The following is a 55174-nucleotide window of genomic DNA, read 5'->3' on the forward strand; positions in this document are numbered from 1 at the left end:
TTGCTCGGACGCCTTTCGCGCGGGTGGTTATCCCACTCAGCGCTCATTGTCCTCGCGATCGTGACAGGCGTCGCTTGGGAAATCGTCGAGCACACGGATTGGGTCCTCGGCCGGTTCCGCGACGTTACCGTCTACCAAGGCTACGTGGGAGACAGCGTCCTGAACGCAGTCATGGACTACGTTTGGATGTGGGTCGGGTTTTTCTTGGCCCTGCCGCTGCCTACTGTGGCGGTCGGGGTTATGATCCTCGCCATAGAAGTGCTTGGTGCAGCCATCGGGCGCGATTGCCTGACATTCACGACCCTGCAGATCGTCTATCCATTGGAAGCCATCGAGAGCTACCAGCAAGCGATAAACGAAGATCCCGGACCATAGATTGTCCAAGCGCCGCAGATGTCGCCGTGATGGCGGGGAGATTCAATTCGGATAGCTTCACTGGCCGCTTGATCAGTACAGCCAACCCCCACAGACCGACCCACCCCACCATCGATTGCCCGATAACCCTGGGGTAATATTGGGGGTAAAACTCCGCTGCGCCCCTGGTCCTGATCCTTCCCGTCGGTCCAGGAGGCTAGGGGCGGGCAGGTGGCGAACGGACCCGGAGGGCGGCCGTCGATCCCACGCGCATCTTTCTGGACGATGGCTGGGGTGGTAGGATTCGAACCTACGATACACGGTACCAAAAACCGCTGCCTTACCACTTGGCTACACCCCAACGTGGCCGGTTAGATACGCCGCCGCGGCGTCGGCTTCAAGTCAAAATTCGGCGGAAATCCGTGGATTTTCCACGAGGGCCGGCCGCGATGTCAGACCCGCAGGGGCGCGGCCTTGGCGAGGCGGTCGAAATCCATCAGCGACGCGATCAGCCCCGGCATCTGGTCGAGCGGGATCATGTTGGGTCCGTCGGAGGGGGCGCCGTCGGGAGCCTCGTGGGTCTCGATGAACACCGCCGCGATGCCGAGAGAGACCGCGGCGCGGGCCATCACCGGCGCGAACTCGCGCTGCCCGCCCGACGCGCCGCCAAGCCCGCCGGGCTGCTGCACGGAATGGGTGGCATCCATGACCACGGGGTAGCCGGTGCGGGCCATGATCGGCAGGCTTCGCATGTCCGTCACGAGCGTGTTGTAGCCGAAGCTGACGCCCCGCTCGGTCAGGAGAATCCGCTCGTTGCCGGTGGACGCGATCTTGGCGGCCACGTTGGGCATGTCCCAGGGGGCGAGGAACTGGCCCTTCTTGACGTTGATCGCCGCGCCGGTGCGCCCGGCGGCCAGCAGCAGGTCGGTCTGGCGGCAGAGAAAGGCCGGGATCTGGATCACGTCCACGGCGGCGGCGGCCTCGGCGCAGTGGGCGGCCTCGTGGACATCGGTCAGGACCGGGCAGCCGATCGCGTCACGCACCCCGGCAAGGATCGCGAGCCCGGCCTCGGCGCCGACCCCGCGCTTGCCGGACAGCGAGGTGCGGTTGGCCTTGTCGAAGGACCCCTTGAAGACGAAGCGCGCGCCCGCGGCGGCGCAGGCGTCCTGCATGGCGCCGGCGATCATCTGGGCGTGATCCGCGCTTTCCAGCTGGCAGGGGCCGGCGATCACGGTCAGCGGCTGGTCGTTTCCGACGGCGAAATCGCCGAGGTCTATGGTGGTCATGTCAGGCGGTTACCTGTTCCCTGAGAATGGCGGCCGTAAGCGACAGCATCAGGTATAAACCGCCGAAGATCAGGAACGCCAGCAGCGTGTTCTCGGCCGCGCGCGGATAGCTGGGCTCGTCGGGGACGACCGGGCTGACGCCGAGCGACAGGTAGCGCACCTGCCGGTTGGCCTCGATCCGGGCGGTCTCGAGTTGCTGGAGCGCCTGGGCGAGCAGGGCCTGTCGCGTCTCGAGATCGGCCTGCGCGACGACAAGCTCGCCGGAAATCTCGGCGAGGGAGGCCGATCCACCGGCGCTGCCGGTCATTTCGTCGCGCATGCGGGCGATCATATTCTCGAGCCGCGCGATGTTGGCGCGCGCGACCTCGACGCGCGTGGCGTTGGGCGCGGCGTTGTCGAGCAGGCGCTCGAGCTTCAGCCGTTCGTTGCGCAACTCGACCTCGAAAGTGGAGATCTGGTTCATCTGCGCCGATACTTCCATCTCGGCGCTCAGGACGCCGCGTTTCTTCTGCAGCTCCAGAACCCGGTCCTGCGCCGCCAGCATCTTGCGTTCGGCCTCCTCGTAGCTGTCCCGGGCGCCGGCCATCTGGTCGGCGCGCAGCCGACGGGTCAGGTTGTCCACCTGTTCCTCGGCGTAGGAGATCAGCGCGCGTGAGAACTCCGCGCTCTTCTCGGGGCTGGTGGCGGCGACCTCCATGCGGATGAGGCCCTCGGTCGGGTCGTAGCCGATCGTGACGTGCCGCTTGTAGAGACGGTAGGCGGCCTCGTTGGTGGCCCCCTCGGGCAGGCGCTGGACCGGGTCGATCCCGGGCTGGCTGAAATGCGCCTTGAAGCCCTTGTCCCGGTCGAGCCGCAGCATCGCCTCGCGCGACAGGAGGTAGCTCTGGACCGTGATGGAATCCTGCGTGGTGGCGAACTGGGTTCCCGCGAAGAGCCCGCCCAGCTGTCCGCCGCCGCCGCCGCCGTCGGCCTGCTGTATGACGAACTCGCTCTGCGTGGCGTAGAGCGGCGTGGCCACCTTGAAGTAGTAATAGGCCGCGGCCAGCGTCGGGAGCAGGACGAAGACCGCCAGCCGCGCCGCGAGAAAAGCCACGCGCAGGCGCCTGCGCCGGGCGATGTCCCTCTGGATGCGCCGGATTTCCTGCGCGCGCGCGATCTCGGCATCGGGCTGCGGTGCCGCCGGAGTCGGCCGGGCGGGCTGTTTCGGCGCCCCGGGCTGGTTGGCGAGGCGGTCCCGCGCCGTATCGGCGCCCGGGGCGATCAGGTTCATCACGTCCGACGGCTTGAACGGGTCGATGCCCTTGCGGCGCAGAATCCGCACCGCGTCGATGTCCGACGCAGGTTCCAGCCCGTGCTTCTGTGCGATCCGCCGGGCCATGCGCAGCTGGCGCCCGGTAAGGTTCTCGCGGCGGATGGCCTCGAGTTCCTGTTCCGGCGAGGCATCCGGCCCGGGCGACGCCGACGGACCGGCCGTTTCCTGCGTCCGTCCGTCCGCCGGTCCGGCTTCCGGCCCCGGCATCGCGTCGCGAAGCGACGGCCGCCTGACGCGGTAGTTCCTAGCCGTTGGTTTCGTAGTCATAGAGCCTCTTGGCCTCTTCAAGGGTCTCGAACATGAGCATCTGACCGTCCTTCAGCACCGCGGCGGAGCGACAGAATTTCTCAAGCGTCCTGGCGTCGTGCGAGACGATGACCACCGTGGCGTTCCGCAGCCTTTCCTGCAGGATCGTTCCGGCCCGCTTGTTGAAGCCGACATCGGTGGTGGCGGGCATGCCCTCGTCGATGAGGTAGACGTCGAAATCGAGCGCCAGCAGCAACGAGAAGGAAAACCGTGCCCGCATGCCCTGCGAATAGGTGCCCACCGGCATGTCGTAGTATTCCGCGATCCCGCAGACGTAGCGGCTGAAAGCCTCGACGTAATCGGGATCAAGGTCGTAGAGCCGCGCGATGTAACGCGCGTTCTCGGTGCCGGTGTGACGGTTGACGACCCCGCCCATGAAGCCGAGCGGGAAGGAAATGCGGCAATTGCGGCGGATATGGCCCTCGTCGGGCTTCTCCAGCCCGGCCATCATGTTGACCACGGTGGTCTTGCCGGTGCCGTTCGGGGCGAGGATGCCGAGGCTGCGGCCCTGCTCCACGCGGAAAGACGCACGGTCGAGGATGACCTTGCGCTGGGTTCCCGTCCAGAAGGACTTGCTGACGCTCTCGAACTCGAGCATGCCACTCACACTGCACTGGCCACGATCCTCGTGGCAGGACCGGCGACGGGCCGTAACACCGCGCCAAACCGGTATTTACCACGGCCAGCGCCGGGTTAGAACCTTTTTGGCACGAGAGTTTTAATGCCGGAATAATCCCGGTCCGAGGCCCGATCGGCGGGGCCGTCCGCGGCTGGTCCGGTCACCGCCGCCCATGCACCCCGAGCCCACGCCCCAGCAGGAAGGCCGGCACCGCAGCGCAGAGGCTGAGCAAGACCCCGAGCCGCGCGGCCTCGAGCGTTGGCCCAGGGCCGAACGCGGAGGCCGCGATGAAGAGCGGCATGGTGAACCCGGCGGCCGCGGCCAGACCGACCACGATCAGCGCCCTCGGACCGATCCCGGCCGGCCAGCCGAGACCCAGCGGACGCGCCGCGAGCCAGCCCCCGGCCAGGATGCCGAGCGGCTTGCCGAGGAGAAGCGCGGCCAGGACCAGCCAGCTTGCCGTGCCGAACGCGCCGAGAGGTGCGCCGGCGTTTACGAGCGCGAAAAGGAACAGGCTGATCTCGACGGGAAGCTTCACCAGGTGGGCTGCACGATTGAGGAGATCGGCAAGCCGGCCCTCTGCCTCGGCAAAGACACCGAAGGCGTGATCCGCATGGGGAATCGCGGGCACGATCGGCAGGAGACCGAGCGCGGGGTTGAGCCCGGCCTTGTAGACACCGTACCAGCTGAACGCCCCGGCCACCGCGTAGGGCCAGAGCCCGAACCGCATCCGTATCCGCGTCGCGCGCGGTTGCAGCGGGTCGTCGCCATCGCGCCAGCGCGGCAGGCGGTTGAAGAGCAGGTAGGCGCCGAGCCCCGCGCCGAGCGGCAGAAGGAGCCAGCCGCCGTCGACAGGCGCGGCCGGGTAGGCCAGGGCGAGGATCGCCAGCCCGGCGGCATCGTCGGCCAGCGCCAGCAGCAGGATGAGCCGCAGGGCCGGATGCCCGGCGCCGAAGATCGCCCGGCCCACCACGTAGGAAATCGCGATGTCGGTCGCCGCGGGCACCGCCCATCCCGCGGCCAACGCGTCCCACTGGGCCGGCGCCAGCGCGGCGGCCAGCGCGACGTAGACGAGGACGGGCGCCGTCACCCCGCCTGTCGCGGCCAGCAGCGGCGCGGCGCCCCGGCGCCCCCGGAAGGCACCGTGCTGCAGCACCAGGGCCTCCCAGACTTCCTTGAAGGCGAAGGCGAAAACCAGCGCCATCAGGACCCCGTTGACGAGGAAGCGGATGGTCGGGCCGCTCTCCGTGCCGGGCAGGGGGGCGGCGGCGAAGGCGCGGTACCCCGCGGGATCGACCTGCGCCCAGACGAGCGCGAGGACGGCCCCCGCCACCACGAGAGCCGAGGAGGTCGTGACGACGTCCCAGACGCGATACATGCGAGCCCCTGCACCTGCCATGTCCCGCGGGATAGAGCAGGCCGCCGGTCGAGGCAACATGGGGCGGATCCAAAGAGCTGCCGCCCGGGACGGTGGCAGCGCTGCCCGCGATGTTTGGCGGCAGGCCGCGCCGCGCCTAGATTGGGCCCATGACGGAAAGCTTCGACGACCTCGCCCGCGCCGTGCGTGGCTGCCGGCTCTGCGCAGAGACATTTGCCGCGACCGCCACGGCCCATGCGCCGCGCCCGGTTTTCTGGGCACGTCCGGGGGCCCGTATCCTGATCGTCGGCCAGGCCCCCGGCGCCCGCGTGCACGAAAGCGGCGTGCCGTTTTCCGACCCGTCCGGCGACCGCCTGCGCCGCTGGATGGATATCGCCGAGGCCGAGTTCTATGACCGCGACCGGATCGCGATCCTGCCGATGGCCTTCTGCTTTCCGGGCTATGACGCCAGGGGCGGCGACCTGCCGCCCCCGCCGATATGCGCGCGGACCTGGCGGGACCGTGTTTTCGCGGAACTGCCCGCGGCGCGGCTGACGCTGCTGGTCGGGGGATATGCCCAGAAATGGCATCTCGGCGGCGCCGCGCGCGGCGGGGTGACCCGCACCGTCGCGGGTTGGCGGGACCACGCGCCGCGGCTCTTCCCCTTGCCACACCCGTCCTGGCGCAATACCGCATGGCTGAAGAAGAATCCCTGGTTCGAGGCCGATCTGGTGCCCGAGCTGCGCCGGGCCGTGCGCGCCGCGCTGGAGGATGGATGACCGAAACGACCCCCCTCGACGCCGCCCGTGCGGCAATGGACCGCGCGCCGGAGGACGCCCCGGCGCGGCTGGCGTTCTACCGCACATTGGCGGCCTCGGAGCTGTTCCTGCTGCTGAGCCGGGAGCCGGAGGGCGACGAGACCGTCGAGCCCGAGGTGTTTCCGGTCGAAAACGCCCGGTACGTGCTGGCCTTCGACCGCGAGGATCGGCTGACCGCCTTCACCGGTGCTGCCGCGCCATACGCGGCGCTCTCGGGGCGGGGGCTGGCGGGGATGCTGGCGGGGCAAGGCCTGGGGCTGGGGCTGAACCTCTCGGTCGCGCCGTCGGAAACGCTGCTCCCCGCCGAGGCCGTCGATTGGCTGGCCGAGACCCTCGGCGCAGACCCGGACCAGGTGGAAGATCACCCCGAAACGCTCGATGCGCCGCGGGGCCTGCCCGACCGCCTGCTGACGGGGCTCGATGCGGGCCTCGCCGCAGCTGGCGGGCGCGCGCGCTGCGCTTACCTCGCCGCGGTCGGGTATCGTGGCGGTGGGCGCGGTCACATGCTGGCCTTCATCGATGCCGCGCCGGGCGCCGAGCCGGCGCTCACGCGGATCGTCGGCGAGGCGCTGACCTTCTCCGGGATCGAGGCGGGAACGCTCGACGTCGCCTTCTTCGCGCCGAGCGACCCGATCGCCGCGCGGCTGGCGCGCGTCGGGTTGCGCTTCGACCTGCCGCAAGCCGGCACTCCGCCCGCATCCGCGCCGAAACCGCCCGGCAGCGATCCGGACGCGCCGCCGATCCTGCGCTGAGCCGGGCGCCCTAGTAGCCCGCGGCCGTATCCACGAGATGCAGCAAGGGTTCGCCGGCCTCGCCGCGGCGGATGTTCTCGGCGATGACCCGGGCGGCGCTTTTCGGCCTGGTCTCGGAGGCGATATGCGGCGTCACGGTCACCTTGGGATGCGCCCAGAACGGGTGCGCCGGCGGCAGTGGCTCCTCGCGGAAGACGTCGAGCGTCGCATGGCCGACCTGGCCCGTATCGAGCGCGGCCAGAAGCGCCGCGTCGTCGATCAGGGGACCGCGGCCGGGATTGACGATCACGGCGCCCGCGGGCAGCCGGGCGATCCGCGCCGCGTCCATCAGGTTCTCGGTCGCGTCGGTCAGCGGCAGGAGCAGCACCACGATCTCTGCCGCCGACAGAACGGCGTCGAGCCCGTCCGCCCCGGCCCGGCAATCGAGCCCCGCGATGGACTTCCGCGACCGGGCCCAGCCCATGACGTTGAAGTTGAGCCGCGCGAGCGCCTGACCGCAGGCACCGCCGAGTTCCCCGAGCCCCAGCATGCCGATCGTCCGGTCCCGGGCGAGCGGCGGCACCGTGCCGCTGCGCCAGATGCCGTCCTGGCCCAGGATGTGGCGGTCCATCCCGAGATGGTGGCGCAGGACGTGGCCGGTCACCCATTCGACCATGCCCTCGGTCAGGCCCTCGTCCACCATGCGGGCGAGCGGCGCGGTCAGCGTGTCGTTGGTGACGATGTTCTCCACCCCGGCCCAGAGGTTCAGCACCGCCTTGAGCCGGGTGTAGGGCCGGAAATCCTGCACCGTGCCGCCGGGCGCGTAGACCATGTAGTCGACCGCCTCCGGCGCGGCGTCGCGGACAAGGCGCGCGTCGATGCCCGTCTCGGCGAAGGCCGTCCGAAGCGGGGCCTCGTAGGCGTCCCAGTTATCCTCCGGGGCGGCGAACAGTACGGTGACCGTCATGCGGGTTCCTCTCTTCGGGGCGGTTGGGGACGGCGCCTAGCGCGGGCGGTGGATATGGGCGCTCTGCACGAGGCCGAAGGCGACCAGCAGCACGAGCATCGCCGAGCCGCCATAGGAGATCAGCGGCAGCGGCACGCCGACGACCGGTGCAAGGCCCATCACCATCGACATGTTCACGGCGAAGAACAGGAAGAAGGTGGTGCCGAGCCCCAGCGTCAGCAGCGAGGCGAAGCGGTCGCGGTTCCGAAGCCCAGAGACGAAGCAGAGCACCACGATCAGCGCGTAAAGCGACAGCAGCGAGATGCCGCCGAGAAAGCCGAACTCCTCGGCGAGCGTGGTGAAGATGAAATCGGTGTGCTTTTCGGGCAGGAAGTTCAACCGCGACTGGGTCCCCTGCATGAAGCCCCGCCCGGTCCATCCCCCGGACCCGAGCGCGATCTTCGACTGGGTGATGTGATACCCGGCGCCCAGCGGGTCCGAGGCCGGGTCGAGGAACGTGTCGATCCGGCGGAACTGGTAGTCCTTCAGCAGCTGCCAGGGCGTCCCCCGCGACATCAGAACCGCCGCAACCGCCCCCCCGCCGAGCGCGATCACCGCGGCGAAGTAGATCCAGCTGACCCCGGCGAGGAACATCATCGTGCCACCCCCCGCCGCCAGCAGCAGCGCCGTGCCGAGGTCGGGCTGGCGCAGCACCAGCGCCATCGGCAGCGCGATCAGCAGCAGCGGCAGCAATACGAAGAGGGGGCGGGATACCTTCTTGATGTCGAGCCAGTCGTAATAGGCCGCGAGGATCATCACCAGCGTGATCTTGGTCAGCTCCGAGGGTTGCAGCCGCATGAAGCCCAGGTCGATCCAGCGCTGGGCGCCCATGCCGACGGAGCCCATGAACTCCACCGCGAGCAGCAGCAGCATCGAGACACCGTAGGCAAGGGCCGCCATGTTCCGCCAGAACCAGATCGGCACGAAGGCCACGATCAGCATCAGCACCAGCCCCAGCGCAAAGCGCTTCATCTGCGGATCGGCCCAGGGGTCCATCGTGCCGCCCGCCACCGAGTAGAGCATCAGGAACCCGAAACCGGCGGCGGCCGCGATCAGCAGGATCAGCGCCCAGTTGAGGTAGAGCACCTTGCGCAGCCCGCTCGGGACGGTCTTGACCTTGTATTCGAGGTAACTCATGCGCGGCTCCGGACCGGCGACGGGCGCTGTGGCGCGCGCAGCTCGAGGCTGTCCAGCATATCGCCGATCTCGCGGCGCTGCCCGCTTGGATAGGACTCGAGCGGCGGCACCCCGCCATGGAGCGCGTAGAGCAGCACGTCACGCGCGATCGGCGCGGCCGCGGTCGAGCCGCCTCCGCCATGCTCGACCACCACCGTCACCGCGTAGCGTGGCGCGTCATGCGGCGCGAAAGCGACGAAGAGCGCGTGATCGCGCCTGTTCCAGGGCAAGTCCTCGTTGCGGAAGACGCCCTGCCGGCGCTCCTCGGTGGTGATGTTGCGGACCTGGCTGGTGCCGGTCTTGCCGGCCATGCGCAGGGCCTCCGCATCGATCCGCGAGCCATAGGCCGTGCCGCGCCGCTCGTTCGAGACGGCGAACATGGCCTGGCGGACCAGCGCCAGCGCCTCGGGCTGCAGGCCGAGCGGCGGCGCCGAGACCGGGGTCTCCACGCCGTCGACGGATTTCACCAGCCGCGGCACGACGGCCCTGTCGGAGGCCAGTCGCGCGGTCATGACCGCGAGTTGCAGGGGCGAGGCCAGCACGAAGCCCTGGCCGATCCCGGCGTTGAGCGTGTCGCCCACGACCCAGGCGGCGCCGCGGCGCCGTTCCTTCCAGGCCCTGGTCGGCGTCAGGCCTTCGGCGATGCCCGAAAGCGGCAGGTCGTGGCGCAGGCCCAGGCCGAGCCGCTGCGCCATCGCGGTGATCTTGTCGATGCCGACACGTTCCGCGATGTCGTAGTAGTAGACGTCGCAGGACTGCTTGATGCTGTCGATCAGGCTGACATGCCCGTGCCCGCCCCGCCGCCAGCAATGGAAGCGCCGTCCGGCGCGGTCCAGGTGGCCGGGGCACCAGACGGTTTCCTCGGGGTCGACGAGTCCCTCTTCCAGCGCGGCGAGCGCCACGACCATCTTGAAGGTCGAGCCGGGCGGGTAGAGCCCCTGCACCGGCTTGCCGGCGAGCGGGCGGCGTTCGTTCTCGGTCAGGGCGCGGTAATCCGGCACCGAGATGCCGCGCACGAACTTGTTCGGATCGAAGCTGGGCGAGGACCCCATCGCCAGGATGTCGCCATTGTTGACGTCCATCACGATGGTGGCGGCGCTTTCCACGCCCATCCGGGCCTGCGTGAAATTCTGCAGCCCGTGATCCACCGTCAGCTGCACGTCGTCGCCGGGGATACCATCCTTGCGGTCGAGTTCGCGCATGACCCGGCCCACGGCGTTAACCTCGATCCGCTTGGTCCCGGCCTGGCCCCGGAGCCGTGTCTCGAGCTTTGCTTCGACACCGTATTTGCCGATCTGGAAGTTCGGGATCTGCAAGAGCGGGTCGGGATCTTCGAGCCGCTCGAGATCGTAGTCGCTCACCGGGCCGACATAGCCCACGACATGGGCGAAATCGCTCTGGAGCGGGTAGTGCCGCGAGAGCCCGACCTCGGCCGTGACGCCGGGCAGGGCAGGGGCGTTGACGGCGACCGCGGCGACCTCCTCCCATTCCAGCCGGTCCGCGAGCGTGACCGGCACGAAGGGGCTGCGGCGCGCCATCTCGCGGCGCGCGCGCTCGATATCCGCGGGCGGCAGCGCCACGAGTTTCTGGACGCGGGCCAGCACCTCGTCCACGTCGCCGGCTTCCTCGCGGACCATGACGATGCGGTAGTTCTGCCGGTTTTCCGCCAGCGCCACGCCGTTGCGATCGAAAATCAGGCCGCGCGCCGGTGGGATCAGCCGGATGTTGATCCGGTTCTCTTCGGCCAGCAGGCGGAACTGGTCGGCCTGGTTGACCTGCAGGTGACGCATGCGCGCGGCCAGCAGCCCGACGAAGCCAACCTGGGCCGCGCCCAGGATCAGCCCGCGCCGGCTGATGCGGCGGGTGCTTTCCTCGGTATCGCGGCCCGGTCGTTTCACAGCCTGTGCCCCAGCAGTTCGGCCTCTCCCAGGGTCACCTTCTTAACCCCGAAAAGCACGTTCGAAAACAGTACGACCGCCGGGTAGGCCAGGATCGTGAAGAGCGCGGCCAGGACCGCGCCGCCCAGTGGTGGCTGGCCGGTGAAGGTGAGGGCGTGCAGGAGCCGCTCGCCCGTGACCACGGCCAGGATCGTGGCCGCGACCAGCATGAACTCGAAGGTGAAGGCGGTATCGCGGATCCGGTGAACCTGTCCGCGCAGGAATTCCGCGGCGATCAGCACCACGATGGTCTTCAGGGCCGGCGGGCGCATGAAGAGGAAATCCGCCAGCAGGAACACGGCCACGATCAGCAGCGCCGGCAAGAATTCCGGCCGCCGCACCAGCCAGGCGAAGGTCAGGCAGAGCATCAGGTCTGGTCCCGGCAGGGGGTCGGCGCCGTCGCCCAGCGGCAGAAGCCGCAGGAACAGCACCATGAAACACAGGCCGAGGAAGGCCGCGCGGTAGATCCAGATGCGTGTCGTGACCGGGTCAATCATCGGCGCCGGTCTCCGGGGCGGTATCGGGCGCGGGGGTGGACCGCGCCTCTTCCGGGGCCGCCGGGGCCGCCGGGCGGGTGGACACGAGCCCCCCGGGATCCGATATGCGCTCGGCAGGCTGGCTGCGCAGGACGCGCAGAAAATCCAGCCGCCCGTAATCGGCGGAGAGGCGCGCGCGCATCCGCCCGTCCGAGCCGAAGGCGACCTGCCCAACAAGCAGCCCGGCCGGGAACACCCCGGCATCGCCCGAGGACACGATCCGGTCGCCCGGCTGAACCAGCTCCGGCGTCTCGACGAAGTCGACCAGCGGATTGGGCGTGTTGTCCCCGGTCAGCATGGCCGTCTGGCCCGAGGGCTGGATGGTGACCGGGATGCGGCTGTTCGAATCGGTCAGCAGGATCACCCGGGAGGTCGTGCGCCCGACCCCCGAGATCCGCCCGACCAGCCCGAGCCCGTCCATCGTGGCCCAGCCGTCGCGGATCCCGTCGACCGCGCCGACGTTCAGCAGCACCGACTGGCGGAAGGGCGAGCCCGAATCGGCCATCACCACGCCGGTCACGTATGTGAGCTGCGGGTTGAGCTGCACGTTGTTCAGGTCGAGCAGCTTCGCGTTTTTCTGTTCCAGTTGCAGCGCAGCCTCGCGCCAGGCCTTCATCTGCTGCAACTCGCGCCGAAGCTCCTGGTTCTGCTCGTAGATCCGGGCGTAGGACTGGAAATCCTCGATCATCCGCGCCGTCCGCGTCACCGGCGCCATGGCCCAGTCCATGCTGGGCACGACCCGGTCCACCACCGCCGCCCGGAAGCGTTCCATGCGCGGGTTGTCGACCCGCCAGACCAGGAACACGGCGAAGAGGGCAAGCAGGACCACCCCGATCAGGATGCGCCGGATCGGACGGGAATAGGTCTCCTCGGAGCTCCTGTCCCGGGCCATGAACGGTCCTTTTCGCGGCGGAATGACTCGCCTGTCAGCTCTCGTAATCTATCGCATGACGGAGCTGTTTTTCATACTCCAGCGCCTTGCCGGTGCCGAGGGCCACGCAGTTGAGGCTTTCGTCCGCGACCGAGATCGCCAGCCCCGTCTGTTCGCGCAGCGCCAGGTCCAGCTCGCCCAGAAGCGCGCCGCCGCCGGTCAGCATCACGCCCCGGTCCACGATGTCCGCGGCCAGGTCGGGCGGGGTGGCCTCGAGCGCCATCATCACCGCCTCGCAGATCTGCTGCACGGTCTCTGCCAGCGCCTCGGCGACCTGCGCCTGGTTGATCTCGGTTTCCTTCGGCACCCCGTTCAGCAGGTCGCGGCCGCGGATCTGCATCGACGCGCCGCGCCCGTCATCCGGCATGCGCGCCGTCCCGATGGAGGTCTTGATCCGCTCGGCGGTGGCATCGCCGATCAGCAGGTTCTGCTGTCGGCGAAGGTAGGAGATCACCGCCTCGTCCATGCGGTCGCCGCCGACCCGGACCGAGCGGGCATAGACGATGTCGCCCAGCGACAGCACGGCCACCTCGGTCGTGCCGCCGCCGATATCGACCACCATGCTGCCGGTCGGGTCCGTGATCGGCATGCCCGCACCGATGGCCGCCGCGATCGGCTCGGCGATGAGGCCGGCCTTGCGGGCCCCGGCCGAGAGCACCGATTGCCGGATCGCCCGCTTTTCAACCGGGGTCGCACCGTGCGGGACGCAGACGATGATCTTGGGCTTCGTGAAGGTGGTGCGCTTGTGGACCTTGCGGATGAAGTACTTGATCATCTCCTCGGCCACGTCGAAATCGGCGATGACGCCCTCGCGCATCGGACGGATCGCCTCGATCGAGCCGGGGGTGCGGCCGAGCATCAGCTTCGCGTCCTCGCCGACGGCGAGCACCTGCTTGCGCCCGTCCCGGACGTGGTAGGCCACGACGGAAGGTTCGTTGAGGACGATCCCGCGCCCCTTGACGTAGACCAGCGTGTTGGCCGTCCCGAGATCGATCGCCATGTCCGCCGAGAAGAGGCCCGATAGTTCGCCCAGCATGAATGCCTTGTCCTGTTATGCGCGAGCGCGCGTCTCGCGAGTCTCTTGCGCGCCGAAGGCTCTTATAGGGCGGGAGCCGAACGGGGGTAAAGGGTCCGCGACGCGCGGCCCGCATGATTCCGCCGGTCCGGACCGGCGGTTTCGCCGGGGGGCGGCACCCGCCCCCCGGTCCGTGATCACGAGACCGACTGCAGGTCGGCGCCCGGCTTGGTCTTCTCGCGCCGCACGATGAGCCGGTTCAGCGCGTTGATATAGGCCTTCGCCGAGGCGACGACCGTGTCGGTGTCCGAGGACTGGCCCGTGGCGATGTGGCCGTCCTCTTCCATGCGGACGCTGACGGTGGCCTGCGCGTCCGTGCCGCCCGTCACCGCGTGCACCTGGTAAAGCTCCAGCCGCGCGCCATGCGGATAGAGGGCCTGGACCGCGTTGAAGGTCGCGTCCACCGGGCCGTCGCCCTGAGCCGTGACCTGCTGGTCCTTGCCGTCGATGACGAGCGTCAGGTCGGCCGATTGCGGCGCCTCGGTGCCGCAGATCACGCGCAGGAACTTGAGCTGTATGCGCTCGTTCGCCGCGGTGGTCGAACTGTCGGCCATCAGCGCGATCAGGTCCTCGTCATAGACCTCCTTCTTGCGGTCGGCCAGTTCCTTGAATCGGACGAAGACATCCTTGAGCTGGTTGTCGCCCAGCTCGTAGCCGAGCTCGGAGAGCTTGGCGCGCAGCGCCGCGCGCCCCGAATGCTTGCCCATCACCAGGTTGGTGTCGGACAGGCCGATATCTTCGGGCTTCATGATCTCGAAGGTCTCGGCGTTCTTGAGCACGCCGTCCTGGTGAATGCCGGATTCATGGGCAAAGGCGTTCTTGCCGACGATCGCCTTGTTGTATTGCACCGGGAAGCCCGAGACGGTCGAGACCATGCGGCTGGCCTGCATGATCTTGGTGGTGTCGACGCCGGTCCGGTAGGGCATGATGTCGTTGCGCACCCGCAGCGCCATCACCACCTCTTCGAGGGCGGTGTTGCCGGCGCGCTCGCCGAGCCCGTTGATGGTGCATTCGATCTGTCGCGCGCCGCCCTCGACCGCGGCCAGCGCGTTGGCCGTCGCCATGCCCAGGTCGTTATGGCAATGGGTGGCGAAGACGATCTCGTCGGCGCCGGGCACCTCCGCGATCAGGCGACGGATCAGGTCGGCGGATTCGACGGGCGCGGTGTAGCCCACGGTGTCGGGGATGTTGATCGTGGTGGCGCCGGCCCTGATCGCGATCTCGACGACCCGCTTGAGGTAGTCCCACTCGGTTCGGGTCGCATCCATCGGCGACCACTGCACGTTGTCGCAGAGATTGCGGGCATGGCTGACCGTCTCGTGGATGCGGTCGGCCATCTCGTCCCTGGTCAGGTTGGGTATGGTCCGGTGCAGCGGCGAGGTGCCGATGAAGGTATGGATGCGCGGGCGCTTCGCGTGCTTCACCGCTTCCCAGCAGCGGTCGATATCGGTCGGGTTGGCGCGGGCCAGCCCGCAAATCACCGCGGTCTTCGACAGCTTGGCGATGTCGCGCACCGCTTCGAAATCGCCGATCGAGGCGATGGGGAAGCCCGCCTCGATGATGTCCACGCCCATCTCGTCGAGCAGCGTCGCGATCTCGAGCTTCTCGTTGTGGGTCATGGTCGCCCCGGGCGACTGTTCGCCGTCGCGCAGGGTCGTATCGAAGATCAGGACGCGATCCTGTTCCGTGTTCGTGTTCTGGGCCATCGGAAATCTCTCTGTCTGTACTCAGCTCTCGTGCGATTGTCCGGCGCGGTCACGATTCCCCTGAGCGGACGCGCCGGCCGACGGCACGCTCAGAGGCGGCTAAGTAGAAGAAGCGCAGCGCAGGCCGGGCCACGGAAAGCGGCCGGCAGGGTCGAGGGCTGTGCGGTCATGCGCGTCATGGGGCCGCACTATACGCCTTCATGCGGCGAGGAAAACCCCGTTTTTTCAGACCAGCCCGAGTTCCGCGTCGCCGGCGATACGGTCGTATTTGTCACGCGGGGGCATCGGCCTGGCCGGCCAGTCGGGGTCGAACACGAAACTCGACCGCGCGCGGCCCTCGGGCAGCACGCCGTTGCCGGCGCCCACGGCGTAATCGTAGTAGAGCTTCACGATCCGCTCGAACCCGACCTGCTGCGCGGCGGGGTGGGTGCGACAGGCCTCCTGCCAGCGCCGCACGCGGGCGAAACCGGGACCATCCGGCAGCGTGAAATCCTCGTAATACTCCAGGAACCAGAAGCGCATCATCAGCGGCGTGTAGACCAGTTCCGCCAGTCCGAAGCGGTCGAAAAGCCAGGTGCCATCGGGGTTATGGTGGCGCAGCGCGTCGTCGAGCCAGGCGTATTCGGCAAGCAGCGCGTCGCGCAGTTCGGCCGTGCGCGCGCGGTCGCGGTTCATGACGAACCGGTATCCTGCCATGCCGAACGGTCCCTCTCGTGACATGACGAGGCGCTCGACGGCACGTTCGAACGGGTCGCTCCGGGTGATCTGCGGTGCCGCGAAGCGTTCCTCGACATATCGCATGATGACGAGGCTTTCCTTGAGAATGCGGCCGTCTTCGGTCTCGAGGATCGGCAGGGCGGTGGTGCCGCGCGATTTCTCGAGCAGCCATGCCGGACGGGGCCGCGTGATGTCCACCACGTGGTAGTCCACCGCATCCCCGAGTCCCTTCAAGTCCAGCAGGATCTCGACCCGTTGCGAGAAGGGGCAGACGGGAATGTGGTAGATGATCGGCCGTTTCATGAGGGGTTTCCTGCGCGATAGCTGTTTGACGGGTGGCCCGGGCAGGATATCTGCCACGCATGGTTATTGAAAACGCTCTGGTGATCGGCGCCTCCGGTGGTATCGGGCAGGCCCTTTGCAAGGCGCTCGCGGCCCGCGGCGTCAGCGTCACCCCCCTTTCGCGCAGCCGTGACGGGCTCGACGTGACGGACGAGCAGTCGGTCGAGACGGTGCTCGGCGGGCTCGACGGCCCCTATGACCTGGTCTTCGTCGCCACCGGCGCGCTCGAGATCAACGGGCACGCGCCCGAAAAGGCCCTGCGGCAGGTGTCGGCCCCGGGCTTCATGGAGCAGTTCGCGGTGAACGCCATGGGCCCGGCCTTGATCATGAAGCACGCCGCCCGGCTTCTGCCGCGCGACCGCCTGGCCGTCTTCGCCGCGCTTTCGGCGCGGGTCGGCTCCATCGGCGACAACCGGCGGGGCGGCTGGTACGCCTACCGGATGGCGAAGGCGGCGCTGAACCAGTTCGTGCATGGCGCGGCGATCGAACTGGCCCGCAGCCATCGCCAGTCGATCTGCGTGGCGCTTCACCCCGGCACGGTCGAGACGCCCCTCACCGCCAAGTACGCGGGCAACCATCCGACCGTGACGCCCGACCAGGCCGCGCGGCACCTGCTTGGTGTCATCGACGGGCTGACCCCCGCCGAGACCGGGCTGTTCTTCGACTGGGCCGGCAAGCGAGTGGAGTGGTGACTCCGCGTCTCGTCCTGGTGCTGGGCGACCAGCTGTCGCCGGGCGTCGCCGCGCTGAAGGCGGCGGACAAGGACCGCGATGTCGTGGTCATGGCCGAAGTGGCCGACGAGGCCGGCTACGTCCCGCACCATCCCAAGAAGATCGCGCTGGTCCTGGCGGCCATGCGCAAGCATGCCGAGCGCCTGCGCCATGACGGGTGGCACGTCGCCTATACCCGCCTCGACGATCCGGAAAACACCGGCAGCATCGCGGGCGAGCTGCTGCGCCGGGCCGAGGAACACCGCGCGGGCGAGGTGCTGGCGACCGAGCCCGGCGAATGGCGGCTCATCCAGCTGCTGGATGCGCTGCCGCTGACGGTGCGCCAGCTGCCCGATGACCGCTTTGTCTGTTCCAGCGCCGAGTTCGCGCGCTGGGCCGAGGGCCGCAAGAGCCTCCGGATGGAGTTCTTCTATCGCGAGATGCGGCGCAAGACCGGCCTCTTGATGGAGGACGGCCAGCCCGCCGGCGGTCAGTGGAACTATGACCACGAGAACCGCAAGCCCGCGCCCGGCGAGGTGGCGTATGGCGGTCCGATGCAATTCACCCCGGACGCGGCCGTCGAAGAGGTGCTCGACCTGGTCGCGGCACGGTTCGGCGGCAATTTCGGGGATCTGCGCCCGTTCGCTTTCGCGACCGAGCCCGGCCAGGCCCGCCGCGCGCTGGCGCATTTCGTCTCAGAGGCGCTGCCGCGCTTCGGGGACTACCAGGACGCCATGCTGGAAAGCAGTCGGACGCTCTACCACGCGGTGATCTCGCCGTATCTGAATATCGGCCTTCTCGACCCGCTCGAGGTCTGCCGCGCGGTCGAGGAGGCCTGGCAGGCCGGGGATGTGCCGATCAACGCCGCCGAGGGGTTCATCCGCCAGATCATCGGCTGGCGCGAATTCGTGCGCGGCATCTACATGCTGCAGGGGCCCGACTACACGGCCTCCAACGTGCTGGGCCACGACCGGGACCTGCCCGCCTTCTTCTGGGGCGCCGAGACGCGGATGAACTGCATCGCCCACACCGTCGCCCAGACGCGCGAGGATGCCTATGCGCATCACATCCAGCGGCTGATGGTGACCGGCAATTTCGCCCTGCTCGCGGGGATCGATCCCGCCCGGGTGCACGAATGGTATCTCGCCGTCTACGCCGACGCCTTCGAATGGGTCGAGGCGCCCAACACCATCGGCATGAGCCAGTTCGCCGATGGCGGCGTGGTGGGGTCGAAGCCCTATGTCTCTTCGGGCAACTACATCTCGAAAATGTCGGACTACTGCCGGGGCTGCGCCTACAAGGTAAAGGACAAGACGGGCCCCGGGGCCTGCCCCTTCAACCTGCTTTACTGGCATTTCCTCGATCGCCACCGCGCGCGGTTCGCGCGCAATCCGCGCATGGCCCAGATGTACCGAACCTGGGACCGCATGGACGACGCGCGCCGTCGCACGATCCTGTCCGAGGCCGGGGACTGGCTCGCCCGGCTCGACGCGGGCGAGACGGTCTAGGTCACTCGGTTCCCGCGGCCGCGGCGTCGTCCACCGCCGGCGTCTCGGCCGGGGTGGCCCCGTCGCCGTCGCCGGCGGCCTCGCGGCCGTCGATCCATTGGCCGTCGTAGACTTCGCCCGAGGCGTAGGTCATCACGCCCTGGCCCTGGCGCTTGCCCTCGACGAACATGCCTTCATAGACGTCGCCATTGGCGTATTTCGCGGTGCCCTGCCCGTGGATCTCGCCGTCGCGCCACGCGCCGCTGTATTCGAACCCGTCGGGCATGACGATGGTCCCGCGCCCGTGGCGCTGGCCGTCGCGAAACTGGCCGGTATAGACGGTGCCGTCCGCATAGGTGGCGACGCCCTGGCCGTCCCGCTGGCCCTCTTTCCATTCCCCGACGTACTTGTAGCCGTCGGTGTAGGTCATCGTGCCCTGGCCATGGTTCTTGGCATCGCGGAATTCACCCTCGTAGACGAGCCCGTTGGCGTATTCCGCGCGGCCCTTGCCCTCGATCACGCCCTCGACCCACTGGCCCTCGTAGGAGGAGCCGTCCGCGTAGACGATCCGCCCCTCGCCATGGGCGAGGTCGTTGCGGAATGCGCCCTCGTAGACCGATCCGTCCGGATAGGTGACCGTGCCCATCCCCTCGATCCGACCCTGGGCCCATTCGCCGGTGTAGACATACCCGTCGGTGCCGCGGAAGGTGCCCTGGCCATGGCGCTTGTCGTTGCGGAACTCGCCTTCGTAGACATCGCCGTTAGCGTAGCGGACCGTGCCGTTGCCGTGGCGCTGCCCGTCGACGAGCGTGCCTTCGTAGACGTCGCCGTTGGGCTGGGTCAGCGTGCCGAACCCGTTGATCTGCCCGTTCTTCCAGGCGCCGACATATTCCAGGCCGTCGGGCATGACCAGCGTGCCCTGGCCTTCGCGGACGCCCTGCGCGATCTCGCCCTCGTAGACCGCGCCGTCGGGGTAGGTGATGGTGCCGCGACCTTCCTTGACGCCGCGGCTCCAGGTGCCCTCGTAGACATAGCCATTGGGGCTGCGCATCACGCCGAAGCCGTGGTGGAGCGCGTTCTGGAACTCGCCCTCGTAGCGCACCCCGTTGGCATAGATCGCCACGCCCTTGCCGGTGATCTTTCCCTCGGCCCAGTCGCCTTCGTAGATGCCGCCGTCGGGAAAGGTGATCTGCCCGAACCCGTGCGGCTTGCCCTCGGCGAAGCTGCCCTCGTAGACCGAGCCGTCGGGAAACCGCGCGATCCCCTGTCCGCGGATCTCTCCATCGACCCACTCGCCGCTGTATTCGTAGCCGTTCGGCAGGCGGTAGGTGCCGGTGCCGTGCTGCTTGCCGTTCCGGAAGGTGCCCTCGTAGATGCCGCCGTCGTCATACTGCTTGGTGATGACCTCGCCATCGGCCTGCGCGGCGGCCGGGCCGGCCGACAGGGCCAATGCGATTGCGACCGTGGCGCCCCGGAAATGTATCGGCGCGCCGCCTGCGCCGGTCTTGGGATGATGCACGTGTGCCCCCTGGTCCGCGATTGCTGCGCGTTGTTGATCCATGTGGGCCAAAACCTACTTGAGCGGTCATGCGGAGACAACGCTTTTCACGAGACGGCCCTTTCCCCCGGCGCGGGTTCTGCTAAAGAGTCTGCCCGATCCGCAGGGCCCGAGAGGACATCCCATGTCAGCGACATTCCGCCTGACCTTGGCGCAGCTTAACCCGACGCTCGGCGCCTTCGAGGAGAACGCCGCCAAGGCGCGCGCCGCGCATGCCGAGGCCAGCGCCGCCGGGGCCGACATGCTGGCGCTGCCCGAGATGTTCATCACCGGCTACCAGCCCCAGGACCTCGTTCGTCGCCCTGCCTTCGCGCGCCAGGCCATGGATGCGATCGACCGGCTGGCGGCCGACTGCGCCGACGGGCCGGTGATCGGGATCGGGGGGCCGTTCTCGGGGGACGGGCACCTCTACAACGCCTACCATATCCTCGAAGGCGGCCGCGTGGTGGCGCGGATATTCAAGCACATCCTGCCCAATAGCGGGGTTTTCGACGAGAAGCGGATCTACGACTCCGGGCCGATCAACGGACCCTACCGCGTCGGCCCGTTGCGGATCGGGACGCCGATTTGCGAAGACGCCTGGTTCGAGGATGTCTGCGAGGCGCTGGAAGAAACCGGCGCCGAGCTCCTGCTGGTGCCGAACGGGTCGCCCTATCACCGCCGCAAGCACGATACGCGCACCGGGCTGATGGTGGCGCGGGTGATCGAGACCGGACTGCCGCTCGTCTACCTGAACCTCGTTGGCGGGCAGGACGACCAGATGTTCGACGGGGGCACGTTCGTTTTGAACCCCGGCGGACGGCTGGCGGTGCAGATGCCCCCGCTCGAGGAGGCGCTGACCCATGTGGATTTCGAGCAGACCGCCGACGGCTGGCGGGCGGTGCCGGGCGCGCTGGCGCCGCTGCCGGACGCGTGGGAGGCCGACTACCGCGTCATGGTCGAGACGCTGCGCGACTACCTTCGGAAATCCGGGTTCGACAAGGTTCTTCTCGGGCTTTCGGGCGGTGTCGACAGCGCGCTGGTGGCGACCATCGCCGTTGATGCCATCGGGGCGGAGAACGTGCGCTGCGTGATGCTGCCCTCGGAATACACCTCGCCCGCGTCGCTGGAGGACGCGGCCGCCGTGGCGGCGGCGCTGGGATGCCGCTGCGACACGGTGCCGATCGACAAGGGCCGCGCCGCGGTCACCGAGACGCTGGCACCGCTTTTCGCCGGCCGCGACGAGGACGTGACCGAGGAGAACATCCAGTCGCGCCTGCGCGGGCTGCTTCTGATGGCGCTCTCGAACAAGTTCGGCGAAATGCTGCTGACGACCGGCAACAAGTCCGAGGTCGCGGTCGGCTACGCCACGATCTACGGCGACATGGCCGGCGGCTACAACCCGATCAAGGATCTCTACAAGACCCGCGTCTTCGAGACCTGTCGCTGGCGCAACGCCAATCACCGCGACTGGATGAAAGGCCCCGACGGCACGGTGATACCGCCGCGCGTGATCGACAAGCCGCCCTCGGCGGAGCTGCGCGCCGACCAGAAGGACGAGGACAGCCTGCCGCCCTATGACGCGCTCGACCGTATCCTCGAGATGCTGGTCGACGAGGAGCGGTCGGTCGACGAGATCGTCGCCGCCGGGTTCGACCGCGCGACGGTCAAGCGCATCGAGCATCTCGTCTACATCTCGGAATACAAGCGGTTCCAGGCCGCGCCGGGCACCCGCCTGACCGAGCGCGCCTTCTGGCTCGACCGGCGGTACCCGGTCGTCAACCGCTGGCGCGACGGCGGCTGAAGCGCGCCGCCCGCATCCCGCGGCGGCGTTATCCGAGACGGGCGTCGAGCGTGATGTCGGCGGTCAGCAGCTTCGACACCGGGCACCCGGTCTTGGCACTGTCGGCCGCTTCCTGGAAATCGGCCTCCGAGGCGCCCGGGACCTTGGCGGTGACGTCGAGATGCACGGCCGTGATCGCGAACCCGTCCTCAACCTGCGCCAGCGTCACCTCGGCGTCGGTGGCGATCATCTCGGGCGTCAGGCCGCGCGCGCCCAGGATCATCGACAACGCCATGGAATAACAGCCCGCATGGGCGGCGCCGATCAGCTCTTCGGGGTTGGTGCCGGGCGCGGTCCCGAAGCGGTTCTCGAAGCCGTAGGATACGCCGTCGAGCGCGCCGCTCTCGGTCGAGAGGCGCCCGCGGCCGCTTTTCAGTTCGCCTTTCCAGACGGCGGAACCCTTGCGTTTCATGCTGTATCCTCCTGGGTGCGTTGGGGTGTGTCGGTGCCCAACGCAGCGGGGCGGGAATGGGTCCATCCCGGCTATTCCCACCAGCGGTCTATGGCGGCGATGTCGTCGTCGGACCAGCCGAAGTGATGCGCCATCTCGTGGACCAGAACATGCGCGACCAGGGCATCCAGCGCCACGTCGCCGCGATGCGCCCATTCGTCGAGGATGGGGCGGCGGAACAGCCAGACCGTGTCGGGCCCCTGTGGCTGGTCGAGCACCGATTTCTCGGTCATCGGTATGCCGTCATAGAGTCCCGTCAGCTCGAACGGATCCCGGATGCCGAGCTCGGCCAGCATGTCGTCGGCGGGGAAGTCCGCGACGCGGATGGCCACCGCCGCGGCCCCGTCCCGGAAAGGCGGCGGCAGCGCATCCGCGGCGGCGCGGGCCATCTCGGCGATCTCGTCGGCGGTGGCGGCGGTGCGGTCTTTCCAGTGCAACGGCATGCGGGGTCTCCTGTCGCCTCCCCGTGGATATGGACAAAACAGGCGGCTTGTGAAAGAGCAGGCGCCAAGGAGACTGCCCATGACCGTGACCCGTTTCGCCCCGTCCCCCACCGGCTATCTGCATGTCGGCAACCTGCGCACCGCGCTCTTCAACTTCCTGATCGCGCGGAAATCGGGGGGCACCTTCATCCTGCGGCTCGACGACACCGATCCCGAGCGGTCGAAGCAGGCCTATGTCGACGCCATCAAGGAAGACCTGGAATGGCTGGGGCTGGGCTGGGACCGGGTGGAGCGGCAGTCCGAACGGCTCGACCGCTATGCCGAGGCCGCGGACCGGATGCGCGCCGACGGGCGGCTCTACGAGTGTTTCGAGACCCCGTCCGAACTGGACCTGAAGCGCAAGAAGCAGCTCAACATGGGCCGCCCGCCGGTCTATGACCGCTCGGCGCTGAAGCTGTCCGAGGCCGAGAAGGCGGCGCTGCGCGAGGATCGGGCGCCGCACTGGCGCTTCAAGCTCGACCATGAACGGATCGAGTGGGTGGACGGCATTCTGGGCGAGGTCTCGATCGACGCGGCCAGCGTGTCCGACCCGGTGCTGATCCGGGGCGACGGCCAGGTGCTCTACACGCTGGCCTCGGTGGTGGACGACACCGAAATGGGGATCACGCATGTGGTGCGCGGCTCCGACCACGTCACCAATACCGCGACGCAGATCCAGATCATCGGCGCGCTCGGCGGCACGGCGCCGGACTTCGCGCATCATTCGCTGCTGACCGGACCGCAGGGCGAGGCGCTGTCGAAGCGGCTGGGCACGCTCAGCCTGCGCGACCTGCGCGCCCAGGGGGTCGAGCCGATGGCGCTGCTGTCGCTGCTCGCACGGATCGGCTCTGCCGATCCGGTGGAGCTGCGGGGATCGGTGGACGATCTCGTCGAGGGCTTCGACATTTCGCGCTTTTCCGCCGCGCCGACCAAGTTCGACGTCAACGATCTGTTCCCGCTCACCGCGCGCTACCTGGCGAGCCTGCCCTACGCGGCGGTCGCGGACCGGATCGCCGTGCTCGGCGTGCCAGAGGAAATCGCCCCGCGGTTCTGGGAGGTCACCCGCGAGAACATCACCGTGCTGGACGATCTCGGGGGCTGGTGGGCGCTCTACCGCGACGGGGCCGCGCCCGACATCGCCGAGGAAGATCGCGATTTCGTCGCGCAGGCGATGGGGCTGTTGCCCGACCCGCCCTACACGGACGCGACCTGGTCGGAATGGACCGCCGCGGTGAAGGACGCGACCGGCCGCAAGGGCAAGGGGCTGTTCATGCCCCTGCGCAAGGCGCTCACGGGGCGCGCGCACGGGCCGGACATGTCGAAGGTCATGCCGCTCCTGCAGAAGGTCCGGGCCAAGGACTGAGCGGCTCAGCCGCGGATGATCCGCGCGGGCAGCCGGGCCAGCCGGTCGTCCACGAAGTCGCGCTCGAACGCCGTCAGGTCCACGTGGCGCGGATATCGCGGCGCGGCCCGGTCGTCGAGAATCGTTCCGTCCCAACCGTCGGTCGTCTCGAAGAAACGGTCCGCGCCCGCCTCGCCGAAGACATGCAGGAAGCCCTGCACGACGCAGTCGAGATAGCTCAGTAGGATCGGATGGGCGGCCTCTGGCGCCTCATGCGCGGGGCTGGTTCGGTAGATCGACACCGTGATGGGGTGCGGGTGATCATGCGCGACATCGGGTGCGGCCAGCGGCAGCCGGTCGTAAGCGGCCTCGCGCGCGTCGAGCGCGGCCCAGTCGCCGCTCGGAACGGCCGCGACCAGGCCCTCGATCTGGTGGCCCGGCGCTTCGCGGACGGAAAGGAAGGCGGCGGGGCGCCGGCTGGTGTGGCGCCAGACGCGCCGCCAGCCCCGGGCGCGGGCGGGCAGGGCGGTCGGGTAGTCGTGGGTCTTGCGGTTCACGAGCGATCCGTAGCCGAAGAAGAACGGATCCGGATTTCGAACAGGGCGGGTCATGGCCTCTATGTGCCTCCGGCGAATTCCCGGTGCAAGGTGTTGCCCGCCGGCGGGGCTTGGTCTACCATCGCAGTTGTTGGATACGGGAGAACCGGCTCTGCCGGTGCCGAAGGAGCAACCGCCCCGGAAACTCTCAGGCGACAGGACCGAATCCGGCACGACACTCTGGAGAGATCCCGGACCTGGTCCGGGGCGCCGAAGGGATAACGATCTCAGGCGGAAGGACAGAGGGGGCATCGCCGGTGGCCGCCAGTGGGCCGCCCTGACGCGGTGCCGACGTTTTCCCGCAGGACGCCGGCGTTGACACGGGAGACGGGTTTGTCCGAACTGAAGCGCACGGCGCTCTACGATCTGCACATGGAACTGGGGGGCAAGATGGTGCCCTTCGCCGGATACGAGATGCCGGTTCAGTATCCCATGGGCGTGATGAAGGAACATCTGCATACCCGTTCCGCGGCGGGGCTTTTCGATGTCAGCCACATGGGGCAGGTGATCCTGCGGTCGGCCTCCGGCGACATGGCGGATGCGGCGCGTGCGCTGGAAACCCTGGTGCCGGTCAGCGTCCTGGGGCTCAAGGAGAACCGCCAGCGCTACGGCTTTTTCACGAACGCGGCCGGCGGCATCCTCGACGACCTGATGATCGCCCACCGGGGCGACCATCTGTTTCTCGTCGTGAACGCGGCCTGCAAGGCGGCCGACATCGCGCTGATGCAGGAACGCCTCGGCGCGGACTGCGCCGTGGTGCCGGTGACAGACCGCGCGCTGCTGGCGCTGCAGGGTCCCGCGGCGGAGGCCGCGCTGGGACGGCTGGTGCCGGGCGTGGCGGAGATGAAATTCATGGACATAGCCGTTCTGGACGGCCCCGACGGGGAGGTCTGGGTCTCGCGCTCGGGCTACACGGGCGAGGACGGTTTCGAGGTGTCCGTTGCGGCGGATGCGGCCCCGGCCTTCGCGCGTGCGCTCCTGGACATGGACGAGGTCGCGCCGATCGGGCTCGGGGCCCGCGACTCCCTCCGGCTCGAGGCCGGGCTCTGCCTTTACGGCAACGACATCGACGAGACGACCTCGCCGGTCGAGGCGTCGCTCGACTGGGCCATCCAGAAGGTGCGCCGCAAGGACGGGGACCGCGCAGGCGGCTTCCCGGGCGCCGAGCGTATCCTGGCCGAGCTTGAGACGGGCACCGCCCGCCGCCGCGTCGGCCTGCTGCCCGACGGCCGCGCGCCGATGCGCGAGGGCACGCGGCTTTTCGCCGATGCCGAGGGCGGCCAGCCGATCGGCCACGTCACCTCCGGGGCGTTCGGCCCCAGCATCGAGAAGCCGATGTCCATGGGCTACCTGCCCACCGAGCTTTCCGCCGAGGGCACGCAGGTCTTCGGCGAGGTGCGCGGACGGCGCCGTCCGGCGACCGTGGCCGCGATGCCCTTCCGACCCGCAACCTACAAACGCTGACCAACGGGAGTGTCCCCCATGAAATACACCGAAGATCACGAATGGCTCCGCGTCGAGGACGATCTTGTCGTCGTCGGCATCACCGAGCACGCCTCGACCCAGCTGGGTGACGTCGTGTTCGTCGAACTGCCCGAGGAGGGCACCAAGGTCGCGAAGGGCGACGACGCGGTCGTGATCGAGAGCGTCAAGGCAGCCTCGGACATCCTCGCGCCGGTCGATGGCGAGATCGTCGCCGTCAACGAGGAGCTCGTCGACAAACCGGCGCTGGTCAACGAAGACCCGCTCGGGGCCGCGTGGTTCTTCAAGATGAAGGTGGAGGACATGGAAGCCCTCGACGCCTTCATGGACGAGGACGCCTACAAGGAACTCATCGACTGACATCGCCACGGAGTGCGCGCATGACCTTCACGCCGACGGACTACCTGCCCTATGATTTCGCCAATCGCCGCCATATCGGGCCGTCGCCGGCCGAAATGGCCGAGATGTTCGCCGCCATCGGGGTCGAGGATCTCGACGACCTGATCGACAAGACGGTCCCGGCGAGCATCCGCCAGAAGGACAGCCTCGACTGGGGCCGCCCGCAGTCGGAGCGCGAGATGCTTCACAACATGCGGATCACGGCCTCGAAGAACCGGGTCCTGACTTCGCTGATCGGGCAGGGCTATCACGGCACGGTCACGCCGCCGGTGATACAGCGCAACGTGCTTGAAAACCCGGCCTGGTACACGGCCTACACGCCCTACCAGCCCGAAATCAGCCAGGGCCGGCTGGAAGCGCTGCTGAACTACCAGACGATGATCTCCGACCTCACCGGGCTCGAGATCGCCAACGCGTCGCTGCTCGACGAGGCGACGGCCTGCGCCGAGGCCATGACCATGGCCCAGCGCGTGGCCAAGTCGAAACTGAAGGCCTTTTTCGTCGACGAGAACTGTCACCCGCAGAACATCGCCGTGATGCAGACCCGCGCCGCGCCGCTGGGCATCGAGGTGATCGTGGGCGACCCGGCGGCCGACCTGGAGGCCGGCAAGGTCTTCGGCGCGATCTTCCAGTATCCGGGCACCCATGGCCATCTCTCCGATTTCAGCGACCAGATCGCGGCGCTGCATGCCGAGAAGGCCATCGGCATCGTCGTGGCCGACCCCCTGGCGTTGACGCTGCTGAAGGAACCCGGCGCGATGGGAGCCGATATCGCGGTCGGGTCCACGCAGCGCTTCGGCGTGCCGGTCGGCTATGGCGGGCCGCACGCCGCCTACCTGGCGACCAAGGATGCCTACAAGCGGGCGATTCCGGGCCGGCTGGTCGGTGTCTCGGTCGACAGCCACGGCAACCGCGCCTATCGCCTCGCGCTGCAGACGCGCGAGCAGCATATCCGCCGTGAGAAGGCGACCTCCAACGTGTGCACGGCGCAGGCGCTTCTGGCGGTGATGGCGAGCTTCTACGCCGTCTTCCACGGCCCCGAGGGCCTGAAGGCGATCGCGCAGCGCATCCATCGGAAGACCGTCCGCCTGGCCCGGGGGCTCGAGAGTATCGGGTTGAAGATCGAACCCGAAACCTTCTTCGACACGATCACCGTGGATGTGGGGCCGATGCAGGAGGTGTTGCTCAAGTCGGCCCGCGAGGAGGGCATCAACCTGCGCAGGGTCGGTGCGACCCGGATCGGCATCACGCTCGACGAGCGGACCCGCCCGGCCGATATCGAGGCCGTCTGGCGGGCTTTCGGGCTGCACCGCTCCGACGACGATCTGTCGCCGGAATACCGGCTGCCCGAGGGCCTGCTGCGGAACAGCGACTTCCTGACCCATCCCGTCTTCCACATGAACCGGGCCGAGACGGAGATGATGCGCTACATGCGGCGGCTCGCCGACCGTGATCTCGCGCTCGACCGTGCCATGATCCCGCTGGGCAGCTGCACCATGAAGCTGAACGCCGCGGCCGAGATGATGCCGGTCAGCTGGCGCGAGTTCTCGCTGCCGCATCCCTATGCGCCGGCCGACCAGATGGAAGGCTATCTCGAGATGATCAACGATCTCTCGGACAAGCTCTGCACCATCACCGGCTACGACGCGATGTCGATGCAACCCAATTCCGGCGCGCAGGGGGAGTATGCGGGGCTTCTGACCATTGCCGCCTACCACCGGGCGCGGGGCGAGTCGCATCGGAACGTCTGCCTGATCCCGACCTCGGCGCACGGGACGAACCCGGCCTCGGCGCACATGGTCGGGATGGACGTCGTGGTCGTGAAATCGGCCGAGAACGGCGATATCGACGTCGAGGATTTTCGCGCCAAGGCCGAGGCCGCCGGCGAGAATCTCGCGGCCTGCATGATCACCTATCCCTCGACCCACGGCGTCTTCGAGGAGACGGTGCGCGAGGTCTGCGAGATCACCCATGAGCATGGCGGACAGGTCTACATGGACGGTGCGAACCTGAACGCGCTGGTCGGGCTGGCCAAGCCCGGCGAGATCGGGTCCGACGTGAGCCACCTGAACCTGCACAAGACCTTCTGCATTCCGCATGGCGGTGGCGGGCCGGGCATGGGGCCGATCGGGGTCAGGGCCCATCTCGCGCCCTATCTCCCGGGCGATCCGCTGTCCGGTGTCGGCGAGGGGCCGGTCGCCGCGGCGGCCTTCGGGTCGGCGTCGATCCTGCCGATTTCCTGGGCCTACGTGCTGATGATGGGGGGCGCGGGGCTGACCCAGGCGACCAAGGTCGCGATCCTGAACGCCAACTATATCGCGGCCCGGCTGCGCGGCGCCTATGACGTGCTGTTCAGCGGTCCGGGCGGGCGCGTGGCGCATGAATGCATCATCGACACGCGGCCCTTCGCCGAGTCGGCCGGCGTGACCGTCGACGACATTGCCAAGCGGCTCGTCGATTGCGGTTTCCACGCGCCGACGATGAGCTGGCCCGTCGCCGGCACGCTGATGATCGAGCCGACCGAGTCCGAGACCAAGGCCGAGCTGGACCGCTTCTGCGACGCGATGCTCGGCATCCGCGAGGAAATCTGCGCCATCGAGGAAGGGCGCCTGGACCGCGAGAACAACCCGCTCAAGAACGCGCCGCACACTGTCGAGGATCTCGTCGGTGACTGGGATCGGCCCTACAGCCGCGAGCAGGGGTGTTTCCCGTCGGGCTCCTTCCGGGTCGACAAGTACTGGGCGCCGGTCGGTCGGGTCGACAACGTCTATGGCGACCGTCACCTCGTCTGCACCTGTCCGCCGGTCGAGAGCTACGCCGAAGCGGCCGAATAGGCTCAGCCGAGGCCGCGCATCCGGCGGAGCGCCTCGCGTTCCGCCGCCAGCGGCAGCGCGCCCTCGGCATAGGCATGGGCCGTCTCCGCCATGTCCCGCGCCGCCGTCCGAAGCCGTGTGTCCTGCGCCTTCTGGAGCCGCGCAAGGGCCTGCTGCAGGCGGATCGCGATCTCGATCTTCGCGGCGCCGTCGCGCGCGATCGCCGCGTAGGCGTCGTGCATCAGGTCGGCGGCCCGCGTCGGGGGCACCCAGACCCGCGGATGCCGGATATCCTCGTCCGGCTCCACCTCGGCGCCGAAACGCCAGAGCAGCCGCTCCAGCCGTCCGATCACGTCGATCGCCGTGCCCTGGTCGTTGATGCCGGGGGACAGGGCCCGTGTCGCCACCTCTGCCAGAACCACGAAGCCGAAACGCGCATCCTGCTCGAAGCTGCGGACGTCCGCGATGGTGAAGGCCTGCGCGATACGCGCGGACGTCTTCTCGATGTCGGACGGGGTGCCCACGATATGCGCGACCGGCCCGTCCGTGAGCACGAAATGGCCCGGCGGGGCGCTGACATAGATGTCGAGATCGTCGGCTTCCGCGGCATGGCTCAGCGCTGCCATGTCGATGAACTGGACGTATCCCGTTGCGTCCGCCGGGACAGCCGCGCTGTCGGAAGGGATCGCGTCGATCCCGTCATCGAGCGGGCTGCCGCCCAGATGCGGGGGCTTGCGCCAGAACAGCAGGCTGTTTTCGGCGCGCCTTTCGACCACGCGGATCATCTCGTCCATGCTGCCGAGATCCGAGAGATGGTCGATCCATCGAAGGATCGCCAGGATGACGAGGCCCACGACCCCGACGGTGACCGCGAAGACCACGACAGACGCGCCGCCCTCGTAGACCCCGGCCCGGAAGAGAATGCTCGCAACCAAGGCGAAGATGAAGGCCCCGATGAAGGTGGCCAGCACGGTCTGCGTGGTCGTGTCCTCGAGCAGGACGCGATGCGAGCGCGGCGTCACCTGCGACGAGGCCGACCGGTGGACCGAGACCATGACGCTGAGCGAAAAGGTGGTCACGGCCAGCATGCTGGTGGAGAGAATGTCGAGGATCGGCATCACCGACTCCGGTCCGAGCCGCTCCACAAGCCGGTCCGGGATCAGCGGATCGATCACGGCCGCAGCCCCGGCCGCGACGATCGCGAGGACCGCGATCAGGGTGATCCGCACCCCGAGTTGGCGAGAGAGACGCAGCAGGCGCCAGAAGGTCTTCGAGAACACGGGGTCCGCCCTTGGCCGTTCCGATGGGACGTGACGGAGTCTGGCGGTTTCCCGGGTCCGGGTCCAGCCCCGTGCGTCAGCGGCGTTTCAGGTCGGCCGCGTCGAAGTGGATCCCGCGCTCGGCCAGCCACGCGGCGAAATGCGCCGTCTTCGCCTCGAGCGAACAGGTGCCGGTCAGGCAGGACGGTCATCCGCGTATGCCTGCCTGAGCTGGGTCTGCGTTGCGGTGTCGAGCCTGGCCCAAGGCGTCATGGCGTGCTCCGTTTCCGTGCTGCACGGCTTGAACCTGCGCCGTGTTTTCACAATATACATGCAAACATATTTAATCGCAGGAGCAGCGCAAGATGAGCGGCGCGATGAAAATGGTCTGCCACGACTGCGGCACGGTGAACCGCGTTCCCGCGGCCAGGCTGGGGGCAGGCCCCAAATGCGGCACCTGCGGGACGAAGCTGACGGCGGGCAAGGTGCGGGAGCTCGATCTCAAGACCCTCGAGAAAAGCGCCAGGACCGACGACGTGCCGCTTCTCGTCGATTTCTGGGCGCCCTGGTGCGGCCCGTGCCGGATGATGGCACCGGAGTTCGCCAAAGCCGGCGACATGCTCGCGCCCGGGGTCCGGCTGGCCAAGATCGATACCCAGTCGCACCCGGACGCGGCGATCCGCTACAGCATCCGGGGCATTCCGGCACTGATCCTGTTCCGGGGCGGGCGCGAGGTCGCGCGCAAGGCCGGGGCCATGCCGGCGGCGGGCATCGCGGCCTTCGTCCGCGCGCATGTGAAGACCGACGCATGACCGGCGGGCGCGCCTGCGGCGCCGCCACAAGCGCGCTTGACACCGCCCGCGAAAAAAGCCACATCAGGCGCCGTCGGGGCCGTAGCTCAGTTGGGAGAGCGCGTCGTTCGCAATGACGAGGTCAGGGGTTCGATTCCCCTCGGCTCCACCAGATTACCTGGCTCAGGATCTCAGCGCACCGTCACCACGGTGCAGTCGGCGTGCTGGTTCACCTTGTGCGAGACGCTGCCCAGCAGAAGGCCCTTCAGGCCGCCGAGCCCCCGGCTGCCCATCACGATCATGTCGGCGCCGATATCCTTCGCCGAGTCGAGGATCGTCTCGGCATAGTCGCCCGGCAGAACCCGGACGCTCACATTCTTGGCACCGCGGCTCTCGGCGCGGTCGGCGGCATCCTGCGCAAGCCGGTCGCCGAGGGCCGAAACGACCCGCGCCGTTTCGTCGGTGCTCTGGGTCAGGCGGAACAGATCGGTCATCGATCCCGGCATGTCGTCGAGCTTGGGCATCGTCTTTTCGGCCGTGTGGCGGACCAGGTGTTCGGCTTCGGCGAGGCGGTCCATCTCCTCGGCCTCGCGGCCGTGCATCAGGACATGCAGCACGGTCAGCTTCGCGTCGAAGGCCGCGGCCATGTCGGCGGCCATGTCGACCGCTTTCCGCGCGGTGTCGGATCCGTCGGTCGCGACAAGGATCTTCTGGGTCATCTCGCTCCTCCTTCGTTTTCGATCCGGGCGTCCGGACCTGAAACGAAAATAGGCCCGCCGGGTTCCGGCGGGCCTTGAGGCAGATCAATCCGGGCCGAAACCCGGCTTGTCCGATCGAGATCAGTCAGCCAGGGCGAGGTTGCCGGCCGACTCGCGGCCGTCACGGCCGGTTTCCAGGTCGAAGGTGACCTTCTGGCCGTCCTCGAGGCCGGTCAGGCCGGCGCGCTCGACGGCGGAGATGTGGACGAAAATGTCTTTGGAGCCGCCCTCGGGTTGGATGAAGCCGTAGCCTTTGGTGGAGTTAAACCACTTCACGGTGCCATTAGCCATTTGATATGTCTCCATATTTTTCACTGCCCACGGTATTGCGGCAGCTCGGCGCAGTCAGTGCTTAATCGAGTCACTGTGGCCGGTAAGGGAGACAGCAGGTCGATAGAGAGTAACGTCGCAGCGCTCATATGGGCCAACAGGGCGGACATTGCAAGGGGAATCACCCTATGCTGTCCTCGGGTTGGCCCCCGGACCCCGGCATTTCTTTGCCTATCCGCGGCCGGCCGGTTGCAGCACCGGGCCTGCACGCATAGCTGGCCTGCAAGGCCGGGGGTTCGCGCGCGCGGGCCGGACCCGGCTGGAGATGGAAAAAGGAGATTTCATGAAACTCGCAGGAAAGACCGCCGGCGCCGCCGCGGCGCTCGGGCTCGCCATCGCGGCCGCCGCAATGCCGGTCGCGGCACAAGAGGCCGATTTCAGCGACGCGCGGCTCGATTCATTCGTGCAGGCGGTCATCGACATCGCCGAACTGCGCCAGAAATACGAGGTCCAGATGGCCGAGGCCGGCGGCGAAGCCGAGCAACAGAAGCTGGCGGAGGCCTTCCAGTCGGAGGCCATCGCCGTGGTCGAGGCGGCCCCGGATCTGACCGTCGACCAGTATGTCGAGATCGGTCAGCAGGCGACCGAGGACGCCGAACTCGGCGCGCGTATCCGCGAGATGCTCGCCGCCCGGATGGACGGCTGACAGGCGCCGCGGCGGCCCGCCCAGCAGCCTGGCGGGCCGCCGTGGAAGAATGTCCAATTTTCGACGGAAAAATGGCGCGATATGGGCGCTTTCACGCCTCGATTTGGACACGGGTGCAGCGCATGGTTGAGTCATCATAACACAAAAAGGCGGTCCGACAGCCCGCCGCGAGCCACCAACGCATCAGAGGATCAAAACCATGTCGCACCTTCTTCAGAAAGCCCGCAACGGTCGTGTGAGTGCCCTGGAAAGCTGCCGCGAGCGCGCCGGCGAAACCCCCTTCGGGACCGGCGCCGAGGCTCGGTTCCGCATGCAGCGCCAGGTGCGCAGCCTGTCCTTCGTGTCGTCCCGCGGGTCCGGCCGCGGCGAGATCCTCCCGGGCTGAACGCCGGTCCAGGCGTCGCGATTTCCCTCGCAGCGCGTCCCGGGGGCGCCCGCAGGCCAGGCCGCGGGCGCCCTTTCGCGTTGGGCGCCCGGGGCGCCGGCCGGATCCCTCAGCGCGTGAACTTCTTGTACTTCACACGCTTCGGTTCGACCGAGTCCGGTCCGAGCCGGCGGATCTTGTCTTCCTCGTAGGCTTCGAAATTGCCCTCGAACCATTCCACATGGGCCTCGCCCTCGAAGGCGAGGATATGGGTGCAGAGGCGGTCGAGGAAGAAGCGGTCGTGCGAGATGATGACCGCGCAGCCCGCGAACTCGGCCAGTGCGTCCTCGAGCGCGCGAAGCGTCTCGACGTCGAGATCGTTGGTCGGTTCGTCGAGCAGCAGCACGTTCCCGCCGGAGCGGAGAAGCTTGGCCATGTGAACCCGGTTCCGCTCGCCGCCCGAGAGGAGGCCCACCTTCTTCTGCTGGTCGCCACCCTTGAAATTGAAGGCCGAGACATAGGCGCGCGAATTGACCTCCGCGTCGCCCAGCTGGATCACGTCGAGCCCGTCGCTGATCTCTTCCCAGACGGTCTTGTCCGCGTCCAGCGCGTCGCGCGACTGGTCGACATAGGAAAGCTGCACCGTGTCGCCGTATTCCAGCGATCCGCCATCGGGCTGTTCCTGCCCGGTCAGCATCCGGAAGAGCGTCGTCTTGCCGGCGCCGTTCGGGCCGATCACGCCGACGATGCCGCCGGGCGGCAGCGAGAAGCTCAGATCCTCGAGCAGCAGCCGGTCGCCATAGCCTTTCCGCAGGCCTTCGGCCTCGATGACCTTGGATCCGAGACGGGGGCCGTTCGGGATGACGATCTGCGCCTTGCCCACGCGCTCGCGCTCGGACTGGCTGGCCAGTTCGTCATAGGCCTTGATCCGCGCCTTGGATTTCGCCTGCCGGGCCTTGGCCCCGGCCCGGATCCATTCGAGTTCGCGTTCCAGGGTCTTCTGGCGCGCCTTGTCCTCGCGCGCCTCCTGCTCGAGCCGCTTGGCCTTCTGTTCCAGCCAGCTGGAATAGTTGCCCTCGTAGGGGATGCCCCGGCCGCGGTCCAACTCGAGAATCCAGCCGGTGATGTCGTCGAGGAAGTAGCGGTCGTGGGTGACGATCAGGATCGTTCCCTTGTAGTCGATCAGGTGCTGCTGGAGCCAGGCGATGGTCTCGGCGTCGAGATGGTTCGTCGGCTCGTCGAGCAGCAGCATGTCCGGCTCTTCGAGCAGCAGCCGGCACAGCGCGACCCGGCGTTTCTCGCCGCCCGAGAGGTTGTCGACGCTCTCGTGGTCCGGCGGGCAGCGCAGCGCTTCCATCGCCACGTCGATCTGGGCGTCGAGATCCCAGAGGTTCTCGCTGTCGATCTCGTCCTGCAGCGTGGCCATCTCCTCGGCCGTCTCGTCGGAATAGTTCATGGCAAGCTCGTTGAAACGTTCGAGCTTGGCCTTCTTGGCGGCCACGCCTTCCATGACGTTGCCGCGCACGTCGAGCGCGGGGTCGAGTTCCGGTTCCTGCGGCAGGTAGCCGACGCGGGCGCCCTTGGCAGCCCAGGCCTCGCCGGTGAAGTCCTTGTCGATCCCGGCCATGATCCGCAGGAGCGTCGACTTGCCGGCGCCGTTCGGACCCACGACGCCGATCTTCACGCCGGGCAGGAACGAGAGACGGATGTTCTCGAAGGTCTTCTTGCCGCCCGGATAGGTCTTGGAAACCCCGTCCATGTGGTAGACGTACTGGTAGGATGCCATGAAGGAACCGCCTCTGGTCTGGTGTTTCGGATCAAGGCGGTAGATACCGATTCCGCTGGACAAGGGCAATGTGCGGATGGATACGCTCTGCCCGGCCAGGGAACGGAGGACGATTTTGCGCGAGGGCTTTCCGAAAGCCGAGCCCGGCATGCGGATCGGGTTGCTGGGCGGGTCCTTCGATCCGGCCCACCAGGGCCATGTGCATGTCACCCGCCATGCGCTCAAGCGGTTTGCGCTGGACCGGGTTTGGTGGCTGGTCAGCCCGGGCAACCCGCTCAAGCGGCACGGCCCCGCGCCGCTGGCGCACCGGATGACGGTGGCGCGGGAGGTGATGCGCCACCCGCGGGTCGCGGTCACGGATATCGAGGCGCGGATCGGCACGCGCTACACGGCCGAGACGCTGAACGAATTGATGGCGCGCTACGCGGGCGTCCGTTTCGTCTGGCTCATGGGGGCCGATAACCTGGCCAGTTTTCATCGCTGGCAGCGCTGGGACTGGATCATGGAAACCGTGCCCGTCGGCGTGCTGGCCCGGCCGGGGCAGCGGATTTCCGCCCGGCTCTCGCCCGCGGCGCGGGCCTTTGCGCGCTACAAGGTACCGGCGGCGATGGCTCCGCGGCTGGCCTTTTGCAGGCCGCCGGCCTGGTGTTTCCTCAATGTGCCGATGGTCGATATCTCGTCGACCGCCATCCGGCGCGCGGGCGCGTGGCAGTCGCAGGGTTGAGCGCGCCCGGTTCCTCGGTTTAACTCGGCCCATGGCACAGGGCCGCGACTCCTTCGATCCGATCCGCCGCGCCGTTCTCGGCGGGCTGTTGTCCGGCGTGGCCAGCGCGGCCATGGCCGGGGCGCCGCCGACCTCGCTGCGCCCGCGCCCGCGCGGGCGGGTTCTGCCGCGCCGCGCGGTCGCCGCGCCCGAGACCCTGATAGAGCAGGCCAAGATCTCGGGGCAGGTCAGCTTCGCGGTGGCCGATGCCGATACCGGCGAAATCCTCGAGACGCGCAGCCCGCTTCTGCGCCAGCCCCCGGCCAGCGTCGCCAAGACGGTCACCACGCTCTACGCGCTCGAGACGCTGGGGCCGGCCTACCGCTTCCAGACCCGGCTCGTGGCGACCGGGCCGGTGGAAGAGGGCGTCGTGAAGGGCGACCTCGTACTGCAGGGCGGCGGCGACCCGACGCTCGATACCGATGCGCTGGCGGCACTCGCCCGCGATCTCAAGTCATACGGGATCGAGCGGGTCGCGGGGCGCTTCCTCGTCGATGCCAGCGCGCTGCCGGACTTGCCCCATATCGATCCGGGCCAGCCGGATCACGTCGGCTACAACCCGGCGATCTCGGGGCTCAACCTGAACTTCAACCGCGTGTTCTTCGAATGGAAGCGGGGCGCGGGCGGCTACGACCTGACGATGGATGCCCGCTCGGCCCGCTATCGCCCGCGCGTCAGCATCGCGCAGATGGAGGTCGTCGACCGCGCCCACCCCGTCTACACCTATTCCGAGAGCGCCGGCCGCGATGCCTGGACCGTCTCCAAGAAGGCGCTGGGCAGCGGTGGCGGGCGATGGCTGCCGGTCCGCCGGCCCGGGGGCTATGCCGGCGAGGTCTTCCACACCATCGCCCGCGCCGAGGGGATCGCGCTGTCGAAACCGACGCCGGGACAGGGCAGCGGGGCCGTGCTGGCCCAGCACTCAAGCGCCGAGCTTTCGGTGATCCTGCAGGACCTGCTGAAGTATTCCACAAACCTGACCGCCGAGACCGTCGGGCTGACCGCGACCCGGGCCCGGGGGGCGCCGGACGGGTCGCTGGCGGCCTCGGCCCGGGCGATGTCGGACTGGGCCATCGACCGCCACGCCGTCCGGAACATGGCACTGGTGGATCATTCGGGGCTAGGCCCGGACTCGCGCGTGTCGGCGCGCGCGATGCTGCAGATGCTGCTGTCTTCGGGCTGGGACGGGCCACTCCGGCCGCTGTTGAAGCCCGTGCGTTTCAAGGACGAGCGCGGCCGGCCGATGCGGAACCATCCCGTCGAGGCGGTCGCCAAGACCGGGACGCTCAATTTCGTCAGCGGGCTCGCGGGATACTTCCAGGTGCCCGGCGGGCGCCGCATGGCCTTTGCCATTTTTGCCGCGGACCTGCCGCGGCGTGCGGCGATCCCGCCCCAGAACCGCGAACGCCCGCCGGGTGCGCGGCCCTGGGCGGTGCGGGCGCGCGCGCTGCAGCAGGACCTGATCGAACGCTGGGCGCAGCTTTACGGGGCGTGAGCCGGGTCAGACCGTCAGGTGACGCGCCCGCGCGCCCTGTTCGATGGCCGCGCCGTGCAGGCGGTCGATGTTGAGCTGGTAGCGGATTTCCTCGAGCAGGCGCAGTTCCGTTTCGCCGAGGCGCCCGTCCGCCGCCGCCACGTCGCAGGCCAGCGCGTAGGCGGTCTCGTTCAGCCGCTCCGGCAGGCTCTCGCGGATGAGGGCGAAATAGGCGTCGAGCCCGTCCTCCTCCTCGAACAGGTCGAACACCGTCTCGGAAATCCAGCGCATCCGGTCGATGTCGTAATTCGCGAAGACCGGCAGCAGGTTCACGATCGACTGGATGGTGACCAGTTCCGAGGTCCGGATATCCTCGTCGGAAGCCGAAATGCCGATCATGACCGCGATCAGCGCATCCTGCGGCGTCAGGGTGGGAAGGTCTCTGGTCACGGCGTTCTCCATGCGTCTCTGCAGCTGCACAATATTGACGGCGCGCTGGGCGGGCAATAGGTAGCGGGCCTGACCGCGCGGCAGGGGCCGCGCCCACCAATCAACCCGGAAGTAGAGACATGTCTGATCTGCGCGACGCCGCGATGAAGTCCAAGGCCTGGCCGTTCGAGGAAGCCCGCCGCATCCTCAAACGTTACCAGAAGGCCGCGCCCGAGAAGGGCTATGTCCTCTTCGAGACGGGCTACGGGCCGTCGGGGCTGCCCCATATCGGCACCTTCGGCGAGGTCGCGCGCACCACGATGGTGCGCCGCGCCTTCGAGACGATCTCGGACATCCCGACCAGGCTGATCTGTTTTTCCGACGATATGGACGGGCTGCGCAAGGTACCCACCAACGTGCCGAACCAGGAGCAGATGCAACAAGACCTGAACCTGCCCCTGACCAAGGTGCGCGATCCCTTCGGCACCCATGACAGTTTCGGCCATCACAACAATGCCCGGCTGCGGGCCTTCCTCGACCGGTTCGGCTTCGAGTACGAGTTCGCGTCCTCGACCGAGTATTATGCCTCCGGCCGGTTCGACGCGGCGCTGATGACCGTTTTGGAACGCTTCGACAAGATCATGGAGATCATGCTGCCGAGCCTCGGCGGGGTCGAGGCCGAACGGGTCAAGACCTATTCGCCCTTCCTGCCGGTCAGCCCCAAGACCGGCCACGTCCTGCAGGTGCCCACGCTGGAGCGCAACGTCGAGAAAGGCACCATCGTCTACCAGGAGCCCGACGGCGAGAAGATCGAGGTGCCGGTCACCGGCGGCCATGTGAAGCTTCAGTGGAAGCCCGACTGGGGCATGCGCTGGGCCGCGCTCGGCGTCGATTACGAGATGTATGGCAAGGACCTGATCCCGTCGGCGGAACTCAGCTCGAAGATCTGCCGCGCGCTGGGCACGCCGCAGCCTGAACTGTTCAACTACGAGCTTTTCCTCGACGAGAACGGGCAGAAGATCTCGAAGTCCAAGGGCAATGGCCTCAGCATGGAAGAATGGCTTACCTATGCCAGCCCCGAGAGCCTGTCGCTCTTCATGTACCAGAAGCCCAAGACGGCCAAGCGGCTCTATTTCGACGTGATCCCGAAGGCCGTGGACGAGTATCACCAGCATCTCCGCGCCTTCGAGACCCAGGATGCGGCCGGCCAGTTGAACAACCCGGCCTGGCACATACACGAGGGCCGGCCGCCGAAATCGACGATGGTCGTGCCCTTCGCCATGCTGCTGAACCTTGCCGCGGTCTCGGGCGCCGAGGACAAGGACCGGCTCTGGGGCTTCATCAAGCGCTATGCCCCCGACGCGAGCCCCGAGGCCAATCCCGATCTCGACGCCGCGGCCGAATTCGCAGTGCGCTATTTCCGCGATTTCGTGGCCCCCACGCGCGAGTTCCGCGCGCCCAGCGACGCGGAGCGCGCCGCGATGGAGGATCTTGCCGGGCGCCTGCGCGCCTGGGAGGACGGGCTCGACGCCGAGGCGCTCCAGAGCGTCGTCTTCGCGGTCGGCAAGGAGCATGGCTTCGAGCCGCTGCGCGACTGGTTCAAGGCGCTCTACGAGGTGCTTCTCGGGGCCAGCCAGGGCCCGCGTTTCGGCGGCTTCATCGCGCTCTACGGCATCGATGAGACCGTCGCGCTGATCGAAAGGGGTCTTGCGGGCGAGCTGGGCTGAGCCGGCGCCGCGCCGCGTCCCGGACCATCCATCGGACCTGCCGGCGGGCCGGCGGCGCATCGGGTCCGTGGGCAACGCGGCACGCGGCGCGCGGCCCGTTTCAGGCCGGCCGGCGGATCCCCGGACAGCACGGTAGACCGCCGGCTCGTGGCGGTCGCCGAGACAGGCGCCCAGCTCTTTCGCCCCGGCGCCCCGGGCCGAAATTGAAACCGCCTGCCCCTTTGATCCGTATGTCCGGTAGCTGGTCTGAACCGAAAGGAAACCCGATGCGCCGCCTTGCCCTTGTCGTTACGCTCTTCGTGGTGGTCGCGGGACCGCTCCGGGCAGAGCCGGATCCGCAGGCGATCCAGGGGATCATCTCGTCCCAGATCGACGCCTTTCTGGCCGAGGATCCCGATGCTGCCTTTGCCTTCGCCGCCCCGAACATCAAGCGGCGCTTCGGCACGCCCGAGGTTTTCGGCCGCATGGTCCGGCAGGGATACCCGATGGTCTGGGCGCCGGAGGACGTGCGGTATCTCGAGCTGCGCCGGATCGCCGGCACCTGGTACCAGAAGGTGCTGATCACCGATGACGACGGGGCGCTGCACGTGCTCGACTATGCCATGACCGAGACCGTGGATGGCTGGCGGATCGCCGGTGTGCAGATCCTGCCGGCGCCGGAGGTCGGCGTCTGACGGCCTTGGCGTAGCGGGGCACGCGCACCGCGCGGTCGGTTCACCCTTGCGAAAGACCTGTCCCTGACCCTTTTGCGCGATCCTCCGCCCGGCGTGGCGGCGGTCGCGTATCTCGGAGAGTCTCACTGATCCTCGCCCGGCCGGTCCGGGTGGCAGGCCGCGTCCGGCCGCCGGGCGGGGACTTGGAAAAGGACAGGTCATGAACAAGGCGATCACCGACGGGCTGGTCCTGATGCCGCCCGCCTTCGCAGACGGTTTGGACATCTGGTCGCGGGGCGACGGCACCCCGGGTTCGGCCAGCTACGCGGGCACCGGCAGTGCGGCGCTGGTGCCGGCCGACCAGGATTTCGGCCACTGCCTCGAACTGCTGAAGACCGAACCCGTGCAGAAACTGCGCTATACGGGCGAAACGCCGCTCTTGCCGGGCTGCTACCTGCGTATCCGCGCCCGGGTCAAGGCCGTGAGCGGCACCCTGCCGTCGGTGCGGATCGCGGCCTGGGCCGGCGGCCCGGGCGGCGCCCATGTGAGCGGTGTGCCCGAAACCGGGCCGTCGGTCGCGCTGACCGGCTACGGCCAGGTGGTCACGGTGGAGGCGATCGTCGGCACCGGAACCCGGACGGGCGTCGACATGCCATGGGGCACCGGCGCGATCTACGGGCATTTCGGCCTCGACATGACCGGCGAGACCGGCGGCGTGGTGCGGATCGACGCCATCGAGATCGAGGACGTGACCGGCGTCTTCCTGCGCGACATGATGGACTGGGTGGACGTGCGCGACTACGGGGCCGCGGGCGACGGGGCGGCCGATGATCACGCGGCTTTCCTCGCGGCCGACGCGGCGGCCGAGGGGCGCGAGATCCTCGTGCCGGCGGGACGCTACAGGATCGCCGAGTCGATCACCCTGCATAACCGGGTCCGTTTCGAGGGCCGGCTGGACATGCCGGCGGCGGCGCGGCTGTCGTTGATGCAGAACTTCGACCTGCCGAGCTATATCTCGGCTTTCGGCGGCGACGAGCCGATGGCCGTTCGCAAGGCGCTTCAGGCCCTCATGAACTTCACCGACCACGCCTGTCTCGACATGGGCGGACGGCGCGTCCAGCTTTCCGAACCGATCGACGTGCAGGCGGCGGTCGACAACAAGGAGGTCTTTGCCGTCCGCCGCGCGATCCGCAACGGCCAGTTCGACGCCCAGCCGGACCCCGCCTGGGACGATACGGTCGTCACCGCAACGGCCCGGTACGACCGGACGAAACCCCTCGAGCTGCGCGACGTCGCCAATGCCGCGCAGATCCCTGTCGGTGCGCTGGTCACCGGTGACGGCGTCGGGCGCGAGGTCTATGTGCGCGAAAAGAACGTCGGCGCCGGGATCCTGCAGCTCAGCCAGGCGCTCCACGGGGTCTCGGGCACGCAGGAGTTCACCTTCCGTCGCTTCAAATACGTGCTCGATTTCAGCGGTTTTTCGTCGCTCAGTTCCTTCGTGATCGACGACGTCGATATCCAGTGCAACGGCCATTGCAGCGCGATCCTGCTGGCGCCGGCGGGGCTGGCCTTCCATCTGCGGGACAGTTTCGTCACCAAGCCCAAGGATCGCGGCATCACCTCGATCGGGACGGGCTGCCAGGGAATGCTGATCGACCGCAACCAGTTCCTGTCCAGCGAACAACCGGTCCGCGCCCAGGACCGGACGTCGATTGCCTTCAACGTCAACGCAAACGACGTGAAGCTGCGCGACAACCGGGCGGTCAAATTTGCTCATTTCGGGGTGATGCACGGCACCGGGCATCTCGTCAGCGGGAACCATTTCTTCCAGGGCGACGACGAGCAGAACGGCGTGCGCCAGGCCGGTCTCGTGCTGACAGACACCAATGTCCAGACCACGATCACCGGAAACTACATCGACAACAGTTTCATCGAGTGGGGCAACGAGCATGATCCCGCGCCGCAGATGTCCAACGAGTACTCCTTCGGCGGGCTCACGATCACCGGCAACACCTTTGTCGCGGCCCGTGTCGGGCCCTGGTTCCGCTGGCTGGTCGTGAAGCCCTACGGTCCGGACCACTTCATCCACGGGCTGTCGGTCAGCGACAACGTGTTCCGCACGTTCAACGCGCAGGTCGACCGGGTGGAGACCGTCGACGAGAGCTTCGCAACGCTCGACATGGGCCGGGCGCGCAACGTGACCGTCAGCGGCAACACCTTCAACGGGGTGGGGCAGTTCATCGCCAATCCCGTCGTCCAGGACCACAGCGCCGAGAGCCCGGACCGCGTCTGGACCATCGGTTTCGACGGCAAGCTGCCTTTCGGCGGGCGTGCGCGGCTCGTCTCTGCCGTGGTGGCAGAGGGCGAGATGCGTGGCGGCAGCGGGCAGGCGGTCTATGCCATGCCCTGGGTCGCGACTGAGACCGGCACCGCCCGCGACGAGGTCCAGCTGACCTGGCCCGAGCCGGTGGAGGGCCGCGTCCGCGTCACCGTGCGGATGGACAATCCCGCCTGATCCGGCCGTGCGGCCCCGACATGCCGCGCGGCGCGGCCCGCGCCCGCCGCCGCGGCTCAGCCTGCCAGGTCGGCGGCGGCCAGGGTGAAGGCCTTACCGAAACCGGCGTTCAGGAAGGCCGTGTCGACGTCGAAGATCACGAAGGCGAAATCGGTGAAGTCGGCATAGAGCGCCGCCTTGGGCCGCGCCGCCAGGTAATGCGCGCGCAGCCCGGCATGGGCGTCGCTCCCGCGCGGGACGATGGCGGCCCGCGCCTGGATCGTGAGGCGCGGATGGGTCAGGGGATCGCCCCTGGCCCCGGGCTCGCCGACGAGCAGCGAACAGCGTGGATCCTCGGCCAGCGCGGCAGTATGCGCGGCGAGCGAGGAGATCAGGCTCATCGGTCGCCCGTCGGGCGCGCGGGCCAGGGCAATGCGCGAGAGCATGGGCGCCCCGCTCGCGGGGTCCAGCACGCCCAGCGCGGCATGCCGGGCCGCGGCCAGCAGGGCGCGGGCGGTGTCTTTCGCCTCGGCGTCGGCGGGGCGGATGGGGGACGGATCGACCATGCGCCAAAGCTAGCCCGGTCCCGTGGATCCCGCCAGCCCCGCCTGCGGCGTCAGGGGACGTGCAATCGGTCGGCAACTGTGCCATGCTGCGCCGCAGCATAAGCCTTGGAGGTCCCGAATGCCCGGCAACATCATCACCATCGCCCAGCAAAAGGGCGGGTCCGGAAAGACGACGCTGGCGGTCAATCTCGGGCTCGCCTGGCACAAGGCGGGGCGGAGCGTGGCCTTTCTCGACACCGACCCGCAGGGCAGCCTCGGGCGCTGGTTCATGACACGTCGCGCGACCCTTGGCGCGGAAGAGGGGATGGAGTTCTCCACGGCGTCGGCCTGGGGGGTATCCTATGAATGCGACAAGCTCGCGCGGGCCCATGACGTCGTGATCGTCGACACGCCGCCCAAGGCCGACGCGGACCTGCGTCCCGCGCTCAGGGCGGCCGACCTGGTGCTCGTGCCGGTCGCCTCGAGCCAGGTGGATCTCTGGGCCACCGAGGGGGTGCTGGACCTTGCCCGGCGCGAAGGCCGCCCGGTCCGCGTGGTGCTGAACCGCACCCGCGCGGGCACCCGTCTCGCGGCGGAGGTGGCGGAGAAGGCCGCGGCGCTCGATGCCGATGTCGCCGTGGCGGTCCTCGCAAACCGGGTCGCCTATGCCGAGACGCTGGGGCAGGGGCTTGGCGTGCTGGAAGCCGGCCGCAAGGGACCGGCCGCGGCAGAGATCACGGCGCTTGCCGACGAGATCGCCGCGGCGCTCTGACCCGGCGGCGTTCTGTGCCCTTGCAAGCGGCGCTGCGCTGCGTTCTCCTCTCGGATGTAACGAGAGGAGGAGATTACATGCGACTGATACTCGCGATGACGGCGATCCTTGGGCTCGGCGCCGGTGCGGCCGCGGCGCAGGACGATGTCGAGGTGAAGATCGCCAAGGACCGGCCCACCGTCACGGTCGACACCGGCGGCGGAGAGGTCACGATCCAGCGGATCCAGGATACCGACCACGAGATCACCGGCGAATTCGCACGGACATCGCGGCCCTGTCCACCGTTCTGCATCCAGCCGATGACGCCGGCCGAGGGCGTCACCACGATCGGCGAGCTGGAACTGCTCGACATGCTGGAAGACCCCGAGGCCATCGTGATCGACAGCCGCACCACCGACTGGTATGTCGACGGCACGATCCCCGGCGCGATCAACATTCCCTATACCCGCATCAACGACGAGCTGGCCCGGCTGGGCTGCGAAATCGATTTCGACGGCTGGATCTGCGACGAGGCCAGGCGGGTCGCGCTGTTCTGCAACGGGCTCTGGTGCGGCCAGTCGCCCACCGCGATCCGCAACATGATCGAGGCGGGCTACCCGGCCGACCGGATCTTCTATTATCGCGGTGGAATGCAGTCCTGGCGCGTGCTGGGGCTGAGCGTGACGGTGCCGGGATCCTGAGACCGGCACAGCGACGCATGATATAGGTCAAGGCAGGGGGCGGGCCGGACGGGCAGGGTGACCCGGACAGCAAGGAGGTCCGCCCCATGTACAGCAACATCCTCGTTCCCATCGCCTTCGATCACGAGCGTGACACGAACGCGGCCCTCGCGGTCGCGCGCCAGCTGCGCGCGGCGGGCGGGCATATCACCGCGCTCAACGTCGAGGAGGAAGTGCCGCAATTCGTGGCGCGCTACATCCCCGAGGACAGCCGCGCCGACAGCCGCGAGGCGATCACCGAGGCGCTGCGCGCGCGCATCGGCCATGCCGAGGATGTCGAGGTCGCGGTCGTCACCGGCCATGGCGGCGAGGCCATCGTCGACTACGCCCGTGACCACGGCATCGACTGCATCGTCATCGCCTCGCACCGGCCGGGCGTGCAGGATTACTTCATCGGCTCGACCGCGGCCCGGGTGGTCCGTCATGCGCCCTGCGCGGTACATGTGGTACGCTGAGGCGGCAGGCCGAAAGGAGTCGCCATGCCAAGCATATCGACCGGTTTCGACGGGCAGACCGTCATCACCACCTTCGAGGTCACGCCCGGCACGGCGCAGGACCTGCTGGACGAGTTGACGGATGCCTATGACAGCTTCATCTCGCGGCAGCCGGGTTTCATCGCCGCGGCGCTGCACGTCAACGATGCCCAGACGCGGATTTCCAACTACAGCCAGTGGCGCCGGCGCGAGGATTTCCTGGCGATGCTGCGCACCCCCGAGATGCGGGAAAGGAACCGCAGGATCAACGAGCTTTGCAAGAGCTTCGCGCCGGTGATGTACGACGTGGCGGCATGCTTCGACTGAGCGGGCGACTCGTCGGCTGCGCCGGGCTGTTGCTGGCGCTGGCCGGCTGCGGCGTGCCGCTGGTGCCCCTGATCTGAACCGGGTACACCCCCGGCGCGACGTGCGTGGCGGGCTTGCGGGTCCGGGAAAACGCGATCCGTGACGCGGAAGATCAGGGGATACGCATGGCGGGTTCACCGGGCATGCCCGTGACGTTCAGCCCTTCCGCTTGCGCCGCACATTCCCACCCCGCTGCCCCGGCCGCCCCGCCGTCGACCGTCCGCTGGCCTTCGTCGCCTCGGCCGATGCCTTTTCCACCGCCTGCTGGCGCGCCAGCGGGTCGTCATGCACGGCGAGGTCCACGGCCTCGAGCCGCTGGATCTCGTCGCGGAGCCGTGCGGCCTCCTCGAATTCGAGGTTCTCGGCGGCTTTCATCATCCGGTCCTTCAGCCCGTCGAGATGAGCCTGCAGGTTCTGCCCGACCATCGGCTTCTCGATCTCGGCGGTGACGCGGGCCATGTCCGTGTCGCCCTTGTAGAGCCCGGCCAGCACGTCCTCGACGTTCTTGCGGATCGTCTCGGGGGTGATGCCGTGTTCCTCGTTATAGGCGATCTGCTTGGTACGGCGGCGGTCGGTCTCGCCGATGGCGCGTTCCATGCTGCCCGTGACGCGGTCGGCATACATGATCACCCGGCCGTCCGCGTTCCGCGCCGCCCGCCCGATGGTCTGGATCAGCGAGGTTTCCGAGCGCAGGAAACCCTCCTTGTCGGCATCGAGGATCGCCACCAGCCCGCATTCGGGGATGTCGAGCCCCTCGCGCAGCAGGTTGATCCCCACCAGCACGTCGAAGGCGCCGAGGCGCAGGTCCCGCAGGATCTCGATCCGCTCGATCGTGTCGATGTCGGAATGCATGTAGCGCACGCGGATTCCCTGTTCGTGCAGGTACTCCGTCAGATCCTCGGCCATGCGCTTGGTCAGCGTGGTGCAGAGCGTGCGGTACCCCGCCTGACTGACGCGCCGCACCTCGTCCAGCAGGTCGTCGACCTGGGTGCCGACCGGGCGCACCTCCACCGGCGGGTCGAGCAGGCCGGTGGGCCGGATCACCTGCTCGGCGAAGACGCCGCCGGTCTGATCCAGCTCCCACGGGCCGGGCGTGGCCGAGACGAACACGGATTGCGGGCGCATCGCGTCCCACTCCTCGAACTTGAGGGGGCGGTTGTCCATGCAGGAGGGCAGGCGGAAGCCGTGCTCGGCCAGGGTGAACTTGCGGCGGTAGTCGCCCCGGTACATGCCGCCGATCTGGGGGACGGTGACATGGCTCTCGTCGGCGAAGACGATGGCGTTGTCGGGGATGTATTCGAACAGCGTCGGTGGCGGCTCGCCCGGCGCGCGCCCCGTCAGGTAGCGCGAGTAGTTCTCGATCCCGTTGCAGGCGCCGGTGGCCTCCATCATCTCGATGTCGAAATTGGTGCGCTGTTCCAGCCGCTGGGCTTCCAGCAGCTTGCCCTCGGCGACCAGCTGATCCAGCCGCTGGCGCAGTTCCTTCTTGATGTTGGTGATCGCCTGCCTGAGCGTCGGCTTCGGCGTGACGTAATGTGAATTCGCGTAGACGCGGATACGGTCGAAGGTGCCGGTCTTCTCGCCGGTGAGCGGGTCGAACTCGGTGATGGTCTCGAGTTCCTCGCCGAAGAACGACAGCCGCCAGGCCCGGTCCTCGAGGTGGGCGGGGAAAATCTCGAGCACGTCGCCGCGCACGCGGAAGGTGCCGCGCTGGAACGCCTGGTCGTTGCGCTTGTATTGCTGGGCCACCAGGTCGGCCATGATCTTGCGCTGGTCGTAGTCGTTGCCCGCGACCAGGTCGAGGGTCATGGCGCCGTAGGTCTCGACCGACCCGATACCGTAGATGCAGCTGACCGACGCCACGATGATCACGTCGTCGCGTTCCAGAAGCGCCCGGGTGGCCGAGTGGCGCATCCGGTCGATCTGCTCGTTGATCTGGGCTTCCTTCTCGATATAGGTGTCCGAGCGGGGCACGTAGGCTTCGGGCTGGTAGTAGTCGTAGTAGCTGACGAAATACTCCACCGCGTTGTCGGGAAAGAACCCCTTGAACTCGCCGTAGAGCTGTGCGGCCAGCGTCTTGTTGGGCGCCAGGATGATGGCCGGGCGCTGGGTTTCCTCGATCACCTTGCCCATGGTGAAGGTCTTGCCGGTGCCCGTCGCGCCCAGCAGCACCTGGTCGCGTTCGCCTTCGGCGACGCCGCCGGCAAGTTCGGCGATGGCGGTCGGCTGGTCGCCGGCCGGCTGGAACTCGGTCTGCATCACGAAGCGCTTGCCGCCTTCGAGCTTCTCGCGTTCGTCAACATCCGGGGCGGGGGCGTGGAGAATCGGGTCTGACATGGATCGCTTTCTCGTCGGAACTGTTCCTAGGATGGGCCCAAACGGCGCGGGTTCAAGGCGGGCGTTGACGCCGATGGGGCGTCGGCGCACCTTCGGGGCATGATCCGGGCGGTTTGTCTCGATATAGCGGGTGTGCTCTACCAAGGCGATGCGGCGGTTCCCGGCGCAGCGGACGCCGTGGCACGGCTGCGGGCGGCCGGCCTGCCGGTGCGGTTCCTGACGAACTCGTCCCGCAGCCCGAAACGCGCCGTTCTGGAAAAGCTTGCCCGTTTCGGGATCGCGGCCGCCCCGGACGAGCTGTTCACCCCCGTCGCCGCCGCCCGCGCCTGGCTGGACGAGACAGGTCACCGGGCCCATTTGCTGGTGCACCCGGCACTCGAGGAGGATTTCGCGGGGGGCGACTGGCAGGGTCCGCCGGCGGTCGTTCTCGGCGATGCGGGGGCAGGTTTCACCTATGACCGGCTGAACGCCGCATTCCGGCTGCTGGCCGATGGCGCGCCGTTTCTCGCGCTGGCGGCGAACCGGGTGTTCCGCGACGCCGATGGCCTGCTCAGCCTGGATGCCGGGGCTTTCGTCCGGGCGCTGGAATATGCCAGCGGGACCGAGGCGCAGGTGCTGGGCAAACCCGCGCCGGCGTTTTTCGCGGCGGCGGTCGCCAGCACCGGCTGCCCGCCGGGAACCGTCGCCATGATCGGCGACGATGCCGAGAACGACGTGGCCGGGGCGCTGCGCGCGGGGCTCGGGCAGGGGGTTCTTGTCCGCACGGGCAAGTATCGCGCCGGCGACGAGACGGCGGTGGACCCGCCGCCCTCACACCTGGCCGACGACCTGGGCGCCGCGGTGGCGCATATTTTGAACGACGCCGGCTGACCGCCACCGGGTCCGGCGCGAGGAGAGAGCAGATGAGCGATACCTTCTTCCAACCCGTTTCGGGATTCGAGCTGCCGCGCTTCGCCGGTGTGCCCAGCTTCATGCGCCTGCCGCATGTGCCGCCCGGGCATCCGCGCTTTCCCGAGGTGGAGATCGGGCTGGTCGGCGTGCCCTGGGACAGCGGCACCACGAACCGCCCCGGGCCCCGCCACGGCCCGCGGCAGCTGCGCGATCTCTCGACGATGATCCGGGCCGAGAACGGCGCGACCGGTATCCGCCCCTTCGAAGCGGCGCGCTGCGCGGATCTGGGCGATGTGGGGCCGAACCCCGCCGACCTGCAGGACAGCATGGACCGGATCACCGCCCTTTACGGCCAGCTGCGCGCGGCGGGCATCCGGCCGCTTACCGCGGGGGGCGATCATCTCTGCTCCTTGCCGATCCTGCGTGCGCTCGCCGCCGACGCGCCGCTCGGCATGGTGCATTTCGACAGCCACACGGACCTGTTTCACAGCTATTTCGGCGGCACGATGTATACCCACGGCACGCCGTTCCGCCGCGCGGTGGAAGAGGGGCTTCTCGACCCGAAGCGTGTCGTTCAGATCGGCATCCGCGGGACGGCCTACGACCGCGAAGACCGGGATTTCGCCGACAGCGTCGGTATCCGGGTCATTCCGATCGAGGAATTCCACGCCCGTGGCGTGGCCGACGTGATGCAGGAGGCCCGCGCCATTGCCGGCACGGGGCGGACATACGTGTCCTACGACATCGATTTCGTCGATCCGGCCTTCGCGCCCGGCACCGGCACACCCGAGGTGGGCGGTCCGAATTCCTTCGAGGCGCTCGAGGTGGTCCGCGCGCTGGCGGGTCTCGATATCGTGGGCGCCGACATGGTGGAGGTCTCGCCACCCTTCGACCCGAGCGGGAACACGGCCTTTCTCGGCGTGTCTATCATGTTCGAGCTGCTGTGCGTGATGGCGTCCGCCGGCGCGCCCTGACGGCGGCCGATCCGGCGCTCGGCCGTGTGGCGCGGCCGTGCTATGAATGGTCCGGAGACGAAACCGGACTAGGTATTTCGTATGCGCGCGCTCTTTCTGATCCTCGCTCTCTTCGCGTCCCCCGCCGCCGCGGAAGACGTGGAACTCGAACTCGTGCTGCTGGCCGACGCCTCGGGATCGATCACCGCGCAGGAGATCCAGTTCCAGCGTGAAGGCTATGCCGAGGCCATGACCGATCCCGGCGTGCTGTCCGCCATTTCCAATACCGCCTATGGCGTGATCGCCGTGACCTACGTGGAATGGGCGGCCAACACCGCGGTGGTCGTCGACTGGACCCGGATCGACGGCCCCGAGAGCGCGGCCGCCTTCGCCGCGGCCCTGGTGACCCCGCCCCGGCAGGCCTATGGACGCAACGCGATCGGATCGGCGCTGCTGGACGGCAAGCGCATGATCGAGGAAAACGGGTTCGAGGGCTGGCGCAAGGTGATCGATTTCTCCGGCGACAGCCCCAACAGCTATTCGGGTCCGTCCATCGAAGCGGCGCGCACGGAGGTCGTGGCGGCCGGGATCACCATCAACGGCCTGCCGATCCTCTGCCGGTTCTGCGACACGCCCGCCCGCTACCCCGACCTCGGCGCGATCTACGAGCAACGCATCATCGGCGGTCCGGGTGCCTTCGTCGTGACCGCCGCGAACGAGGCGGACCTCGCCGACGCGATCAAGCGCAAGCTGATCCTCGAAATCTCGGGCGAGATGCCGGCCGCACAGGTTGCCCGGCGCTGACCCGGCTCACTCGAAGCGCAGATCGTTCAGCCGCCAGTAGACCTCATGCGCCTTCATCGCCTCGCGGGGGGCGATCAGGTCCCAGGCGGTCTTGCCGTTGTTGTCGAGCAGATCGGTCCGTGCCCCGTTGTCGAGCAGGGCGTCAATGACACCGGGCGCGCGCGAGAGCCGCGCCGCGTAATGGAGGGGCGTCGACCCGGGCGGGGGCCGCACCGCGAAATCCGTGTCCCCGAAGGCCTTTTCGGGATCGTAGATCACGGACTCGGCCTTCAGCCGTGCATTCGGGTTCGCCCCGGCCGCGACCAGCGCCTCGATGATGCCGGCGTCCTTGGAATAGGCCGCCGCGATGTGAAGGATCGTCTCGTTGCCCGGATAGGCGATATCGGCCGGTGCGCCGGCCGCGAGCAGGCGCTCCACGATCTCGAGGTGGTTGCCCAGCACCGCGTCATGCAGCGCGGTGGAGCCCAGCACGTTCTGCAGCGCCGGGTCGGCACCGTAATCGAGCAGCACTTCCACCACGCCCGCCCGCCCGTGACCCGCGGCGACGTGCAGCGGGATCTGCGTGCCTTCACCGTCATCCGGCGCGACGCCGGCCTCGAGCAGGGTGCGGACGATCTCGACATGGCCGCGCCGGGCGGCCTCGGCCAGGGGCGTGGCGAGTTCCTCGCTGCGCGGCGCCAGCTTGGCGCCGGCGGCGGCGAGCAGCTCCACGACCTCGGGCGCGCCGCCGGCCTCGGCCAGCATGTGCAGCGGCGCGATGCCGGTCAGCGTCCGGGCATCCGGGTTCGCTCCGGCCGCGAGCAGGGCCGCGGAGGCGGCCGGATCGGGATTGTAGGCGGCGGCCCAGTGCAGCGGCGTGCGCCCCTCGGCGTCCCGTGCCGTGGCCGGGGTGCCGGCCTCGAGGCAGGCGGCGATCTCGTCGGCGCTGGCCGCGGACAGGAAGTCCCGCGTGTTCCACGGCGCGCAGGTCTCGGCACCGGCGGCAACGGGGGGCACGAGGATGAGCAGGGCCGTCACCGGCAAGGCCAGGGCCGTCTTGAGGCGGTCGGTCAACATCAATGTCATTCGCATCCAATTGGGTGATCCTGCGACGGACGCCGTCGTCGTGGCAAGCCCTTATACGGGAAACGCATGCCGTTGGCGCGGCGCCGCGCCCGCGCTAAGCTCTCTGCAGAACAGGGGGGATGGCATGTCTGCACCGAGGCTGAAACGACTGCTTGCCGGCGTCTGCGCCGCGGGCCTGGCGGCCGGCGCGCCCGACGCGGGCGGCGCCACGGGCTGCGCCGAGGATGCGATCCTCGTTTTCGATGGCTCGGGCAGCATGGCCGAGGTCGGGCACGACATCTCGGCCAACCCGCGCATCGTCGATGCCCGCGCCGCAGTGCGCCGTGCGATGCCGGATATCACCCCGTTCCGCGATGTCGGGCTTCTGATCTACGGCCCCGGCGCCGCGGATGCCTGTAGCGGGATAGATCTGCGTTTCCCGCCGGCGCCCGACGCGGCCCCGGCGGTGATCGCGGCCGTCGAGGGGCTGGAGCCGGCCGGCCTGACGCCGCTGGCGGCCTCGGTCGACCGGGCGGCCGCGGTGCTGGAGGCGGGCGGCGGGCCCGGCATCGTCGTGCTGGTCACCGACGGCAACGAGACCTGTGGCGGCCGGCCCTGCGCGCTCGGCGCCCGGCTGGCGGCGGAACGTCCGGGACTGCGCGTGCACGTGATCGGGTTCAAGGTGGTGGAGGATTACTTCAGCTGGAACAGCCCCGAGGCGGACAGCTACGACGGCGGCGAGACCGTCGCCAAGTGTCTCGCCGACGCGACCGGCGGCATGTTCGTCTCCACGGATACGGTCGACGAGCTGACCCGCGCCTTGCAGGTGACGCTGGGCTGCGCCCTGATCGGCGCGGCCCCGCGCCGGCGCGGGGCGGGCTGACCCTGCGCGCCCCGGGGCTGTGGGCTGCGTCGGTCCGAAAGCCGCATCGGTCGCGGGTTGTGACGGGGTGAGGGTCAGCGTGATATGACCACGTCAGACCGGATATCGAGATCGCGTTCGACGGCATCGACAAGGTATGCCGCGACCTCCGCGCGCGCGACGAGACCGTTGCGCCAGGTCTCCGGTCGCTTGAGGATCCGCACGCGCCTTGAGTTGCGCCCGTTTATCAGGATTACCGGGCGGACGATCGTCCAGTCGACGGTGCTGTCCATTATGAGGCGCTCCTGCCGCCCCTTGTCCGCGTAGGCCCTGCCCAGCACCGCACGCTGCGCAACCCGCTCGGGCAGGCTCATGGCGTCGGCACTTCTGCCCGCGCCAAACCCGGTGACCGCCACGAGGCGGCTGACGCCGGCCCTGCTCATTTCGCGAAGAAGCACCTCGGTCGACTCCGAGAACAAGCTCACCCGGGACGTGGCGGGCGGCCGGGTCTTCATGCCCAGCGTGTAGATCACGGCCCGGGCGCCCTCGAGCGCGCGCGCAACGTCCCCCGGACGCAGCGCGTCGCCGGGAACCGGGTCGATCAAGTCTGTCGCCTGAATTGAGCCGGCACCCCTTGCGAAGGCCCTGACCTTAAGCCCGCGAGAGGCCGCCTCCTCGATACACCGCGCACCGATGCCAGAGGTGGCGCCGAAAACTACGATTGGTCCGTCCATCGCTTCGTGTCCTCGTTGTTAAGCCCGTGCCCATGGCACCGGGGGGCGTCCTGCAGGGGCGACGCGCCGCCACCGCGGGCGGTTGCGGGTGAAATTGCCCGGGTCCGGATCGGTTCCGGGACCTGTGCCCTCGAGATCCATGGTCCCGGTTTCCGGACATGGACGCCACGCGGTGAGGTGGCGGTCATGCCCGTGGCATCGCTGATTTTCCGGGCCCGCCACGCGGTGGCCGGCCCCGCCTGAACCTATTGCGTGCGCCCGCCGGGGAAAGGTGGCGCGTGGGACCGGCGCCCCGGCCGCGCCTGTGGCGTCGGTCTGCCAGCCCCTGGACAGATCGCGGGCGCCTTCCGCGTGCCGGGGCCGTGGGAACGCCGATCCATCCGGGCTGGGGTGGGCGTCGGCCAGGACTCTTTTGCTTAGAAAAACGTAATAGTATTACTGGGCTGCTGGAAATAATATCAATAAAACATCGGATTAGTAGCGCATCTCCCAGAAAAAATACTTCGCTATTGCAAACTAAATTTGTCGAACTAAGATCCTCGGAATGAGTTAACCACGCGCGGCATTCGGCAAAGAGCGACCGCTCCATCCCACGGCTTGCCTGTTCGAAAACGGTAGCGGACCGGTGGAACAACCGGATCGCGGGGGCGTTGCGTGCTTCGAGCCGCGAAAGGAGAAAACAATGGAGACCTACGACCCGGACAAAGGCTACGTGGCCCTTCTTGGCTGGAGCCTCAACGCAATCGACGCGGCCGACAGGTTCGACCGGCGCTATGTCGTGGTCGCACCTGCCTGGGCGGAAGCATATTGCGAAGAGAACGATATCCCTTTCATCGGCTGGGATTTCGACCGGCTCAACGAACGCTCGCACGAGCTGGCGACCCGGCTGAAGGAAGAGGGCGTCGACGTTGCCATCCCGCTATACGAGGAGACGGTTGAATGGGCCGGCGCCATCAACGCCGTCCTGATGGACAATCCGCGCCTGCTCGGCCAGTCGATGCTCTTCCGCGACAAGTCCCTTATGAAGCGCCGGGCGCAGCTTGGCGGGATCCGTGTGGGTGTGTTCGAGGAAGCCCATGACAGGGGTGACGTGACCCGGTTCCTCATGCGGGTGAACCAGACCCTTCTGAAGCTGGATGGCGACCCTAACGATCCGATCCACTTCAAGGCTTTCGACAAGTCGGGCACCGCCGGACACCGTGTGATCCGCACCCCCGAAGACGTGGACAACATTCCCGACGAGGAATTTCCGGCGCTGCTGGAGAGCCATCTCGACGGTTGGGAATTCGCGGTCGAGGCGTGGATCAAGGATCGCAAGATCCAGTTCCTCAACATTTCGGAGTATGTCACGCTCGGCTACTCGGTCTTCGTTCCCGCGACACCCGAACTCGAGGCGCACCGCGCGCGGGTCACCGAGGAAATCGAGAAGCTGATCGAGACCTTCGACATCGATTTCGGGTTCATCCACCCGGAATACTTCCTGACGAATGACGGCAAGCTCTATTTCGGCGAGGTTGCCTACCGCCCGCCCGGCTTCAAGGCACTGGAACTGATCGAGCGCGCCTACGGGTTCAACGGCTACCAGGGTCTCATCGTCGCCTTCGATCCGAAGACAACGCAGGAAGAGCTCGACGCCTTCTTCCCCGAGCCAGTGACGGGCGCCGCCGGCCACGCGGGCTGCTTCGGCGTCTATCCGCGCCGGCGTGTCGTGAGCCGGCTGGAGGTGCCGGAAAACACGCAGAAGCATCCCTATTTCGAATTCCACGAGCTTTCTGAGCCCATGGAGCAGAAGGTCACGAAGCGCACGGCCTTCGGCACGCATTGGGGGCTCGCCTTCTTCTTCGGCAAAGAT

The 55174-nt window shown here is 68.2% G+C and carries 52 protein-coding genes, 2 tRNA genes and 1 riboswitch (2 of these 55 running past the window's edge); of the genes, 28 read left to right on the forward strand and 26 right to left on the reverse strand.

What is annotated here, in order from left to right; translation table 11 throughout:
* A protein-coding gene (locus ACQ5SP_RS01965; protein ID WP_430935883.1) for a DUF2585 family protein crosses the window boundary here: on the forward strand, nt 1-375 show its 3' portion. The gene continues 222 nt to the left of window position 1, outside the view; the window shows 375 of its 597 coding nt (coding positions 223-597); the start codon falls outside the window, past its left edge; its stop codon occupies nt 373-375.
* A 265-nt stretch (nt 376-640) separates the two neighbouring features.
* On the opposite strand, the gene ACQ5SP_RS01970 is transcribed toward ACQ5SP_RS01965, so the two are convergent.
* From ACQ5SP_RS01970 to ACQ5SP_RS01990, 5 genes are all read right to left on the reverse strand, one after another.
* A tRNA-Gln gene (locus ACQ5SP_RS01970) sits at nt 641-715 on the reverse strand.
* Nucleotides 716-806: 91 nt separating this feature from the next.
* On the reverse strand, nt 807-1640 hold the full coding sequence (gene kdsA / locus ACQ5SP_RS01975; protein ID WP_430935885.1) for a 3-deoxy-8-phosphooctulonate synthase: 834 nt from the start codon (nt 1638-1640) through the stop codon (nt 807-809).
* Nucleotide 1641: 1 nt separating this feature from the next.
* Entirely contained in the window at nt 1642-3219 is a 1578-nt protein-coding gene (locus ACQ5SP_RS01980) for a capsule biosynthesis protein (protein ID WP_430935887.1), read from the reverse strand.
* Entirely contained in the window at nt 3197-3856 is a 660-nt protein-coding gene (locus ACQ5SP_RS01985) for an ABC transporter ATP-binding protein (RefSeq protein WP_430935889.1), read from the reverse strand. The genes ACQ5SP_RS01980 and ACQ5SP_RS01985 overlap by 23 nt, the downstream gene beginning before the upstream one ends.
* Nucleotides 3857-4037: 181 nt before the next feature.
* Nucleotides 4038-5255, reverse strand: a complete 1218-nt coding sequence (locus ACQ5SP_RS01990) for a Na+/H+ antiporter NhaA (protein ID WP_430935891.1) — start codon at nt 5253-5255, stop codon at nt 4038-4040.
* 149 nt (nt 5256-5404) lie between these two features.
* Between ACQ5SP_RS01990 and ACQ5SP_RS01995 the strand changes: the two genes are divergently transcribed.
* Nucleotides 5405-6013, forward strand: a complete 609-nt coding sequence (locus ACQ5SP_RS01995; RefSeq protein WP_430935893.1) for a uracil-DNA glycosylase family protein — start codon at nt 5405-5407, stop codon at nt 6011-6013.
* A complete protein-coding gene (locus tag ACQ5SP_RS02000; protein ID WP_430935895.1) occupies nt 6010-6804 on the forward strand; it encodes an SseB family protein in 795 nt (264 codons plus the stop codon). The genes ACQ5SP_RS01995 and ACQ5SP_RS02000 overlap by 4 nt, the downstream gene beginning before the upstream one ends.
* Nucleotides 6805-6814: 10 nt before the next feature.
* On the opposite strand, the gene ACQ5SP_RS02005 is transcribed toward ACQ5SP_RS02000, so the two are convergent.
* From ACQ5SP_RS02005 to ACQ5SP_RS02040, 8 genes are all read right to left on the reverse strand, one after another.
* A complete protein-coding gene (locus ACQ5SP_RS02005; RefSeq protein ID WP_430935897.1) occupies nt 6815-7750 on the reverse strand; it encodes a 2-hydroxyacid dehydrogenase in 936 nt (311 codons plus the stop codon).
* Nucleotides 7751-7786: 36 nt separating this feature from the next.
* Entirely contained in the window at nt 7787-8926 is a 1140-nt protein-coding gene (rodA, locus tag ACQ5SP_RS02010) for a rod shape-determining protein RodA (protein WP_430935899.1), read from the reverse strand.
* Entirely contained in the window at nt 8923-10863 is a 1941-nt protein-coding gene (gene mrdA / locus ACQ5SP_RS02015) for a penicillin-binding protein 2 (protein ID WP_430935901.1), read from the reverse strand. The genes rodA and mrdA overlap by 4 nt, the downstream gene beginning before the upstream one ends.
* Nucleotides 10860-11399, reverse strand: coding sequence for a rod shape-determining protein MreD (locus ACQ5SP_RS02020; protein ID WP_430935903.1), 540 nt, complete (start codon nt 11397-11399; stop codon nt 10860-10862). The genes mrdA and ACQ5SP_RS02020 overlap by 4 nt, the downstream gene beginning before the upstream one ends.
* Nucleotides 11392-12330, reverse strand: coding sequence for a rod shape-determining protein MreC (gene mreC / locus ACQ5SP_RS02025; RefSeq protein WP_430935905.1), 939 nt, complete (start codon nt 12328-12330; stop codon nt 11392-11394). The genes ACQ5SP_RS02020 and mreC overlap by 8 nt, the downstream gene beginning before the upstream one ends.
* Nucleotides 12331-12364: 34 nt before the next feature.
* Nucleotides 12365-13405, reverse strand: a complete 1041-nt coding sequence (locus tag ACQ5SP_RS02030) for a rod shape-determining protein (RefSeq protein ID WP_430935907.1) — start codon at nt 13403-13405, stop codon at nt 12365-12367.
* Between the two features lie 176 nt (nt 13406-13581).
* Nucleotides 13582-15150 carry a 2-isopropylmalate synthase gene (locus ACQ5SP_RS02035; protein ID WP_430935909.1) on the reverse strand — a complete coding sequence of 523 codons (1569 nt, stop codon included), beginning with the start codon at nt 15148-15150 and terminating at the stop codon, nt 13582-13584.
* A gap of 225 nt (nt 15151-15375) precedes the next feature.
* Nucleotides 15376-16170, reverse strand: coding sequence for a glutathione S-transferase family protein (locus tag ACQ5SP_RS02040; RefSeq protein WP_430935911.1), 795 nt, complete (start codon nt 16168-16170; stop codon nt 15376-15378).
* Between the two features lie 65 nt (nt 16171-16235).
* On the opposite strand from ACQ5SP_RS02040, the gene ACQ5SP_RS02045 reads away from it, so the two are divergent.
* Nucleotides 16236-16901: an SDR family NAD(P)-dependent oxidoreductase gene (locus ACQ5SP_RS02045; protein WP_430936261.1), complete on the forward strand. Its 666-nt coding sequence runs from the start codon at nt 16236-16238 to the stop codon at nt 16899-16901.
* Nucleotides 16898-18427: a cryptochrome/photolyase family protein gene (locus ACQ5SP_RS02050; protein WP_430935913.1), complete on the forward strand. Its 1530-nt coding sequence runs from the start codon at nt 16898-16900 to the stop codon at nt 18425-18427. The genes ACQ5SP_RS02045 and ACQ5SP_RS02050 overlap by 4 nt, the downstream gene beginning before the upstream one ends.
* A 1-nt stretch (nt 18428) precedes the next feature.
* Here the strand turns inward: ACQ5SP_RS02050 and ACQ5SP_RS02055 are convergent, their stop codons facing one another.
* Entirely contained in the window at nt 18429-19967 is a 1539-nt protein-coding gene (locus tag ACQ5SP_RS02055; RefSeq protein ID WP_430935915.1) for an MORN repeat-containing protein, read from the reverse strand.
* Nucleotides 19968-20088: 121 nt separating this feature from the next.
* Here ACQ5SP_RS02055 and ACQ5SP_RS02060 point away from each other — a divergent pair, with 121 nt between their 5' ends.
* Nucleotides 20089-21747 carry an NAD+ synthase gene (locus tag ACQ5SP_RS02060; RefSeq protein ID WP_430935917.1) on the forward strand — a complete coding sequence of 553 codons (1659 nt, stop codon included), beginning with the start codon at nt 20089-20091 and terminating at the stop codon, nt 21745-21747.
* 28 nt (nt 21748-21775) lie between these two features.
* On the opposite strand, the gene ACQ5SP_RS02065 is transcribed toward ACQ5SP_RS02060, so the two are convergent.
* Together ACQ5SP_RS02065 and ACQ5SP_RS02070 are read right to left on the reverse strand one after the other, a co-directional pair.
* Nucleotides 21776-22198, reverse strand: a complete 423-nt coding sequence (locus ACQ5SP_RS02065) for an OsmC family protein (protein ID WP_430935919.1) — start codon at nt 22196-22198, stop codon at nt 21776-21778.
* Nucleotides 22199-22269: 71 nt separating this feature from the next.
* On the reverse strand, nt 22270-22680 hold the full coding sequence (locus ACQ5SP_RS02070) for a metallopeptidase family protein (RefSeq protein ID WP_430935921.1): 411 nt from the start codon (nt 22678-22680) through the stop codon (nt 22270-22272).
* Nucleotides 22681-22759: 79 nt separating this feature from the next.
* On the opposite strand from ACQ5SP_RS02070, the gene gltX reads away from it, so the two are divergent.
* Nucleotides 22760-24082: a glutamate--tRNA ligase gene (gltX, locus tag ACQ5SP_RS02075; protein ID WP_430935923.1), complete on the forward strand. Its 1323-nt coding sequence runs from the start codon at nt 22760-22762 to the stop codon at nt 24080-24082.
* A 5-nt stretch (nt 24083-24087) separates the two neighbouring features.
* On the opposite strand, the gene ACQ5SP_RS02080 is transcribed toward gltX, so the two are convergent.
* The gene (locus tag ACQ5SP_RS02080; protein WP_430935925.1) at nt 24088-24672 is read right to left on the reverse strand and encodes a gamma-glutamylcyclotransferase family protein; all 585 of its coding nucleotides are present in this window, start codon (nt 24670-24672) and stop codon (nt 24088-24090) included.
* Nucleotides 24673-24745: 73 nt separating this feature from the next.
* Nucleotides 24746-24831, forward strand: a riboswitch (glycine riboswitch).
* Between the two features lie 159 nt (nt 24832-24990).
* Between ACQ5SP_RS02080 and gcvT the strand changes: the two genes are divergently transcribed.
* The 3 genes from gcvT to gcvP are packed head-to-tail and all read left to right on the forward strand — an operon-like array spanning nt 24991 to nt 29372.
* Nucleotides 24991-26121 (forward strand): glycine cleavage system aminomethyltransferase GcvT, encoded by a 1131-nt coding sequence (gene gcvT, locus ACQ5SP_RS02085; protein ID WP_430935927.1) that lies wholly within the window; start codon nt 24991-24993, stop codon nt 26119-26121.
* A gap of 18 nt (nt 26122-26139) precedes the next feature.
* A complete protein-coding gene (gene gcvH, locus ACQ5SP_RS02090; RefSeq protein WP_430935929.1) occupies nt 26140-26499 on the forward strand; it encodes a glycine cleavage system protein GcvH in 360 nt (119 codons plus the stop codon).
* 20 nt (nt 26500-26519) lie between these two features.
* Nucleotides 26520-29372: an aminomethyl-transferring glycine dehydrogenase gene (gcvP, locus tag ACQ5SP_RS02095; RefSeq protein WP_430935931.1), complete on the forward strand. Its 2853-nt coding sequence runs from the start codon at nt 26520-26522 to the stop codon at nt 29370-29372.
* A 2-nt stretch (nt 29373-29374) separates the two neighbouring features.
* On the opposite strand, the gene ACQ5SP_RS02100 is transcribed toward gcvP, so the two are convergent.
* Nucleotides 29375-30631 (reverse strand): DUF2254 domain-containing protein, encoded by a 1257-nt coding sequence (locus ACQ5SP_RS02100; RefSeq protein WP_430935933.1) that lies wholly within the window; start codon nt 30629-30631, stop codon nt 29375-29377.
* 344 nt (nt 30632-30975) lie between these two features.
* Here ACQ5SP_RS02100 and ACQ5SP_RS02105 point away from each other — a divergent pair, with 344 nt between their 5' ends.
* Both ACQ5SP_RS02105 and ACQ5SP_RS02110 read left to right on the forward strand, forming a co-directional pair.
* A complete protein-coding gene (locus tag ACQ5SP_RS02105) occupies nt 30976-31422 on the forward strand; it encodes a thioredoxin domain-containing protein (RefSeq protein WP_430935935.1) in 447 nt (148 codons plus the stop codon).
* Between the two features lie 75 nt (nt 31423-31497).
* Nucleotides 31498-31573, forward strand: a tRNA-Ala gene (locus ACQ5SP_RS02110).
* Nucleotides 31574-31592: 19 nt separating this feature from the next.
* On the opposite strand, the gene ACQ5SP_RS02115 is transcribed toward ACQ5SP_RS02110, so the two are convergent.
* Nucleotides 31593-32120, reverse strand: a complete 528-nt coding sequence (locus ACQ5SP_RS02115) for a universal stress protein (protein WP_430935937.1) — start codon at nt 32118-32120, stop codon at nt 31593-31595.
* A 120-nt stretch (nt 32121-32240) separates the two neighbouring features.
* Nucleotides 32241-32450 (reverse strand): cold-shock protein, encoded by a 210-nt coding sequence (locus ACQ5SP_RS02120; protein ID WP_430935939.1) that lies wholly within the window; start codon nt 32448-32450, stop codon nt 32241-32243.
* Between the two features lie 322 nt (nt 32451-32772).
* Here ACQ5SP_RS02120 and ACQ5SP_RS02125 point away from each other — a divergent pair, with 322 nt between their 5' ends.
* Nucleotides 32773-33135, forward strand: coding sequence for a DUF4168 domain-containing protein (locus ACQ5SP_RS02125; RefSeq protein ID WP_430935941.1), 363 nt, complete (start codon nt 32773-32775; stop codon nt 33133-33135).
* Nucleotides 33136-33334: 199 nt separating this feature from the next.
* Nucleotides 33335-33520 carry a hypothetical protein gene (locus ACQ5SP_RS02130; RefSeq protein ID WP_430935943.1) on the forward strand — a complete coding sequence of 62 codons (186 nt, stop codon included), beginning with the start codon at nt 33335-33337 and terminating at the stop codon, nt 33518-33520.
* A 109-nt stretch (nt 33521-33629) separates the two neighbouring features.
* Here the strand turns inward: ACQ5SP_RS02130 and ettA are convergent, their stop codons facing one another.
* On the reverse strand, nt 33630-35285 hold the full coding sequence (ettA, locus tag ACQ5SP_RS02135; RefSeq protein WP_430935945.1) for an energy-dependent translational throttle protein EttA: 1656 nt from the start codon (nt 35283-35285) through the stop codon (nt 33630-33632).
* A gap of 115 nt (nt 35286-35400) precedes the next feature.
* Between ettA and ACQ5SP_RS02140 the strand changes: the two genes are divergently transcribed.
* Nucleotides 35401-36009, forward strand: coding sequence for a nicotinate-nucleotide adenylyltransferase (locus ACQ5SP_RS02140; RefSeq protein ID WP_430935947.1), 609 nt, complete (start codon nt 35401-35403; stop codon nt 36007-36009).
* Nucleotides 36010-36040: 31 nt separating this feature from the next.
* The gene (gene dacB / locus ACQ5SP_RS02145; protein WP_430935949.1) at nt 36041-37540 is read left to right on the forward strand and encodes a D-alanyl-D-alanine carboxypeptidase/D-alanyl-D-alanine endopeptidase; all 1500 of its coding nucleotides are present in this window, start codon (nt 36041-36043) and stop codon (nt 37538-37540) included.
* A 6-nt stretch (nt 37541-37546) separates the two neighbouring features.
* Here the strand turns inward: dacB and ACQ5SP_RS02150 are convergent, their stop codons facing one another.
* The gene (locus ACQ5SP_RS02150; protein ID WP_430935951.1) at nt 37547-37981 is read right to left on the reverse strand and encodes a tellurite resistance TerB family protein; all 435 of its coding nucleotides are present in this window, start codon (nt 37979-37981) and stop codon (nt 37547-37549) included.
* 107 nt (nt 37982-38088) lie between these two features.
* On the opposite strand from ACQ5SP_RS02150, the gene ACQ5SP_RS02155 reads away from it, so the two are divergent.
* From ACQ5SP_RS02155 to ACQ5SP_RS02165, 3 genes are all read left to right on the forward strand, one after another.
* Nucleotides 38089-39675 carry a lysine--tRNA ligase gene (locus ACQ5SP_RS02155; protein WP_430935953.1) on the forward strand — a complete coding sequence of 529 codons (1587 nt, stop codon included), beginning with the start codon at nt 38089-38091 and terminating at the stop codon, nt 39673-39675.
* Between the two features lie 266 nt (nt 39676-39941).
* On the forward strand, nt 39942-40349 hold the full coding sequence (locus tag ACQ5SP_RS02160) for a DUF4864 domain-containing protein (protein WP_430935955.1): 408 nt from the start codon (nt 39942-39944) through the stop codon (nt 40347-40349).
* A 199-nt stretch (nt 40350-40548) separates the two neighbouring features.
* Nucleotides 40549-42843 (forward strand): glycosyl hydrolase family 28-related protein, encoded by a 2295-nt coding sequence (locus tag ACQ5SP_RS02165; RefSeq protein ID WP_430935957.1) that lies wholly within the window; start codon nt 40549-40551, stop codon nt 42841-42843.
* Between the two features lie 56 nt (nt 42844-42899).
* Here ACQ5SP_RS02165 and ACQ5SP_RS02170 read toward each other — a convergent pair whose 3' ends face one another.
* Entirely contained in the window at nt 42900-43388 is a 489-nt protein-coding gene (locus ACQ5SP_RS02170; protein WP_430935959.1) for a pyridoxamine 5'-phosphate oxidase family protein, read from the reverse strand.
* A 118-nt stretch (nt 43389-43506) separates the two neighbouring features.
* On the opposite strand from ACQ5SP_RS02170, the gene parA reads away from it, so the two are divergent.
* The 4 genes from parA to ACQ5SP_RS02190 all read left to right on the forward strand — a co-directional run bounded on the left by parA (nt 43507) and on the right by ACQ5SP_RS02190 (nt 45658).
* Nucleotides 43507-44139 carry a ParA family partition ATPase gene (gene parA, locus ACQ5SP_RS02175; RefSeq protein ID WP_430935961.1) on the forward strand — a complete coding sequence of 211 codons (633 nt, stop codon included), beginning with the start codon at nt 43507-43509 and terminating at the stop codon, nt 44137-44139.
* Nucleotides 44140-44216: 77 nt separating this feature from the next.
* On the forward strand, nt 44217-44819 hold the full coding sequence (locus ACQ5SP_RS02180) for a rhodanese-like domain-containing protein (RefSeq protein WP_430935963.1): 603 nt from the start codon (nt 44217-44219) through the stop codon (nt 44817-44819).
* Between the two features lie 86 nt (nt 44820-44905).
* On the forward strand, nt 44906-45313 hold the full coding sequence (locus tag ACQ5SP_RS02185) for a universal stress protein (protein WP_430935965.1): 408 nt from the start codon (nt 44906-44908) through the stop codon (nt 45311-45313).
* Between the two features lie 24 nt (nt 45314-45337).
* Nucleotides 45338-45658 carry an antibiotic biosynthesis monooxygenase family protein gene (locus tag ACQ5SP_RS02190; RefSeq protein WP_430935967.1) on the forward strand — a complete coding sequence of 107 codons (321 nt, stop codon included), beginning with the start codon at nt 45338-45340 and terminating at the stop codon, nt 45656-45658.
* 195 nt (nt 45659-45853) lie between these two features.
* Here ACQ5SP_RS02190 and uvrB read toward each other — a convergent pair whose 3' ends face one another.
* Nucleotides 45854-48034: an excinuclease ABC subunit UvrB gene (gene uvrB, locus ACQ5SP_RS02195; RefSeq protein WP_430935969.1), complete on the reverse strand. Its 2181-nt coding sequence runs from the start codon at nt 48032-48034 to the stop codon at nt 45854-45856.
* Between the two features lie 99 nt (nt 48035-48133).
* Between uvrB and ACQ5SP_RS02200 the strand changes: the two genes are divergently transcribed.
* From ACQ5SP_RS02200 to ACQ5SP_RS02210, 3 genes are all read left to right on the forward strand, one after another.
* Nucleotides 48134-48904, forward strand: coding sequence for a TIGR01458 family HAD-type hydrolase (locus ACQ5SP_RS02200; RefSeq protein WP_430935971.1), 771 nt, complete (start codon nt 48134-48136; stop codon nt 48902-48904).
* 32 nt (nt 48905-48936) lie between these two features.
* Nucleotides 48937-49899 (forward strand): agmatinase, encoded by a 963-nt coding sequence (locus ACQ5SP_RS02205; RefSeq protein WP_430935973.1) that lies wholly within the window; start codon nt 48937-48939, stop codon nt 49897-49899.
* A gap of 81 nt (nt 49900-49980) precedes the next feature.
* Nucleotides 49981-50682, forward strand: coding sequence for a DUF1194 domain-containing protein (locus ACQ5SP_RS02210; protein WP_430935975.1), 702 nt, complete (start codon nt 49981-49983; stop codon nt 50680-50682).
* A gap of 6 nt (nt 50683-50688) precedes the next feature.
* Here the strand turns inward: ACQ5SP_RS02210 and ACQ5SP_RS02215 are convergent, their stop codons facing one another.
* Nucleotides 50689-51738 (reverse strand): ankyrin repeat domain-containing protein, encoded by a 1050-nt coding sequence (locus tag ACQ5SP_RS02215; RefSeq protein WP_430935977.1) that lies wholly within the window; start codon nt 51736-51738, stop codon nt 50689-50691.
* A 133-nt stretch (nt 51739-51871) separates the two neighbouring features.
* On the opposite strand from ACQ5SP_RS02215, the gene ACQ5SP_RS02220 reads away from it, so the two are divergent.
* Nucleotides 51872-52609, forward strand: coding sequence for a vWA domain-containing protein (locus ACQ5SP_RS02220; RefSeq protein WP_430935979.1), 738 nt, complete (start codon nt 51872-51874; stop codon nt 52607-52609).
* Nucleotides 52610-52683: 74 nt separating this feature from the next.
* On the opposite strand, the gene ACQ5SP_RS02225 is transcribed toward ACQ5SP_RS02220, so the two are convergent.
* A complete protein-coding gene (locus ACQ5SP_RS02225) occupies nt 52684-53322 on the reverse strand; it encodes an NAD(P)-dependent oxidoreductase (protein WP_430935981.1) in 639 nt (212 codons plus the stop codon).
* Between the two features lie 682 nt (nt 53323-54004).
* Here ACQ5SP_RS02225 and ACQ5SP_RS02230 point away from each other — a divergent pair.
* Nucleotides 54005-55174 carry the 5' portion of an ATP-grasp domain-containing protein gene (locus tag ACQ5SP_RS02230; RefSeq protein WP_430935983.1) on the forward strand. It continues 57 nt past the right edge of the window, so the window shows 1170 of its 1227 coding nt (coding positions 1-1170); it begins with the start codon at nt 54005-54007; its stop codon lies off the right edge, out of view.

Source organism: Rhodovulum sp. YNF3179 (genome assembly GCF_050586465.1).
Taxonomy (GTDB): domain Bacteria; phylum Pseudomonadota; class Alphaproteobacteria; order Rhodobacterales; family Rhodobacteraceae; genus CAJXYS01.

Coding starts and splice junctions, on each gene's coding strand:
- kdsA (WP_430935885.1), bottom strand. CDS start 1,640: ATGACCACCATAGACCTCGGCGATTTCGCCGTCGGAAACGACCAGCCG.
- ACQ5SP_RS01980 (WP_430935887.1), bottom strand. CDS start 3,219: ATGACTACGAAACCAACGGCTAGGAACTACCGCGTCAGGCGGCCGTCG.
- ACQ5SP_RS01985 (WP_430935889.1), bottom strand. CDS start 3,856: ATGCTCGAGTTCGAGAGCGTCAGCAAGTCCTTCTGGACGGGAACCCAG.
- ACQ5SP_RS01990 (WP_430935891.1), bottom strand. CDS start 5,255: ATGTATCGCGTCTGGGACGTCGTCACGACCTCCTCGGCTCTCGTGGTG.
- ACQ5SP_RS01995 (WP_430935893.1), top strand. CDS start 5,405: ATGACGGAAAGCTTCGACGACCTCGCCCGCGCCGTGCGTGGCTGCCGG.
- ACQ5SP_RS02000 (WP_430935895.1), top strand. CDS start 6,010: ATGACCGAAACGACCCCCCTCGACGCCGCCCGTGCGGCAATGGACCGC.
- ACQ5SP_RS02005 (WP_430935897.1), bottom strand. CDS start 7,750: ATGACGGTCACCGTACTGTTCGCCGCCCCGGAGGATAACTGGGACGCC.
- rodA (WP_430935899.1), bottom strand. CDS start 8,926: ATGAGTTACCTCGAATACAAGGTCAAGACCGTCCCGAGCGGGCTGCGC.
- ACQ5SP_RS02020 (WP_430935903.1), bottom strand. CDS start 11,399: ATGATTGACCCGGTCACGACACGCATCTGGATCTACCGCGCGGCCTTC.
- mreC (WP_430935905.1), bottom strand. CDS start 12,330: ATGGCCCGGGACAGGAGCTCCGAGGAGACCTATTCCCGTCCGATCCGG.
- ACQ5SP_RS02030 (WP_430935907.1), bottom strand. CDS start 13,405: ATGCTGGGCGAACTATCGGGCCTCTTCTCGGCGGACATGGCGATCGAT.
- ACQ5SP_RS02035 (WP_430935909.1), bottom strand. CDS start 15,150: ATGGCCCAGAACACGAACACGGAACAGGATCGCGTCCTGATCTTCGAT.
- ACQ5SP_RS02040 (WP_430935911.1), bottom strand. CDS start 16,170: ATGAAACGGCCGATCATCTACCACATTCCCGTCTGCCCCTTCTCGCAA.
- ACQ5SP_RS02055 (WP_430935915.1), bottom strand. CDS start 19,967: ATGGATCAACAACGCGCAGCAATCGCGGACCAGGGGGCACACGTGCAT.
- ACQ5SP_RS02060 (WP_430935917.1), top strand. CDS start 20,089: ATGTCAGCGACATTCCGCCTGACCTTGGCGCAGCTTAACCCGACGCTC.
- ACQ5SP_RS02065 (WP_430935919.1), bottom strand. CDS start 22,198: ATGAAACGCAAGGGTTCCGCCGTCTGGAAAGGCGAACTGAAAAGCGGC.
- ACQ5SP_RS02070 (WP_430935921.1), bottom strand. CDS start 22,680: ATGCCGTTGCACTGGAAAGACCGCACCGCCGCCACCGCCGACGAGATC.
- gltX (WP_430935923.1), top strand. CDS start 22,760: ATGACCGTGACCCGTTTCGCCCCGTCCCCCACCGGCTATCTGCATGTC.
- ACQ5SP_RS02080 (WP_430935925.1), bottom strand. CDS start 24,672: ATGACCCGCCCTGTTCGAAATCCGGATCCGTTCTTCTTCGGCTACGGA.
- gcvH (WP_430935929.1), top strand. CDS start 26,140: ATGAAATACACCGAAGATCACGAATGGCTCCGCGTCGAGGACGATCTT.
- gcvP (WP_430935931.1), top strand. CDS start 26,520: ATGACCTTCACGCCGACGGACTACCTGCCCTATGATTTCGCCAATCGC.
- ACQ5SP_RS02105 (WP_430935935.1), top strand. CDS start 30,976: ATGAGCGGCGCGATGAAAATGGTCTGCCACGACTGCGGCACGGTGAAC.
- ACQ5SP_RS02115 (WP_430935937.1), bottom strand. CDS start 32,120: ATGACCCAGAAGATCCTTGTCGCGACCGACGGATCCGACACCGCGCGG.
- ACQ5SP_RS02120 (WP_430935939.1), bottom strand. CDS start 32,450: ATGGCTAATGGCACCGTGAAGTGGTTTAACTCCACCAAAGGCTACGGC.
- ACQ5SP_RS02125 (WP_430935941.1), top strand. CDS start 32,773: ATGAAACTCGCAGGAAAGACCGCCGGCGCCGCCGCGGCGCTCGGGCTC.
- ACQ5SP_RS02130 (WP_430935943.1), top strand. CDS start 33,335: ATGTCGCACCTTCTTCAGAAAGCCCGCAACGGTCGTGTGAGTGCCCTG.
- ettA (WP_430935945.1), bottom strand. CDS start 35,285: ATGGCATCCTACCAGTACGTCTACCACATGGACGGGGTTTCCAAGACC.
- dacB (WP_430935949.1), top strand. CDS start 36,041: ATGGCACAGGGCCGCGACTCCTTCGATCCGATCCGCCGCGCCGTTCTC.
- ACQ5SP_RS02150 (WP_430935951.1), bottom strand. CDS start 37,981: ATGGAGAACGCCGTGACCAGAGACCTTCCCACCCTGACGCCGCAGGAT.
- ACQ5SP_RS02155 (WP_430935953.1), top strand. CDS start 38,089: ATGTCTGATCTGCGCGACGCCGCGATGAAGTCCAAGGCCTGGCCGTTC.
- ACQ5SP_RS02160 (WP_430935955.1), top strand. CDS start 39,942: ATGCGCCGCCTTGCCCTTGTCGTTACGCTCTTCGTGGTGGTCGCGGGA.
- ACQ5SP_RS02165 (WP_430935957.1), top strand. CDS start 40,549: ATGAACAAGGCGATCACCGACGGGCTGGTCCTGATGCCGCCCGCCTTC.
- ACQ5SP_RS02170 (WP_430935959.1), bottom strand. CDS start 43,388: ATGGTCGATCCGTCCCCCATCCGCCCCGCCGACGCCGAGGCGAAAGAC.
- parA (WP_430935961.1), top strand. CDS start 43,507: ATGCCCGGCAACATCATCACCATCGCCCAGCAAAAGGGCGGGTCCGGA.
- ACQ5SP_RS02180 (WP_430935963.1), top strand. CDS start 44,217: ATGCGACTGATACTCGCGATGACGGCGATCCTTGGGCTCGGCGCCGGT.
- ACQ5SP_RS02185 (WP_430935965.1), top strand. CDS start 44,906: ATGTACAGCAACATCCTCGTTCCCATCGCCTTCGATCACGAGCGTGAC.
- ACQ5SP_RS02190 (WP_430935967.1), top strand. CDS start 45,338: ATGCCAAGCATATCGACCGGTTTCGACGGGCAGACCGTCATCACCACC.
- uvrB (WP_430935969.1), bottom strand. CDS start 48,034: ATGTCAGACCCGATTCTCCACGCCCCCGCCCCGGATGTTGACGAACGC.
- ACQ5SP_RS02200 (WP_430935971.1), top strand. CDS start 48,134: ATGATCCGGGCGGTTTGTCTCGATATAGCGGGTGTGCTCTACCAAGGC.
- ACQ5SP_RS02205 (WP_430935973.1), top strand. CDS start 48,937: ATGAGCGATACCTTCTTCCAACCCGTTTCGGGATTCGAGCTGCCGCGC.
- ACQ5SP_RS02210 (WP_430935975.1), top strand. CDS start 49,981: ATGCGCGCGCTCTTTCTGATCCTCGCTCTCTTCGCGTCCCCCGCCGCC.
- ACQ5SP_RS02215 (WP_430935977.1), bottom strand. CDS start 51,738: ATGTTGACCGACCGCCTCAAGACGGCCCTGGCCTTGCCGGTGACGGCC.
- ACQ5SP_RS02220 (WP_430935979.1), top strand. CDS start 51,872: ATGTCTGCACCGAGGCTGAAACGACTGCTTGCCGGCGTCTGCGCCGCG.
- ACQ5SP_RS02225 (WP_430935981.1), bottom strand. CDS start 53,322: ATGGACGGACCAATCGTAGTTTTCGGCGCCACCTCTGGCATCGGTGCG.